Raw genomic sequence first — 56805 nt, forward strand, 5'->3', positions numbered from 1 at the left:
CGGCCGCGGTGGCCGGGCGTAGTCGGATCTCGGGCATCGCGATCAGCCGGTCGGGTCCGGCCTCGGCATGGTGGTTCACGGTCGCCTTCTGACGGTGGTGACATGGTGGCGCGGCCCGCCGCCGGGGATCCGCCCGTGGCCGGTGCCGGTGCCAGCAGGTGCCGACCGTAGCACCGGCCCCGGACCGCGACCCAATCGGCAGCAAGGGCCCCGGTACGGCGGCGAACCGGCAGGTCAGCGGCCGCCCGTCGGACCGTCCCCGCCGGGGTCAGATCGCCGTGGCCTTCGCCACCTTCCACTCGCCGTGCTCCGGTACCAGCTCCAGCACCACCCGGTTCTGGTCCACCTTCTCGCCGGCCGTGTTGACGTTGCGGCGGTACTGGTTGAGGTAGACGAGCAGCTCCACCCGGTCCGGGCTCGCCTCGATGACGCCGGCGGCGGAGACCTCGGCGAGCACCACCGCCTGCTCGGAGAGGGCGGTCGCCCGCAGCGTGGCGGTGGTCTGCGCGTACTCGTCGGCGAAGGCACCGGTCACGAACGTCCGCCCGTTCGCCACGCTCGTGTCGAAGCTGCGGTAGTCGTACGAGAAGACGGCCTTCGCCGCCGGTGTAGCGGCCGCCAGCGCCTGCCGTACGGCGGTGTCGCGGCGCTCGGCCCGGTCCTGGCCGTACCAGGCGGCGCCGGCGACCCCGGCCGCGAGCAGGGTCGCCACGGCGAGCACCAGGGTCCGCCGGTCGAGCCGTACGCCCGCGCGGCGGCCCGCCTTTCCGGTGCCCGTGCCGGTCTCGGCGCGCTCGGTCCCGGGCGCCGGCTCGGCCTCGGGCTCGCCCGGCAGGTCGGCCTCGGGCTTGGGCTCGAACTCGGACTCCGTCGCGTCGGCGGGCGAGGTGGTGGTCGGCTCCGTCGCGGACTCGGTCGCGGTCGCCGGCTCCGTCGCGTCGGGCGCGCCGTCCGCGCGGCGCGGGCGCCGGGTCAGCGCGGTGACGATGGAACGCACGGTGGTACTCCTTCCGGCCGGTCGCTCAGCCGACGAACTGGAGACGGGAGACCAGCCACTTGCCGGACTCGTTGGTCATGTCGACCTGGATGCGGTAGTGCGCGGCCCGCCCGTCCGGCGAGTTGGTGTTCTTCACGGTCGCGTCGATCGCCACCAGCACCACCGCGGTACGCCGGTCGCCGGAGACGAGGCCGGCGCGCAGCACCGAGCCGCGCGAGTCGACCTTGTTCTCCACCACCGCGGCCCGCACCTGCGCCTGCCCGTTGCCGAACTGCTCCTTGAACTCGCCGGTCGCCCCGCCGAGGATGCGTTGCAGGTCGCGGTCCACACTCGCCGCGCTGATCGAGACGAAGTTGACCGTGGTCTGCTTCGCCGCCGCGAGCGCCTGCTGGTGCGCCCGGTCGAGGGCGCGGGCCTGGTACCAGTCGTAGCCGAAGACCCCGGCCGTGGCGAGCGCGGCGCAGAGCACGAGGACCAGGGCGAGCGTCGGCAGCTGGGCCCGGCTCGGGCGCAGCCGGGCCCAGCCCGTACCGCCGCCGCGGGGCCCGCCCGGCCGCCGCCCGGTGGCCGTCGCCTTCCGCCGACCCCACCGCGGGGCTCCGACGCGCCTGCCGGTGCCGCCGGAGCCGCCGCCGGACACGTCGGTGCCGGTGCCGGCGCCCCCGGTCTCCCCGCCCGCGTCCGGCCCGGATCCCGCCGGCGCGGCCGGGGCCGGCTCCTCGACCGGCTCCTCGTCGAGGCGCTCCAGGATCGCGGCCACCGGGTCGTCCGCCGGTACCGGGTCCGCCGGCGGCGGTACGCGGCGGGTGAGGGTGCGGCGCGCGACGCTCCGGCTCGTGGGCGCGCCGCCGGTACCCGGCGCGGTGCCCTTGATCAGCCGGAGTCTGCGGTCCCCGCTTGTCGGCATTGTGTCGGCTCCTCGATGGACGGTTACGGCGCCAGGCCGGCGAGTAGGAGTTGCTTCCAGGACTGGTCGCCGGCGAGCTGGTACTGGCCGCCGGTGCTGCCGAACTGCAACGGTGTCCCGCCCGGCCCGACGACGAGCCCGGTGACCGGGTCGTACCCGGCGACGCCGGGCTCGGCCGGGGCGGGCGGCGTACCGGCCGGCGGGGTGGGCGGCTTCGGGTCGCCGCCGCCCGGCCGGGGCGCGTTCTTGGCACCCCGTACGCCGGCGCTGTGCGCCGCGCCCTGGCTGGTGCAGGCGCCCGTGGGGCCGTACACGCACGACGGCGGGTTGTTGACGTTGAGCACCAGCCCGAAGTGCGCCGTACCGTCGCCGGGGGTGACGGTGAACCCGCCGGCCACCACGAGCGGGTAGACCACCAGCAGCTGCTCGATGCCGGCCAGCCGCCGGGTGGCGATGCCGTTGACGGTGGTCAGGTTGCCCAGCAGGGTACCGATGGTCGGGTCGAGGTCGCGCAGCAGCGCGACCAGCTCGGTGCTGGCCGGCGGCCCGGCGGCCAGCAGCCGGCGCAGGTCCGGGTCGCTGGAGCGCAGCGTCGCCGACAGTTTCGCCAGCCCGTCCGCCCACTGGCGGATGGCGTCACCCGACGCCTCCTGGGTGCGCAGTACGGTGCGCCCGTCGCGGATCAGCGCCACGGTCTGCGGCAGGTTCTCGCTGGCGGCGGAGAGCAGCAGGTCGCTCGCGTCGAGGATGCGCCGCAGCGCCTCCTCGTTCCCCTCGAACGCGGTACCCAGCTCCTCCACCACCACGTTCAGGTCGGCCGGGTCGACCGAGCGCACCAGCGCGTCCAGGTTGGTCAGCAGCGTCTCCGGCGCCAGCGGCACGCCGGTACGCTCCCGGGGAATGACCGAGCCGTCCCGCAGGTACGGTCCGGTGTCGGCGTCCGGACGCAGGTCGAGGTACTGCTCGCCGACCGCGGACCGCTGGGAGACCACCGCCCGCGCCTGGGCCGGGACCCGTACGCCGCGTTCCAGCCGCAGCTCGACCCGGACCGTGCCGTCGCGCAGCCCCACCGAGGTGACCCGGCCGACGGGCACGCCCCGGTAGGTGACCGGCGCGTTGGCGAAGATGCCGCCCGCGTCGTCGAACTCGGCGTGCACCAGGTAGCCGCCCCGGCCCAGCCAGTCGTCCAGCCCGACGTAGCGCACGCCGACGTAGCCGATGCCGAGCAGGCTGACCACGAGGAAGGCGAGCACCCGCAGTTTCGTACCGCGCTCGATCATCGCAACAGCCCTCCGCCCAGGATGTCGAGGAGCCCGCCGTTCTGCCCGTTCGTCTCGCCCGTGGGCGGCGGGAGCAGGCACTCCAGCGGCAGCACGGTACCGAGGGGCAGCTTGGTGCCGGGCGGGAAGACGGTGCCCGGCGGGACCACCCCGCCCGGCGGGACCAGGCCGCCCGGCGGTACCGGGGTGCCCGGCTTCAGCAGCTTGCAGCCGGGCGGCAGTTCGCAGCCGGGCAGCAGCGGCGGCAGCCAGTTCAGCGGGAGCAGGCCGCCGAGCGGCAGGCAGATCGCCGGCAGTACGCCCGGCAGCAGCGGCCCGACGCCGACGCCGCCCGGCTGGGTGGTACCGGGCTTGCCCGGGTTGTTGCCGCCGCCCGGTCGGCCGCCGCCCGGTGTGCCGCCCCGACCAGGGGCGCCGCCCCCGGCCGCCGGCTTGCCCGCGTCGGGCTGGACCGGCTTGGACGAGAGCAGGTTCGACAGGATCGTCGCGGCGTCGAGGTCGGCCGTGAGCGACATGTTGATGTAGTCGCCGACGATGGCGCCGTTGGCGTTGGGTGGGAACGGGTAGGAGAGCATGAAGTCCAGCGACTTGGGCAGCGCGTCGCCGGCCTTGACCAGCTGCTCCAGGATCGGCTGCAGCGCCCGTACGCTGGCCACCGTGTCGGCGCGGCTGGCGCGCACCACCTCGGTACCGACCCGGCCCAGCTCGCCGAGCGCGGTGAGCGCCCCGGTCAGCTCGGTACGCTGCTGCTCCAGCACGGTGAGCCCGGGGGCGAGCGAGTCCAGCGCCGCGCCGATGACCTCGCGCTGCCGGTTGAGCCGCCCGGTCAACCGGTCCAGCGCGTCCACCGCCCGGACCAGGTCGGCCTTCTGCTGGTCCAGGCCGCCGAGGAAGGCGTCCAGCTGCCGCAGCGCGTCGCGGGCGCTCGACTCGCGCCCGTCGAGCGCCGCCGACAGCTCCTGGTTGATCGTCTTCAGCTGGGCGAGGCCGCCGCCGTTGAGCAGCAGCCCGAGCGCGGCGAGGACCTCCTCCACCTCGGCCGCCCGCCGGGTGCGCGACAGCGGGATCACGTCACCGTCCGCGAGCTGTCCGGTCGACGCCTCGGTGGTGGGCGGCGACACGGCCACGTACTTCTCGCCCAGCAGGCTGGTCTGCCGTACCGCGGCGGTGGCGTTGGCGGGCAGCCGTACCTTCCGGTCGATGCGCAGCCGGGCGCGGGCGGTCCAGCCGGAGAGATAGACCTTCTCGACGCTGCCGACGGTCACGTCGTTGACCTTCACGGCGGCCTGCGACACCAGGTCGAGCACGTCGGCGAACTCCACGGTGACGGCGTAGCCCGGCCCCGACGGCGCGCCGCCGGGCAGCGGCACGTCGGTCAGGTCCGGCACGGTACAGCCGGTGGTCAGCAGCACCAGAGCGACCGCGAGGGCCGGTCTGCGCAGCCGGGGCGCGGGGGAGGTCCGCGGGCTCACTTGGCACCTCCGAACAGGATGCCGCCGAGGGTGAGGTCGCCGGAGGACTCCTGGCCGGCCTGCGGCACACCCGCCGGCGGCGGGGCGCTCCCGGCGGGCGCCGCCGCGCCGTCGGCACCGCCCGGCGGCGGCGTCGCCGTACCGCCGGCGGTCGGGATGCCGAGCAGTTCGCGCAGCTGCCGCGGCAGGGGCAGCTTCTTGGCGTTCAGGGTCTGGGCGAGCTGGAAGCACGCCTGCGGGACCTTCGGTACGGGCAACAGGTCGGCCATGGTCGCGCAGATGTAGCTGGCCGGGTCGTACGGCCCGAGCAGGTTGTCCCGGGTGTCCAGGGTGCCCGAGCGGGCGTTGTAGGCGAGGTTCAGGTTGGTCAGCGCCAGCGGGGCGACGTCGACGATGTCGATCAGCGCCTTCTGCTGGCGTACCAGCACGTTGGTGATGTCGGTCAGCGCGGCCACGTTGGACTTCAACGCCGTCCGGTTCTCCTTGAGGAACGTGGTCACGTCGGCCAGCGCGGTGGCGAGGTTGCGCAGCGCCGCCGCCAGCTCGTCACGCTCGGCGGCGAGCTGGCCGGCCACCGTGGCGAGCTGCTGGTTGAACGCGCGCACCTGCTCGTCGCTGCGGGCCAGGGCGGTGGTGAACCGCTGCAGGTCGCCGACCGCGCCGAAGAGGTCCTGCCGGCCGTCGGAGAGGGTGGTGAGCGCCCGGGACAGCCCGTCCAGGGTGGCGTGCAGGTCCTCGCCGTTGCCGGCCAGGTTGGCCCGCCCGGTCGCCAGCAGGTTCGACAGCGCGCCGTCGGCGTTGGCGCCCTGCGGCCCGAGGGCGCGGTTGAAGTCGTCCAGCGCCCGGTAGATGTCGTCGATCTCCATGGGCGCCGCGGTCCGCGACACCGGCAGGTCCGCGTGGTCGGGCAGCGCGGCGCCGCCGTCGTACGCGGGGGTGAGCTGGACGTACCGGTCGCTGACGATGCTGGGCGGGACGATCACGGCCTGCGCCCCGGCCGGGATGTCGTACGAGGCGTCGTAGGTCATCTCCACCCGTACCGTGGCCCCCTCCGGCACGGTCGCGGTGACCTGCCCGACGCGGACCCCGAGCACCCGCACGTCGGAGCCGGCGTGGATGCCCACCACCCGGGTGAAGTGCGCGACCAGGTGCCGCCGCGCCGGGCGGTCCGGCCAGAACACGAGCCCGGCCGCGCCGACGACCACCACGGTCACCCCGGCCGCCACCCAGAACCGGGTGCGGGAACTGGCGAAGAGCGCGGGCCGGCGCATCAGCGGTCTCCCGTCGTCGGCACGTACGGCTGCAACAGCCCGCGCAGGTACGAGTCGAACCAGCGCCCGTTGCCGGTCACGTTCGCGAACGCGGTGACGAACGGCCCCATCCGCTCGATGGTCCGCTCCAGGTTGTCCCGGTTGCGCTGAAGGATCGCGACCACGTCCCGCAGCTGGCGCAGGGCCGGCCCGAGCTGGGCCCGGTTCTCCGCGACCAGCCCGGAGAGCTGGTTGGCCAGGTCGTTGGTGCCGACCAGCAGCTGGTGGATGGCGTCGCGGCGGCGGTTCACCTCGGCCAGCAGCGCCTCGCCGTCGGCGACGAGCTTGCGGAACTCCTCGTCGCGGGCGGCCAGCACGCCGGTGACCTGGTGCGCGCGGGCGAGCAGCTCGCGCAGCTCGGCGTCGCGGCTCGCGACGGTCTGCGACAGGCGGGAGAGCCCGGTCAGCGACGACCGCACGTTCGCGGGGGTGTCCGCGAAGGTCTGCGCCAGCGTGGTGAAGGCGGTCGCGAGCTGCTTGGTGTCGATCTGGTCGAGCGTGCCGGCCAGCCCGCTGACCGCCGCCATCACGTCGAAGGGCGAGGCCGTGCGTTCGAGCGGGATCTCGCCGCGCTCCGGCAGCCGCCCGTCGCCGGCCGGGGCGAGCGCCAGGTACTTCTGCCCGAGCACGGTCTTGATCCGGATCGTGGCGCCGGTGTCGCGGCCGAGCCGTACGTCGTCGTCCTCGACGCGGAACCGCACCCGCACGTACGGCTGGTTGCCGTGCCGGGCCAGCCCGACCTCGGTGACCTTGCCGACGCGTACCCCGGCGACCCGGACCTCGTTGCCGGCGACCAGCCCGCTGGCGTCCCGGAACGCGGCCTGGTACGCGGGCGCGGTCAGCGCCGCGAGGTCGTCCAGCCGGAACGCCACGAGTACGGCACCGGCCAGTACCGCCAGCCCGATCGCGCCGACGAGGACGGGGTTGCGTTCCCGGAACGGTTTCATCGCGCACCTCCCGGCCCGGCGCAGCGGGCCGCCTGAGAGCTGAACGTGGCCGGGTTGATGTCGCCCTGCCCGGCGACCGAGACCTGGCCGCTGAAGTCGCAGAGGAAGAAGTTGAGCCAGGAGCCGTGCGACGCGGTGCGGGTGAGCGCGGAGTACCGGTCGGGCAGCCGACCGAGGGTGCCGTCGAGCACCGCGCCGTTGCGGTTGAGCGTCTCGGAGAGGTCGCCGAGCGCGGCCACGTCGGCGGCGAGCGCCGGACGGCTGTCGGCCAGCAGCGCGGCGGTGGTGCCGGTCAGCTCGCCGAGGTTGGCCACCGCGTCGCCGATGGCGCCCCGGTCCGCGGCCAGCCCCGAGACGAACTGCTGCAGCTGGGCGATGCTCTGGTCGAGGTTCTGGTCGCGCTCGTCGAGCGTGGCGAGCACCGAGTTCAGGTTGGTGATCACCCGGCCGATCACCTCGTCCCGGTCGGCGAGGGTGTTGGTCAGCGACGCGGTGTGCGCGAGCAGGCTGCTGACGGTACCGCCCTCGCCCTGCAGCACCTGGATGATCTCGTACGCCAGCTTGTTGACGTCCTGCGGGTCCAGCGCCGTGAAGAGCGGGCGGAACCCGGCGAAGAGCGTGGTCAGGTCGAGCGCCGGGGTGGTCTGCGCGAGCGGGATCAGCCCGTCCGCCCGCAGCGGGCGCCCGTCGCCGGGCCCCTCGCTCAGCGCCAGGTACCGCTGGCCGACCAGGTTGCGGTACCGGATCTTCGCCCGGACGCTGGTCGCCAGCGGGACCTCCGCGTCCACCCGGAAGGTGACCTCGGCGACGGAGTTCTCCACCACCCGGATGCGGTCGACCCGGCCGACGTGGACCCCGGCGATGCGCACGTCGTCGCCGACGAGCAGCCCGGTGACGTCGGTGAACCGGGCCCGGTAGGACGTGCCGCCGCCGTGCAGCGAGCCGAGGGTCTGCGCCAGCACCGTGGCGAGCAGCAGCGTGACGGTCGCGAAGGCGATCAGCTTGACCAGCGGGGCGAGCGTGCCGCGGCTCATGGCGCGTTCACCACCGCTCCGCGCAGCAGCGGGCCCCAGAGCAGCACCGCGATGTCCGGTACCTGCACCGGCAGGGCGCCCGTGGCCGCCCCGATGATCGGCTTGAGCAGGTCCCGCTCCTCGGCGGTGCCGGCGTACCCCATCTCCGGGCTGCTCGCGTCGGTGCCGCCCGCGGCGGGCTGTCCCGTGGCCGGCTTCCCGGTGGCGCCGCCCCCGCCGGGCAGCCCGATGGGCAGCTTCGCCGCGGGTGGTCGCTTGCCGCCGTAGTCGTACCCGTCGCCGATCGGCACCTCCGGCGCGGGTACGTGCGGCCGCGGCAGCTCGCGGCAGTTCGGCCCGTTGCGCGACGCGTACGCCGGGGCGTCGCGGCCCGGCTCGTACCGGCCGTTGTCCCGGGTCACCTCCAGCGTGATGTGCATCCGCCCGCCCCGGAACACCTCCTCGACCCGGGGTTGCAGCGCGACCAGGCCCTTGGCCAGGCACGGGTACTCGGGGGCGTAGGCGGCCAGCAGCTCCAGGATCGGCCGGCTCACCGCGCCCAACCGGATCAGCTGGTCGCCGTGCTGGTCCAGGAAGATCCGGGTCACGTCGCCGGCGTCGGTGGCGGTGGCGAGGAACGCGGCGAGCTGCGCGGACTGGTCGGTCACGGTGTTGGCGGTCACCGTCACGTCGCGCAGGACGTCCAGCAGGTCGGGCAGCGCACCGTCGTAGACGTCGAGCACGGCGGCGAGCCGGCGCACGTCCTCGGTGATCGTCGGCAGCTCCCGGTTGAGCTGGGTCAGGTACGCGTCGAGCTGCTCCAGGTCGCGCCCCAGCCGGTCGCCCTGCCCGTCCAGCGCGGCGGCGAGCGCGCCCAGGGTCGCGGCGAGCTGGTCCGGCCGGATCGACTGGAGCAGCGGCAGCGCCCCGTCGAGCACCCGTTCCAGCTCGACGCCGCTGCGGCTGCGGTCCTGGGAGATCACGTCACCGTCGCGGATGGCGCGACCCGGGGCGCCGGGCGGCGGCACCAGGGCCACGTACCGCTCGCCGAAGAGGGTCTTGGGCAGCAGGCGGGCGCTGACGCCGGCCGGGATCTGCGGGGTCAGCGCCGGGTCCAGCGCCAGCCGCAGCCGGGCGCGGTCGCCGTCGCTGGTCACCGACCGTACGTCGCCGACGACGACGCCGCGTACCTTCACCTCCGCGCCGGGGCGCAGCTGCATCCCGGTGTTCCCGGTGTAGAGCGTCACCCAGGCGACCGGGGTGAACGCCTTGCGGTACTGGAGCACGGCGAGGCTGAGCGCCGCGACCAGTACCGCCACGAACGTGATGCCGAGAATCCGGTATCTCATGGTCACCCCGCGATCCGTACCGTGGTGGTCGCGCCCCAGATGGCCAGGGACAGGAAGAAGTCGACGACGTTGACGCCGACGATGGCCAGCCGTACCGCCCGGCCGACCGCCACCCCGACGCCGGCCGGCCCACCCGAGGCGGTGTAGCCGTAGTAGCAGTGCACCAGCACGACGATCACGCTGAACACCAGCACCTTGCCGAAGGACCAGAGCACGTCGACCGGGGGCAGGAAGAGGTGGAAGTAGTAGTCGTACGTGCCGGCCGACTGCCCGAAGTAGAACACGGCGATGGTACGGGTGGCCAGGTAGCTGGAGAGCAGCCCGATCACGTACAGCGGGATCACCGCGACGAACCCGGCGATCATCCGGGTGGTGACGAGGAAGGGCAGCGAGGGGACCCCCATCACCTCCAGCGCGTCGACCTCCTCGGAGATGCGCATCGCGCCGAGCTGGGCGGTGAAGCCGCAGCCGACCGTGGCCGAGAGCGCCAGCGCCGCGACCAGTGGCGAGATCTCGCGCGTGTTGAAGTACGCCGAGATGAAGCCGGTGAAGGCGCTGCTGCCGATCTGGTTGAGCGACTGGTACCCCTGCAACCCCACCTCGGTGCCGGTGAAGAAGGTCATGAAGCAGATGACCCCGACGGTGCCGCCGGCCACCGCGAGCGCGCCCGAGCCGAAGCTCACCTCGGCGAGCAGCCGGAGCACCTCCCGCTTGTACCGGCGCACGGTACGCGGGGTCCAGGCGAAGGCGCGCAGGTAGAAGGCGAGCTGTCCGCCCAGGTCGTCGAGTTGCCGCAGCACCGCCATCGTCACGTGCCCTTCTGCGGTACGACCTGGAAGTAGACCGCGGTGATCACGAAGTTCAGGGCGAAGAGGAGCATGAAGGTGATCACGACGCTCTGGTTGACCGCGTCGCCCACCCCCTTCGGCCCGCCCCGCGCGGTCATCCCCTTGTACGAGGCGACCAGGGCGGCGACCGCGCCGAAGAAGAGCGCCTTCACCTCGCCGACCGCGAGGTCCCCGAGCTGGCCGAGCGCCTGGAAGCTGGCCAGGTAGGCGCCGGGGGTACCGCCCTGGAGCACCACGTTGAAGAAGTAGCCGCCGGCCACGCCGACCACGCTGACCAGGGCGTTGAGCAGGAACGCGACCAGCATCGCGGCGACGATCCGGGGCGCCACCAACCGGTGCAGCGGGTCGATGCCGAGCACCTCCATCGCGTCCAGCTCCTCGCGGATCTTCCGGGAGCCGAGGTCCGCGCAGATCGCCGAGCCGCCCGCACCCGCGATGATCAGGGCGGTGACGATCGGGCCGGCCTCCCGGATCACCGCCAGTACCGCCGCCGCGCCGGTGAACGACTCGGCGCCGAGCTGCCGGGCCAGCGAACCGAGCTGTAGCGCGATCACCGCGCCGAACGGGATCGCCACGAGCGCCGCGGGAACGATCGAGACGGAGCTGATGAACCACGCCTGCTGCACGAACTCGCGTACCTGCCAGGGGCGGCGGGGCAGGCAGCGCAGCGCGTCCAGGCAGAAGCCGAAGAAGTGGCCGGACTGGGCCAGCCCGGCCGCCACCCGGCCGGTCACCGCAGCACCTCGCCGGGCTCGGGCGAGTCGGCCGCGTGCCGACCCCACGGGCTGGGCTCGGCCTCGACGCCGGCCGGGTGTACCGGGTCCACGAAGGAACCCGGGGGAGGGGTGACGCCGTTCTCCCGGCACCACCGGCCGGGTGGGTGCTCGGCCGGGCGCGGCCGCCCGTCGGAGGGGCGCAGCTGCGGCGGGATCGCCGGCAGCGGCGGCAACTCCACCCCGGAGTCCGCCTCGGCCCGCAGCTCCTCGGCGTCCTTCTCCTCCGCCATGCCGATCGGGCCGATCCGCTGGGCGTTGAGGAACTGCCGTACCACCGGCTCGGTGCTGGAGAGCAGCATCTCGCGCGGCCCGAACATCGCCAGGTGGCCGTGGTAGATCAGCCCGATGTTGTCCGGCACCGTGCGGGCGGTGTTGATGTCGTGCGTGACGATCAGGAACGTCGCGCCGGTCTGCTGGTTCAGGTCGATGATGAGCTGGTTGAGGTACGCGGTGCGAACCGGGTCCAGACCGGAGTCCGGCTCGTCGAACAGGATGATCTCCGGGTCGAGCACCAGCGCGCGGGCCAACCCCGCCCGCTTGCGCATTCCGCCGGAGATCTGTCCCGGCAGTTTCTCCTCGGCGCCGAGGAGACCGACCATTTCCAGCTTTTCGTGCACGATCGCGCGGATCTCCGATTCGGCGCGCCGGGTGTGCTCGCGCAGCGGAAACGCGACGTTGTCATAGATATTCATCGAGCCGAAGAGTGCGCCGTCCTGGAAGAGGACGCCGAACAGCTTGCGCACCTCGTACAGCTTGCGCTCGGAGAGCGCGGGCAGGTTCTGCCCGGCCACCCAGATCGCGCCGCGATCCGGTTTCAGGAGTCCGACCAGGGTCTTGAGAAAGACCGACTTGCCGGTACCGGAGGGACCGAGCAGCACCGAGATCTCACCGGCCGGCAGGGTGAGACTCACGTCGGCCCAGACCGGTTGACCGCCGAAGGACTTGGTGAGTCCCTCGACGCGTACCTCGACGCCCATCCGTACTCCCGCCTGCAGTCGTCGACATGGACATCGCTGCCGGGCGTCCCGGCGCAACATCAAATCTTGGGTATTCTTCCGGGCACGCAGCGTGTGGTGGTGCTTTCCGTCCGGGCTCGATACGGTGCTGTTAACTCGTCGGTAACGCAAGCTAACTGGTCGGCAAGGAAAGCGCATCACCGGGGATGACCGCAGTACTTGACACCGAACTGGTCCGCAGGGCCGCCGGTCGCGATCGCGAGGCGACGGCCGCCCTGCTCACCGAGGTACGACCGGGGGTGGTGCGGTACTGCCGGGCCCGGCTCGGGCGCATCGGTGGGGCGTACACCACCGCCGACGACGTGGCCCAGGAGGTGTGCCTGGCCGTGCTGCGGGCGCTGCCCCGGTACCGGGACGAGGGCCGGCCCTTCTCCGCCTTCGTCTACGGCATCGCCGCGCACAAGGTCGCCGACGCCCAGCGCATCGCCATCCGCGACTCGGTGCTGACCGGCCCGGACCCGCTGGTGGAGCGCCCCGACGCCGCGCCCGGACCCGAGCAGCAGGCGGTCGCCACCGACCTCGCCCGCCGGCTCTCCGCGCTGCTCGCCCGCCTGCCCGAGACACAGCGGGAGATCCTGCTGCTGCGGGTCGCGGCCGGGCTCTCGGCCGAGGAGGTCGGCGCGGTCGTCGGCATGTCGGCCCCGGCGGTACGGGTCGCCCAGTCGCGCGCCCTGGCCCGGCTCCGCGCGCTCGCCGGTACCGGCCTCGACGAGGAGGCCGCGTGAGCCTCTCCCCGCGCCCCGGCGAGGAATCGCCGCTGGACCTGGCCACCCTGACCGGCGACGACCGCCTGCTCGACGCGCTTGGTCGCGGCGACCCGCCCCCGGCCGACGAACCGGCGGCCGGGTTGCTCGCGGCATGGCGCGCCGACCTTGACGATGACCCGCCGGCCTGGTCCGTCGACGCCGGCCTCGACGCCGATCCGGCGTGGTCGGTCGGCGCCGGCCTCGACGACGGCGGCGGCCCGCCGGTGGGCGCCGCTGGTCCGGCCGCCGATGCCGGGCGTACCGCCGGTGGCCGGGCGGACTCCGCCGTGGTGCGAACCGCCCGTGCCGTGCCCGGACCGGGAGAACGGCGGCCGCCGTCCGCCCCACCCGAACGCCGCCGGACGGGTTCGACGCGGCGGCTGCTGACCGGCATCGCCGCCGCCACCGTCATGGTCGCCGGGTTGGGCGTCGGGGCGCACCACGCCGGCCCGGCCAGCCCGCTCTGGCCGGTCGTGCGGGTGGTGTACCCGCAGCGCGCCGACGTGCGCGCCATCGAGCAGGACCTCGCGGCGGCCGGTACCGCTGTCGCCGACGGCCGGTACGACGACGCGCGGGGGTTGCTGGCCCGGGCCGATTCCCGGGTCGGCCGGGTACGCGACCCTCAGGAGGCGGACCGGCTGCGCGGCGACATCGCGCGGCTCCGCGCCGACCTGCCCATCGTGGACGGCGACGTCGAGGGCGCGCCCGGGCCGGCCGCGTCCGGACCCGCCGCCCCCGCCGGTTCGCCCGCGCCCGCCCGGTCCGCGGGCCCGACCTCCGCTCCCGGCCGGTCCGCTGCCGCGAGTTCGCCTGGGCAGAACCGGGTGAACCCGGTCCCGCCTCCGTTGCCGCCGTCCCCGCTGCCGTCGCTGCTCGCGCCGCTGCTGCCGTCGCTCGGCCTGCTCGGCGCGCTCCGGGGCGGCTCGTCCGCGCCCCAGGGGTAGGTCGCGGCGGGGCCTCACCCGCGCTCCGGGTGAGGCCCCCTTCCCTGCTCCCGCCACGGCGGTCAGGGTGTCGATCGGCATGCCACGGGTGGACCTCCGCCCGTCGCGTACCGCCATCAGGTCCAGCTGATTCCACGCTTGCAGACACCGCGCATGTTCTTCTCCTTCCCCACGGGACGGCTCGGTCGCGCGCCCGGTCGTCTCCCAGCGTCGGCCGGGTCCGGGGCCGGGGGAAGCGGATCCGGCGGTCGGGGTCGTTCGGGGTTGTTCGGTCGAGGCGAACGCGGATCCCGGCGGCGGCGCGGGTGGCGCGAGGGCGGGGCGTGCCGTCACGGCCGGAGCCGCGCCGTCGTGTTCGACGTCGTTCGGACCTGTTCGAAGCCGCTCGGTCCGCTGCGTCCGGTCCCGGCCCGTCAGCAGACTGGACGGCGTGGGCGGCCCGCCACCGCCGCCCGGCGACACCCGACGGAGGCCCCGTGTGACGAGCTCCGCTTCCTGCCGACCGGTCCGGCCCCTCCCGACGCGTCGCCGACCGCGCCGGAGACGGAGGACGAGCGGGTCACCTGGGGGACACCCTTCTCCACCATCGGCCCGCGCCGTTACCTACGCGCCGCCCACGGCGAGGACCTGAGGTTGGTCCTGCGGATTCCCGCCTCTCTCCGCGCCGTCGGCGACGGCGTCCTGCGCGAGATGGTCCGGCAGCTGCGAAGCGCGCACCGCGCCGCGTGACACGCGCCAGGGGCCGGCCGTCCTGGGCGGGCCGGATACCGAATCCGTAACGGGGTCGACGGTACGTGGGACAACATGAATACTGCCTGGTGCAATCGCCCCCTCGCCCTCGGTGAAAGCAGCGCCCCCGTGAACTGCGCACACTGTTCCGCGCCCGTGGATTCCGGCCAGGGCAACTGTCCACAGTGCGGCCGGCCGATCGACGGAAGTCAGCCCGGTGGTTCGGCCCGGACCGGTCCCGGCCCCGCCGACGACTCGACGACCGTACGGGTCGCCGTACCGGATCCGGACGCGAAGCCGGTCGGCACCCTCGCCGGTGGTGGCTCCCGCTGGTTCACGCACCGGCCCGGGGCGTACTCGTCCGTGCTCTGGTGGCTGACCGCCGGCATCACCCGGGACTGGCGGGGCACCATCGCCGCGCTGGTCGCCGCCTGGTTCGGGCTGCCCACGGCGATCCTGCTGGGGCTGGTCGCCGCCGCCTCCGCGGGTGTCGTCGGCTACTTCGGCTCGACCCAGCTCGCCGCCGACCGCCTGGCGGACGTGCCGGTCCTCGGTGACGTGCTCAACACCCTCGCCGGCAACGTCGGCGGCGGCCTCGGCGCGCTGCTCGGCATCGCGCTGGGGATCGTCGTGGGCGGGGTGGGCGGGTTGCTGCTGCCCTGGGCGATGGCCTACGCCGACGACCCCGTCGTCACCATCCTGGTCGTGCTCCTGCAGGTGGTGCTGGCGATCGTGATCGGCCTGCTCTACGTGCTCTACGGCGTGGCCCTGGAGCCCTGGCGGATGCGGCTCTCGGGAGCCCGTCGGCTGAGCCGCCGCGAGGCCGACCTCCTGCTGCCGCTGCTGCACGAGTGCGCCGACCGGCTGGGCCTGCCGAACGTACCGCGCCTGCTGGTGGACGACACCCGGGAGGCGCAGGCGCTCGCGTACACCCGGCACATCGTGGTGACCCGCGGCCTGCTCGACGAGTTCGACTACGACCCGGCGGTCATCTCCGGCGTGCTCAGCCACGAGCTGGTGCACTGGCACAACGCCGACGGCGTCTCCCGGCTGCTCGTCCGGGGGATAGCGCTGCCGCTCTACCTGCCGTACGCCGCCGCGACCTGGGTGCTGCGGGCCTTCCACAACTCGATCGTCCGGTTCCTGGCGGTGCTCGTGTCGTGGCCGATCGCCGCGGCCGTGCGGTTCTTCGTGATGCCGTTGCAGGCGGCGGGGAGCCGGGAGGCCGAGTACCGGGCCGACCAGGGCGCCGTACTGGCCCGGCAGCGCGACGGCCTGCGCCAGGCGCTGGAGCGGTTCCGGCGCAGCTTCGACGGCAGCCGCAACGGCTGGGACGAGGCGGTCTGCGCGTCGCACCCGCCGAACGAGCTGCGCCTGGAGCAGCTCGAGGAGCCGGGGCGGCGGTACCCGCTGCCCCAGGCCCGGCGGCGGCAGCGGCCCGCTCCCACGACCGGTGGGACGGCCGGTGCCGACCGCACCGAAGCGGTGGTACCGGCGCAGCGCGGCACGGAACGGGAGGGACAACGATGACCGAGACGCAACCTTCGACGCAGTGCCCGACCTGCCGGGCCGAGATCGGCACCGAGGCGCGCTACTGCCCCCGCTGCGGGTACGCCCGCACGGTTCCCGGCGGCGTGTCGCAACCGCCAGGGGCCGGCGCGGCGGCCCCGTCGTCAGTGCTGCTGCCGACCCGGCCGTCCACGCGCGGCCTGGTCGTGACCGTGCTGGTCATCGCGGTGCTCCTCGTCGCTACGCTGCCGATCCTGGCGGTCCGGGCGCTCTTCTTCACGCCGGCGGACGTGGTGGAGGGTTACTTCGCGGCGCTGCGCGACCGCGACGCCGACGCCGCGTGGAGCCGGCTCGACGACTCGTCCGGTCGGGCCGGCAACCCGCTGCTCGCCGCTCGGGCGCTGCGCGACCCGGGCTACACCCCGCCGGAGCGGGCGACCGTGCGCAAGGTGGACATCGACGGCGACGAGGCGGACGTCACCGTCGGCTACCAGCTCGCCGGCGCGCCCGTCACCCAGCAGCTGAAGCTGGAGAGCGGCAGCGGGTTGGTCGACCGGTGGCGGATCACCAACGGGCTGCTGCCCCTGCCGCTCCCGGCGTCGGCCCTGCCCGAGCTGCTGGTCGCGGGCAACCGGGTGACCGTGGGCGAGGGTGCCCAGTACGACGCCTTCCCCGGCACGTACCGCCTCGCCCTGCCCGAGAACCCGCTGGTCGAGCTGCCCCAGGTCGATCTCGTCACCGGCCAGCAGAGCCCGGACGTGACCCCGGCGCTGCGGCCCGCCGCGCAACAGGAGATCGAGAAGCAGGTACGCGCCTGGCTGGACAAGTGCGCGCAGAGCAAGACCGCCGAGCCGCCGGACTGCCCCTTCTCGTACTCCGGCTACTACGACGTCACCAGCATCGCCTGGCAGATCACCAAGTACCCGGAGCTGCGGATCGAGCTGGGTCCGAGCCTGACCGGCACCGCACGGGTCGACGGCAGCGGCGGGCAGGCGAAGGCGTCGGGGCGTACCAGTTCGGTCTTCTCGCCGACCTTCGAGGACACCACGTCCTTCGGGGTCGACGGCGCCGCCAGGGTCAACGCCTCCGGCGAGGTCGAGTTCGCACCCGCGCCCGATGAGTGAGCCGGTGCCGGCGGCCGAGCGTGGACCGGCGACCGAGGGCGGGCCGACGAACGGGTCGGTCGGGGAGCGCCCGGCGCCGCCCAGCCCGTACGGGGCCTTCGCGGCCGTCGACGCGCTCGGCGGGACGGCGGCGCCCCTGCTCGCCGGTTTCGCGGTGACGCTGCTCGCCCTCGTGCTGCAGATCGAGTCGGCGCTGCGCTGGCCGGACCCGGTGCTCGTGCTGCTCGGCCTCGCCTTCGTGCTCTTCCTGCAGGTGGTGCAGCTCAACGCGCAGGCGAAGGCGTACGCCGTGACGCCGGCCCAGGCCCTGGAGTGGTACGCCGACGCGGACGACCCGCAGCGGCGGGCGGTGGTCGACTGGGAGTTGCGCCACCACCTGGCGTGCTGGCAGCACCTCGTCGCCCGCACCCGTACCCGCTACAACCTGGGCGTGCTGACGCTGCTGGTCGGCGCGGCCGTGATGCTCGTACCGCACGCGCCCGCCCGGCTCGGCGCGGTCCGGATCGCGGCCATCGCCGTCATCGGTGCCGGCATCGTGGTCGAGCTGCTGGAACTCTTCGGGCAGCGACTCTCCGGACGCAACGGGCGGCCCCGGGGGTGGAACTGGCTGCGCCGGGCGGTCGGCTGGCTCGTCCCGCTCCACCCGCCCGTCCCGCCGCCGCCCTTTCCCGCGCGGCCCCGATCCCGTCCCGGGCCGGCGCCCCGGCGCCCGCGCGACTCCTGAGGACGGTCGGCACGAGGCCGGGCAGCGGCACGAGCGCGCAACTGCGGGGAAAGAGGGGCCTCGCGAGCCGCCGAGGGGCCTCGTTCCTCGCAGTTGCGCGATCACCCCGGTCACCGTCGGGGCGGCCCGATCATGCGGCATCGCTCGTCAGCGGGCGTCTTCCTCGTCGTCGTCCCACTCCTCCTCGGGCCCGTACCAGCCGTCGCCCCCCGGGAGGGCGCCGTCCCAGACCCCGTAGTAGTCGCAGGAGTTCATGTGCTCAGCGCCGGGCGGTACCGAACAGACCGGGCACCTGTCGTTCCGGTCGTACGCGGCGTGCGCCCCCGGCGTGTTGCCCGGTCCGTTCCACTGCATGCGATCCTCCGAACCGCGCCCTGCCGTCGCCGCCCCGGGCCACGGTCGCTCGACGTCGCGGTCGATCGACCCGTCTCGAAGCCGCGTCCACGCTAGAGGGTCCGCCCGGTCCTGTCCACGACCGCCCGGAATCCGCGGCCGCTCGCGCGGATCCGAGAACGGGACTCCGGGGATCAATCACCCCGGAACGGGCCCTGGGGGTCAGTCACCCCCGGCGACGTAGGTGGCGATGATCGCGCCGGTGCCGGTCACCCGGCTGTCGGTCAACCGCAGCGGACGGTGTGCGGCGTCGTCGGGGAAGAGGCGCTTACCGCCACCCAGCACCAGCGGGTCGATCATCAACCGGAGCTCGTCCACCAGGTCCAGCGCCAACAGGCTCCGGACGAGCCCAGGGCTGCCGACGACGTGCAGGTCCTTGCCCTCCTCGGCCTTCAGAGCGCGCACGGCCGCGCCGATGTCGCCGCGCAGCAGCGTGGAGTTCTGCCAGCGGAGCGGCTCCGCGAGGCTCGTCGAGGCGACGTACTTCGGCAACGAGTTCAGCGGGTCGGCGAGCACCCGCTGCTCCTCCGGCGCGGTCGGCCAGTGGGCGGCGAAGATCTCGTACGTGCCGCGTCCCAGCAGGTAGCCGCCCGCGCCGCGCACGTTCTCGACCACCCAGCTCATGGACAGCTCGTCGAGGTAGCGGCTGTGCCAGCCACCGTGCCCGAAGCCGCCGGTCACATCCTCGTCGGCATAGCTGGGAGCCTGCACCACCCCGTCCAGCGTCATGAACTCGTCCGCGACTACCTTCCGCATCCCGGCCTCCTACCGGTCGTCACCCGCCCCCGCGTCCATGGCGCGGATGGGCCCTGTCACCGGCTGGGACGGAGCCGGGCCCCCGTCTTCGACATCACCCGCGCAGTGTTCGGAGCCGGCGATCACCGGGCCGGCTCCCAACTGGGTGAACTTCGTTCGATGCCACGGGTGACCGGTCACGTGTGCGGTGAACCAGCAGCCGGCGCGGGCCCTGGTCACCAGAACGCCGGCGGCCTACGCGACGGCGCGGGGAGAGCCCGGCTCGGCCGTGCCCGTGATCGCTCGCGGGTCCCGGTCCCGCAGGGCCCAGCGGCGGGCCAGGACGACCGCGCCGGTGACCGCGGCGACGACGAGCGCGACCTCGGCGAGCACCACCGGCCCGGAGTCGCTGTAGCCGGTGGACCGGGCGAAACCGATCGTGATCGGCGTGACGACCACGCCGGCCAGCGGCAGGAGCAGGCTCATGGCGTTTCCGGTGGACCGGGCCCCGGGCAGGTCGCGCAGGTGTACCCGGACCGCGGCGACCGCGCCGACGACGACGACGACCGCGGCGGCGCCGCCGTAGTAGAGCAGGACCGCCAGGAGTATCGGCACCTCGACGTCGCGGGGCAGGTCGACCAGCCGGACCATCGCGGGGTAGACCGCCAGCAGGACGAGGTAGCCCAGCGCGGCCCCCAGCAGGGCGCCGACGAGCGCGGTGCGGAGCACCCGCCCGTATGCGCGGGGGGTCCGGCGGACGCCGGCCTCGTCGGCGAGCCGCCTCGCCAGCCCGCGTACGTCGCCGCCGAGCAGCTGTGCCGGCGTGATGCCGTCGGCGGCGGCCGATTCCAGTTCGGACCGCAGGTCGGCCGCGAGCGTGGCGGCGTCGCTGCGGTGTACGCCGTACGCCCGCCACTCTGCTTCGGCGGTCGCGATGGCGTCGTCAATGGTGTCCACGGTCAACTCCTCGGGCTGTCGGGGACGGAGTCGGTGAGAGTGCTGTCGACGGTGCCGACGAAGTGCGTCCACTGCTGCCGCCAGGCGCGCAGGCGGGCGTGGCCGGCGTCGGTGAGCGTGTAGACCTTGCGCGCCGGCCCGCTGGGGCTGGCCTGCATCTCGTCGGCGACCAGGCCCAGGCGTCGCATCCGGGTCAGCAGCGGGTAGATCGTGCCGTAGCCGACCGGCTGGAAGCCGGCGGCGTCGAACCGGTGGACCAGTTCGTAGCCGTGTGCCGGCTCCTTGGCCAGCAGCGCGAGCAGGCACATGTCGAGCACCCCGCGGAGCAGCTGGGTCTGCCGGTCGCCGTCTCCGGCGGCGTCCGCCGTCCCGGTCACTGTCATGCGACGCATAATAGTGGCCACTATTATGCGTCGTCAAATAGTGGCGCCGCTACCCGTCCCGCCGGCGAACAAACCCGGCCGGCCGCTACCCGTTCCGCCGGTGGGCAAACCCGGCCGGCCGGTACCGCTGGCGCGGATCCCGTCCGCATGCCCGGCGGTCCTGCGGGCAATCCAGGGGTACGCCTATCCGTCAGCGAGGTGAGCAGATGAGCGCGAGCAGACGAACCGACGACGGCGGGCCGCCTCCCGGCTCGGGTCCCGGTGGTCGCCCCGAGGGTGACCCGTCCATCGAGCCGGCCGGGCCGGAGGGGGTCGGGCCGTACGGCTGGGGCGGCCGGGAGGACCGGGACGCGCCCTGGGGGGTCGACCAGGACAACCCGCTGGACGAGGGGAGCGAGCCGACGGCGGTACCGGAGGGGCGCCGGGGCGAGCGCCGCGCCGGCCAGCCCGGTCTCGGCCCGCACGAGCCGATCGGCTCGGTGGAGCCGACCCGCTACCAGGAGGCCGGTCCCGGCGCGCCCCCTGATCCCGCACCGCGCCGACGGACCTTCCCGAACGACCGTCCGGTCGAGGACCGGCCCGACAACTCGATCGAGCGGGAGACGAGTTTCCGCCCCGAGGGAGCGGCCCGACGGGGCGGCGGCAGCGGCCGGTAGTCCGGCCCGGGGAGCCGTCGCACCCCGCCGACCGGGTACCGAAAAGCGCCCCTGTCGGCATTCTTACGTTGGTCGATCAACCTCGGCCGACCCGGTTAGGCTGTCCGGACCCCGATCCTCGACGAGATCAGGAACAATGTGGGCCCTTCGCGACACCATCCCGGCCGGCACCGCTCCGCGGGTGGTCCCGCGCCCTGCTCCGCGTGAGGCGGGCCGGCACGAGCGGATCCTCGCCCTGCAACGCGCCGCCGGGAACCGGGCGACGGTCGCCGCGCTGGCCGGCCGCGACACGGCCCGCACCGGCGGCGGCGTCCTCGTGCTTCAGCGCGGCGGGACCGGGCTGGCCGGCGAGAAGGTGTCGAAGAAGTACGCCAAGACGGTGCGGGGCGGCTTCGACAGGTGGGCCGGACTCAGCCTCAACGAGCGGATGAGCATGCTGCTGGAACCGGCGATCGCCGCGCTCGCCGCCGCCGGTGTACCGCGCGCGCCCGGGGTCATCGATCCGACGCGCAAGATGACCGGCACCGCCGAGCACGCCGCCTTCAACCGGGGCCTCTGGCAGGTGTGGTTCAACCCCGACTTCCTGACGGGCCCGGTCACGCCGGAGGAGTTCGGCCGCTGCGCCAACACCGCGTACCACGAGTGCCGGCACGCCGAGCAGGTCTTCCGGGTGGCGCGCAAGCTGGCCGGCGAGGGGAAGGGGGCGGACGTCATCGCGGCGGCGATCCAGATCCCGCTCAACATCGCCAAGGAGGCCGTGACCAGGCCGCTGAAGGCGAAGGAAAAGGCCGAGTGGGCGGAGGCCGAGCGGTGGCAGCTCAACATCGAGGTGGGGCACGACGGGCAGTCGCCGGCGGACCTCGTCAACGCGCGGAAGGACCAGGCCCTCATCGACTACCACCAGGCGCGGTCGATGTGGCGGGCCTGGCAGAAGGTGTTCGACAACGCTCCCACGGCCGATCCGCAGCTGCGCAACTACTTCGACAGCGAACTGCTGAAGCCGGGCGGTGCCGCGCGGATGAAGCAGCTGACGGAGGGGTTGCAGGACAGGTACGTCCGAACCCGGGAGCTTGCCAAGCAGGCCTATCTGCAGTACGCCAAGATGCCGGTCGAGGAGGACGCCTGGGCCACGGGAGGCATGATCGAGCGGCATCTGAACCTGAAGCCGGCCACGGCCGAGGCCGAACTGGACAACCTCGACCTCGACGAGCGGACCATGACGCCCATCGCGCAGCCGGGGCTGGACAACGCGCAGCCGGATCTGGGCGGTCCGGAACTCGACCTGTCGAACCTGAGCGCGCAGGAGCAGATTCTCCTGGCGGCGATGAAGAAGGCCTTCGACGGGTGACGACGCCCCGGCCGGCGAACCGGCCGGAACGGACCGCCTGCCTAAGCGGTCGGAACGGAGCGCTCGCGAAGCGGCCGGGGTGGGCACCGCAGCTGCGGTGCCCACCCCGGCCGTCGTCCGACCGTTCGCTCCGACTCAGGCGACGAGCGAGCGCAGCGGGATGCCCGCCGCGCGCAGGGCGCGTACCAGGTCGCCGAGGAACGGGTGCTCGTCGGCCGACAACCCCTGCGGGTTCGGGATGGTCAGGTACGCCGAGCCGTCCGCCACCGCGCTGCGGGCGTCGCCGGTGTACGCGCGGACGACCGCCTCGGTCCGGGCCAGGTCGCTCGCCGCGACCTGGATCCGGATCGGCCGCCAGTCGCCGCCGAGGTTCTCGGCCACCGGTGCCGTCGCCGCGGCGGCCCGCGCCGGGTCGACGGTACGGGCGTTCGGGGCGAGGCTGGCGTTCACCCCGGCGGCGGTACCGGCCGGTGCCAGCAGCGCGTTGGCGACGAGCTGCAAGCCGCTCTCGTTGTACGCCCGGAAGAGCGGGTTGAAGGCGAAGAGCACGGCGTGGCCGGCCCCCGTGGGCTCGTCGACCAGCGCCACGGTGCCGCGCAGCGCGTCCACCTCGGCCGTGTACCCGTTGTGCCAGAAGGTGTCGTCGCTCGGGTAGCGCAACACGTTGATCCCGGTGCTGCTCGGCGTCAGGATCGAGTCGTCGTTGTTGAACTGGAAGTCCTCGGCGGGCCGGCCCGCCGCCACCGCGCTGCGGTGGTCCACGTCGACCCGGAAGTGCGAGCCGATCACCTCGTACCCGGTCGGCTTCGCCTTCTCGGTGGTGGAGGTGAGCCCGGCGGCCCGCGCCATCCGGGTGCCCTCGTTGCGCAGGCCGAGGTAGGTGTGCCCCTGGGCGATCCAATTGCGCAGGTTCGCCTGCCCGGCGGCGGTGAGCCCGCCGGTCGGGCTGCTGCCGTCCGGCACCAGGAGCACGTCCCGGCCGGTGAAGGCCGGGGTGTTGTCGTTGATGTCGGCGGTGGTGACCGGCGCGAGGTCCAGCCCCCAGCGCTGGCCGAGGACGTAGCGGGCCTCACCGTACGAGCCGGCGGTGGTGGAGATGCCGGTACCGGCGAAGAGCCCGACGTCCGGGCGCCGCAGTGGGCTGCCGGCGGGCGCCTTCGCACTGGCCGACAGCGTCACCCCGCGTTCCCGAGCGGCCTGCTCGACGGCGCGGGTCAGGCCGGTCGCGGCCAGGCTGACCGTGTCGCCGTCCCGCACCAGCGGCACGCCCTGCCCGAGCAGCTGGAAGGTCAGCTCGGCCGCCGCGGCCGAGTCCAGCGGGTACGTGTACGAGCCGCGCCGGGGCGCCGATCCCGCCCGGCCGCCGTCGATCGCCTTCACCCGCTCGGCCTTCGGGGCGAGCGCGTCGCCGGTGTAGACGGTGTCGACGCCCATCAGCAGCGGGTTGCTCCAGGAGGAGACGTCGTAGAAGTACGGGAACGGCACGTACGGGTCCTCGCCCATGATCGCCTGGATCCAGTGCTTCTGCGGCTGGTCCATCGGGATCCAGTACGCCCCCGCCGGTACGGTCAGGTCGCGCGCCGAGCGACCGCCGAAGATCCGCGCGTTCGGTACCTTCAGCGGCCTGGTGAGCCGGTAGACCTCGACGTCCATGCCGCGCAGCCGCTCGACCAGCCGCCGCACGTCGCCGAGCTGCCGGTTCGGCAGCAGGAAGTACGAGCGGATGCTGACCGGCGGCACCGGGAACTGGACGGTGTTGGTCGGCTGGACCACCTCGTTCGGTTCGAGCGCGCCGGCGCGCCCCTCCGCGAGCGCGTCCTTCCAGATCTTGTAGTAGCCGCCCAGCACCTCGCGCCGGTTGGCGGCGGCCCAGCCGAGCGTGGCCCACTGGGTGTTGAACTGCTGCTGCACCCGGTCCTGTACCGCCGACGAGCTGCCCTTCTCGAAGGTCATGCCGGCGGCGCCGAAGCCGGTGGAGGGCACGGTGTCGCCGTAGCCCATGTAGAACATGTCGTAGGTGTCGTAGTTGAAGTAGCACTCGGCCGTGACCGTCTCGGTGCAGGCGCCGTTGTAGCCGAACCCGGCCTTGTTCGCCGCGCCGATCCGGTTGATCCAGTCCACCACCTCGCCGGAGATCTCGTGGTGGATCGGGTCGGCGTTCGGCGGGAAGAAGTACTGCCGGCCGCCCATCTCGTGCGCGTCGACGTAGACCTGCGGAGGGTACTGCCGGAGCAGGTCGATCTTGTCGTCCGTCTCCTGCTGAGTACGGGCGAACCAGTCGCGGTTGAGGTCGAAGCCGAACTCGTTCTGCCGCCGGGTGGCATCGCGCCCGTCCGGGTTCTGCGTCGGCACGATCACGGTGACCAGGTTGTCGTTGCGCCGCCGTACCTCGCAGTTCAGGCCGCTGGCCAGCTCGTACAGGGTCTTCAGGGCGGCGTCGGCGCCGCTCTTCTCCCCGCCGTGGACGTTGCCGGTGACCCAGACGATGGCCGGGCCGTCGGCGGCGATCCTGGCGGCCTGCCGGTCCGAGATGCGGCGCGGGTCGCGCAGCGAGCGGACCTGGTCGGCGATCTTCCGCAGCTCGCCGCGGCCGAGGTGCCGGCCGTCGGAGACGATCGCGTACGGCAGCTCCTGGCCCCGCACGCTCACCCCCATGACCCCGCTGACCACCCGGTCGGAGGCGGCGTCGACGGCCGACAGGTAGCCGCGGATCTCGTCGTTGGTGACCACGCGCTGCTGGCCGGTGCCGAGCGGGAAGCCGAGGAACGACTCCGGGCTCGGCACCGAGGCGAGCCGGGCGGCCGGATCGGTGCCGCACGGTGCGGGCGCGCCGTGTCCCGGCGTACCGTGCGCCTGCGCGGCCGTGCCGCCCAGCAGCGGCAGCGCCGAGGCGAGTACGGCGAGCGCGGTGACCCGCGCGAGTCTTCTTCGGGGGACGGGCGGTGTGACGGTGGATCCCAGCGTTCCCATGTTCGTTCCTCGTGCCTTTCGGTGGGCCTCGTGCCTTTCGGCGGGCAGGGCGGGGAAGGCGGAGACCGGATGCTATGGCCTGCGGATCAATACAGTCAAGATCTTGATACTGTGCCGGAGTCGCTGGTGACGGCCGGTGCCGCGCGTGGACCCCGACTTGAAGGTGACCAATGGGTCACCTATTTTGGAGGGGTGGCTGATGACGACCGCGTCTTCAAGGCGCTCGCCGACCCGACCCGGCGGTTCCTGCTCGACCTGCTCTTCGCCCGCGACGGGCGTACCCTCACCGAGCTGGAGTCCGAGCTGGAGATGACCCGGTTCGGGGTCATGAAGCACCTTCGAGTGCTGGAGGAGGCCGGGCTCGTCGTCACCCGGCGCTCCGGCCGGGAGAAGTTGCACTACCTGAACCCGGTGCCGATCCGACTGATCCACGACCGGTGGATCGACAAGTACACCGAGCACCACGCCGCCACCCTCGCCGACCTCAAGACCGACCTGGAGCGCGAGCCCTGAACTCACGGGATCGACGATCCCATGGGATTGACGAACCCTGGCGATCCGCCAAGACTCGTGCCACCGGCGTGATCGTCTTCGCGCAGTGGCGTACCGGGACGAGCACGCGTCCACCACCCCCGAAGGGATCTCTCATGCGGAGTTCTCGCCTCGGGCGTACGGGCCGCGCGGCGGCGCTGCTCGCGCTGCCCGTCGCCCTCGCGCTCGGCGCACCCCCGGTCCTCGCCGGACCGTCCACCCAGGCCGGTCAGGTCACCCCCGACCGCCTGCCCAGCACCGCCCAGGACGGCGTCGCGCTGATGCGGATCGTGGTGCCCGACCAGGCCGCGGTCGACCGGCTCAACGACATGGGCGTCGACCTCGTCGAGTACAAGAAGCCCGTCGCCGGCGGTCTGGAGGTGCACGCGGTCCTCAGCCCGCAGGAGTCGCAGCAGTTGCGGGCGCTCGGCATCGACGTCCGCGATCCGATCGCCGACCAGCGTGACTACGCGGCCGGTCAGGCCGAGCGCCGCGCCGCCATCGCCGAGAACGCGGTCGACGCGGCGGAGACGGACACCCTCACCCCGCTGCGCGCGGAGTCGTTCACCAGCATCGACAAGCAGCGCTTTCTCTCCGTCGAGGTCAAGTCGAGCGCGGGCGACGCGGAGACGGTGCTGACCGCTACCTGGGACGCGGGCCGCGGCACCGCACCGGACTCCGGCGGTACCGCGACGCTCGCCCGGTTCACCGACGCCGGGCAGTACATGTACCACCGCTTCGACGAGCCGCTGGCCGTCGACGCGCGCCCCACGAAGGTCACCATCACCAGCAGCCGCGGCGGCTCGGTCACCGTACCGGTCACCGAGTGGCTGGGTGAGCCGCGCAAGTCACCCAACCCGCACTACGTCTCCGACTTCGTCGACCACTACATGGACCCGACCGAGGTGACCGACCGGATCACCTCGCTGGCCCGGCAGTTCCCGAGGATCGCCCAGGTCATCGACCTGCCGTACCAGACCAACGGCTACCGCCGCGCCGCGCAGGCCCAGTTCGGCACCGCCCCCGCGAGCACCCTCTACGTCACCTCCAAGGCGTACGGGTCCGAGGGCGGCAACGACGTCAGCGTCGCGCTGACGCAGCCGGCGGCGGCCGGGGCGCCGCTGACGGTCTCGGTCGCCGGCAAGGCCGTCACGGTCAACCTCGCCACCGACGCGGCCGGCGCGGTCAGCAGCACGGCCGCGCAGGTGGTGGCCGCGCTCAACGCCGAGCCGGCGGCCGCGGCGCTGCTGACCGCCGCCACGTACCGGGGCAACGCCGGCACGGGCGCGGTCGCGGCGGCACCGGCGACCCGGCTGAGCGACAACCTCAAGGCCCCCGAGAGCGTGTCGCGCAAGCCGTTCCAGATGAAGGCGCTGCGGATCGGCAAGAAGCGGGACGGCTCGAAGGTCGGCGTCTTCCTCTACTGCCAGGAGCACGCCCGGGAGTGGGTGACCCCGCTGGTCTGCGTGGAGACCGCCGAGCGGCTGCTGCGCAACTACGCCCGGGACCCGAAGACCCGCAAGCTCGTCGACGACCTGGACATCTTCATCCTGCCCACGGTCAACCCGGACGGCGCGCACTACAGCTTCTACGACTACAACATGCAGCGCAAGAACATGACCAACTACTGCGCCGCCTCCGCCGCCGACCCCGCCTCGCGCAACTCCTGGGGCGTGGACCTGAACCGCAACTTCTCCGTCGGCTCCCTCTTCGACGGCTACAGCGGCGCCTCGACGAGCTGCACCAGCGGCACCTTCGCCGGCCCGGCCGAGCTCTCCGAGCCGGAGGCACGCAACGAGGTCTGGCTGACCGAGCGGTACCCGAACATCAAGTTCGCCATGAACACCCACTCGTACGGTGGGTACTTCATGTGGCCGCCGGGGGCGTACAAGGCGGACGGCCGGCAGCTGCTGCCCCGGGCCGACTTCGGTACCGAGAACTACTTCTGGAGCGCCTCGGACCACATCCTCGAGGCGGTCAAGTCCTGGCGCGGTACGGCGATCTGGCCCGGCCGCACCGGGCCGGTGCCGGACGTGCTGTACTCGGCGGCCGGCAACAGCGCCGACGAGCACTGGTACAACCGGGGCATCATCGGCTGGGACTTCGAGGTCGGCGCCGACCTCTACGACCAGGCGACCAAGCAGTTCCAGCCGGTCGGCTTCCAGCCGCCGTTCGCCGAGGGGCACGAGGAGGCGATGGAGTTCGCCAGCGGCCAGATCGGCATCCTCGAAGTGGCCCGGGCCTTCGCGGGTGACCGGGACCGGCCCGACTCGAAGCTGAGGGTCACCGCCCGCACCGACACCTCCACCACCTTCACCTTCACCGAGGACGAGCCGGCCAACATCTACTACACCCTCGACGGCAGCCGGCCGACGCTGAACTCGCCGAAGCTCACCTCGGCGGGCATGCGGGAGGGGGCGCAGCAGCTCACCGTCGACCGGACCACGACCGTACGCTGGTTCGCCGTCGACATCGCCGGAAACATCGAGAACAACTACCGGCCCGACGGCCGGCACGACAACTACAACCGCGAGCAGGTGCGGGTCGGCGGACGCCACTGACCCGCGTACCACGGTCGGCCGCCGGACCCGCGCGGGCCCGGCGGCCGACCCGTCTCCGCCGACCCGGTGACCGGCCCGGGGGCGGCGAATTCGCGTTGCGGGCGGTCCGGGCCCCGACGTAGGGTCCTGGCCTTGTGCACAGGGTGATCGAGGCTGCCGTTCCGGCCCGGCTGGGCAAGAGTTTCCGCTGGCTACTGGCCTCGTCCTGGGCCACCAACCTGGGCGACGGCGTGGCGGCGGCGGCCGGCCCGCTGCTGGTGGCCGCCCTCACCGACGACGCGTTCCTGGTGTCGCTGGCCGCGCTGCTGCGGTGGGCGCCGCCGCTCTGCTTCGGCCTCTACGCGGGCGCGCTCTCCGACCGGCTCGACCGGCGGCGGATCGTGATCGTCGCCAACGCCGTACGGGCGGTGGTGCTGGCCCTGCTGGTAGCCGGACTGCTGGTGGGCCGGGTCGGCGCGGTCGAGGCGCTGGTCGCGCTGGGGCTGCTGGCCACCGCCGAGGTCTTCGCCGACAACACCGCCGCCACGCTGACCCCGATGCTGGTGCGCCGGGACGACCTGTCGCTCGCCAACGCCCGGTTGCAGACCGGGTTCATCACCCTCAACCAGCTCGTCGGCCCACCGCTCGGCGCGGTGCTCTTCGCCGCGGGCACGGTGTCGCCGTTCGTGGCCGAGGCGGTGCTGGTGCTGGCCGGCATGTTCCTGGTGTCCCGGGTGATCCTGCCGGCGCACGGCCGCGACCCGGACGCGCGGGGCGGCCTGTGGCGCGACATCGCGGAGGGGTTCCGCTGGACGGTACGGCACCCGGCCGTACGCACCCTCTCCCTGACCATCCTGATCTTCAACTTCACCTTCGGCGCGGCCTGGTCGGTCCTGGTGCTCTACGCCCGGGAACGGCTCGGCCTGGGGGCCGTCGGGTTCGGGCTGCTCACCACGATCGGAGCGGTCGGCGGCCTGCTCGGCACCGCGCTCTACGGCCGGCTCACCGCGCGGGTCAGCCTGGGCAACGTGATGCGGGCCGGCCTGGTCATCGAGACCTTCACCCACCTGGGGCTCGCGCTGACCACCTCGGCCTGGCTCGCCTCGGCGATCATGTTCGTCTTCGGCGCGCACGCGTTCATCTGGGGCACCACCTCGACCACCGTGCGGCAACGGGCGGTCCCCACCCACCTCCAGGGGCGGGTGAACAGCCTCAACACCATCAGCACCTTCGGCGGCCTGGTCGTGGGCTCGGCCATCGGCGGCACCCTGGCCACCCACTACGGGGTCGTCGCGCCGTTCTGGTTCGCCTTCGTCGGCTCGGCCGTCTTCGTCCTGCTGCTCTGGCGGGAACTGGCCCGGATCGCCCACGCCGACGAGCAGCGGCCCGCACCGGCACCGGTGCCCAGCGCATAGGCCGGGCGGTCGCGGGGCACGCCGGTGCCAGGGTAGCCGCCGGGCGACGGGCCGGTCGGCTCCTGCGTACCCTTGCCGGCATGCGGCACTGCGACGAGTGCGGGTTCGACTATCCGAGTGTTCCGGCGGGAGCGCTGCCCGAGCGGCTGCGCGGGTTCGGGGCGCGGTACGCCGCGGCGCTGGACGCGGCCCGGCACCCGCGCCGCCGCCCGGCCGAGGGGGTCTGGTCACCGCTGGAGTACGCCTGCCACTTCCGCGACGTGCTCCGGGTGCAGGGCGAGCGGCTCGCGCTGGCCCTGCGGGAGACCGAGCCGGAGTTCCTCCCGATGGGGCGCGACGAACGCGCGGTCGCGGAGGCATACAACGAGCAGGACCCGGCGGTGGTCCTCGTCGAACTGGCCGGGGCGGCCCGGGAACTGGCGGACGGGTTCGGCGCCCTGGACCCGGCCGAGCTGGCCCGTACCGGCGTGTACCCGTGGCCGCGGCGCGAGGTGCGGACGGTGCTGTGGCTGGGCCGGCACACCGTCCACGAGGGAGAGCACCACCTGATGGACATCGGCCGGGCGGGGTAGCCGGGCGCGCCCGAACGTCGTGGCCCGAGGCGTCCGGCGAGGCCGCGCCCACCCGGGGGAGCGGACCGGCGGCGCCGGCGGGCGACGGTCGATCGGGCCGGCGGTGCGGTCGGGCCGGCGGGGCCGGCGGTCAGTCGGTCAGTCGGGGCGATGGTCGAGGTAGCCGGCGTGCACCGGGCACCGGGCGCAGCGGGAGCGGTCGCAGAGCCGGCAGAGCCGGGCCAGGCTCCGCTCGTCGCGTGCCCGGGGGCGGAGCACCGCCCGCGTGATCTCCGCGAGCCGGTCGCGTTGCTCGGCGTCGAGGGGTTCGAGCAACTCGGCCAGGGCCCGCTGCCGGGCCGCGAGGATCCGGGCGGCCGCCGCCGTACCGTCCGGCGTGAGGTGCAGCGCCCGGCTGCGCGCGTCCGCGCCGGCGCGCCGCTCGACCCAACCGAGCGCCAGCAGCCGGCGTACCAGGTGGGCGGTGCCGGGCTGGGAGATCTCCAGCACCCGGCCGAGCCACTCGGCGGTGACGCCGGGCTGGTCCTTCAGCACGACGACGGCCTCGGCGAGCGTCCCGCCGTGGCCCGCCGGGCCGGTCACGGCGGCGCGCATCCGTTCGCCGACGGCGAGGGCCAGCGCCCCGAGCAGGTTCGCCGCGTCGTCCGCGGGTAGATTCATAACTTGTGAATCTACCTCGCCGTGCCCTCGCCGCCATCGGCCTGATGAACCTCGCGCAGCTTCCGGTCGCGATGCGGCAGCTGCTGGTCGTCCTGATCGGACACGAGAACACGGGGAGCTTCGCCACCGCCGGGATCGCCAGCGCGGCCTGCGGCATCGGGCTGGCGCTCACCGCCCCGGTCGCCGGTCGGCTGCTGGCCCGGCTGGGGGACCGGCCGGTGCTGCTCGCCACCGGGTTCGCGCACCTTGCCGCGCTGGTCGGACTCGCCCTCGCCACCGAACCGGCCGTCTTCGTGCTGCTCGCCGCGGCCGCGGGCCTCACCACCCCGCCCGCGCTGAGCAGCGGCCGGTCCCTGCTGCCGGTCCTGGTGCCCGGGCCGGCCCTGACCCGGGCGTACGCCGTCAACGCCATCGGGCAGGAGATCCTCTACGTCGGAGGCCCGCTCGCGGTGACGCTGAGCCTCACGCTGACCGGACCGAGCGGCGCCCTGCTCGCCTTCGGCGCCATCGGCACGACCGCGCTGGTCGTCAACGCCGCGCTCGTACCCGGGCGCGCGCCCGCCGCCACCGACGCCCCCGGGCCCGGACCCCGTACCGGCCGCCCCGCCTTCCGGACGCTGGTCGCCGTGCACTTCGCGTACATGATCGCCATCGGCGCGATGTGGGTGCTGGTGCCCGCGTTCGCGGCCGGCGCCGGGCACCCGGACCAGGCCGGTCTGCTCATCACCCTCTGGTCGGTGGGAAGCCTGGCCGGCGGGCTGCTGCTGGCCGCGCGGGGCCGCCGGGGCGCCCTGGCCACCGGCTACCTGGTGCTGCTCGGGGCGCTGGCCGGCACCTCCCTCGGGCTGCTGCTGCCCCGTACCGTGCCGCAGCTCGCCGTGGCGATCACGATCTTCGGGCTGGCGTTGGCGCCGTGGCTGGCGGTGACCGACGAGCTGATGGCCCGGGCCACACCCCCGCCGCACACCGCCGCCGCCTTCGGCTGGTTGCAGACCGCCGGGCAGCTCGGCGTGGCGATCGGCGCGGGCATCAGCGGCCGGATCCACGACCGGTACGGCGCGAACGCGGCGTTCCTGCTGGTCTCCGGCGCGCTGCTGACCGCCTTCGGGCTGGCGTTGTACCGTCGCCGGTGGCTGCGTACCGTGACCGACCCGGCCCAGCCGCCGACCGTGCCCGCGCCGGCCGAGCCCGTCGGCCGCTGACCGGCCCGACCCGCGCCCCGGCCGCCGGGGTCACCCCGCGAGGTGACCCCAACGGTCGGCCAACTCGGCCCACGTGCCCCGGGCCACCGCCGTACCGCCGACCAGCACCACCACCAGGTCGGCCTGGGCCAGCGCCGCCCGCTTGGAGGTCGAGCCGATCACCGTCACGCCGTGCTCGCGCAGCGCCCGCCACAGGTCCAGCTCCGTGGTGACGTCGAGCGCCGAGGAGACGTCGTCGGCGATCAGCAGCTCGGTACGCGGCGCCAGCGCCCGGGCCAGGGCGAGGCGTTGCAGCTGCCCACCGGAGAGCCGGGTGCCCTTGTGCCCGATCAGCAGGCCCAGCCCGCCGCCGCTGGCCGCCAGGTCGTGCTCCAGCTGCGCGGTCGCGACCGCGCTGGCCGCGTCCACGTCGTGCCCGAGCCGGATGTTGTCGGAGATCGTCCCGGAGAGCACCCGGGGGAGCTGGGCGACGTACCCGACCTGGTTCGGCCGCAGGAACAGCTCCGGTTCGGTGATCGGCTGGCCGTTCCAGCGCAGCGCCCCGCTGTGGTGGACGATCCCGGCGAGCGCCCGCAGCAGCGAGGACTTGCCGGCGCCGACCGGCCCGACCACGAGCACCAGCTGACCGCGCTCCACGGTCAGGTCGACGTTACGTACCCCGATCGTGCCGTCCTCGTGCACGGCGCCGAACCCGGCCAGCTCCAGCCGGTGCAGCGCGTGCCGTGGCGCCGCGTCGGGGGTCGGCGCGGTACCCGCCGACAAATCCACCCCCGGCACCGGCGCCGAGTACGCCCCGACGCCGGACATGGCGACCGTACGCCGGGTCCAGACTCGGGCCGAGGGGAGCTGCGACACCAGCGACGCCGTGGTCCAGGCGAAGAAGCGGGCCGCGCCGAGCGTCGCCACCGCCACCAGGGTCGCCGCCGCCGACAGGCCGCCGGCCAGGTACAGCGCCCAGACCGCGATCGGCAGCAGCCCGGCGGCGAGCGACGGGGTCGACCGGGACCAGACCATCATCTTGATCTCCCGCCGCTGGCGGTCGCTGCGTACCCGGTCGAGCCGGGCCAGGTGCGCCAGCACCGGGCGGGTCGCCCCGGCCAGCTTGACCGTACGGGCCGACGAGAGCGACGAGACCAGCGCCGTGGCGAACGCGGCGCGGGCCGCGACCGTCTTGCGCGCCGAGCGCGCGAGCCGGGGCCCGAACAGGGTCGCGGCCAGGCCCGAGACAAGCATCGTGCCGGCGAAGAAGAGCGCCGGTACGACCGACCCCGAGACCGCGGTCATCCCGACGAGGATGACCAGGCACATGAACTGGTCGATCAGGTTGTCGGCGAGCACCACCACCCGCTCGGTGTCGCCGCCCTGCGCGACCACCTCGGCCGGCGTGTGCGCGCTGACCCGGCGCGGCCCGGTCTGCCCGTGCACCAGGCGAAGGCTGATCCGCAGCATCTGCCGGACCCACCACTCCGGGAACCAGGTGCCCGTGTAGTACGGCAGCGGCAGCGCCACCAGCAGCCCGAACACGATCCCGGCGGTCGGCCAGAAGAGGCCGCCGCGGCCGTCCACCAGCTCGGCCCAGAGCCAGGCCAGCAGCGAGCCGTCCAGGCTGAGCAGGGACATGACGGAGAAGACCGCCACCGCGCCGAGGCCCCACCGGGGGTCGTTCACGGCGAGCCGGAACACCTCCCGCATGGTCCGCGCGGGGGGTGGCTCGGGCAGCGACGGCGGGTCCGCCCTGACCGCCACGGTCAGGTCACCGTCCGCCCGCGCCGCCGGCAGCGCCCCGCCGTCGTGTGCCCGGCCGTCGTGGGTACGGTCCGCCGGGTGGGCGCCGCCCTCCCCGTGGCCCGCCGGCCCGGGTACGAGCACCCCGCCGCCGGCCAGCGCCGCGCCGTCGCCACCGGCCGTGGAGCCGGTGCCGCCCGGTTCGAGCGTCTCCGGCTCCGGCCAGGCCGTCGCCAGGTCCGGTTCGGCCAGGGCGAGGGCGTCCGGGTCGGCCACGGCGAGCCCGCCGCCGGTACCGCGCTCGATGCTGCCCGGCGCCGCGCCCCGTGCCTCGGCCCGGCCCGGTACGCCGGCCCCGATCGGCGTACCGCCGACCGCGGCGCCACTCGTCGCGGTGCCGCCGACCGTCGTGCCGGTCGTCACCGCGGCGCCGGTCGGCGCGGTGTCGGTGACGAGCGTGCCGGTCGCCGTCGCCGTCGTCGTGGCGTCGCCGTCCGGCGTACCCGCCTCGACGGCCGTGCGGCCCTGGCTGGTGGCGAGCAGCCGCGCGAACCGGCGCGACTCGCGCAGCGGACCTGCCTCCAGCACCGCGCCGTCGGCCAGCACCACGACTTCGTCGCAGCGCCGCACCGACGAGAGCCGGTGCGCGATGACGATGCCGATCCGGTCGCGCAGCAGCCGTTCGGTGGCCCGCTGTACCCGGGACTCGGTGACCGGGTCCAGTCGCGCGGTCGCCTCGTCGAGGATCACCACGTGCGGGTCGCGTACCAGGATCCGGGCGAACGCGACGAGCTGTTCCTGCCCGGCGCTCAGCACGTGCCCGCCGTCGCCGAGCCGGGTCTCCAGCCCCTCCGGCAGACTCGCCACCCAGGACTCCAGCCCCAGTTCCCGTACCGCGCGGGCGGCCGGTTCGAGCAGCTCCGGATCGAACAGGGCGATGTTCTCGGCGAGCGTGCCGGCGAGGATCTCGGTGCGCTGCGGCACGACGGCGACCCAGCGGCGCAGCCCTTCGAGGTCGACGTCGACCAGGTCCGTGCCGCCGAGGAAGACCGCGCCGCGCGGCACGTCGACGGCGCGGGTGAGGATCTTGGCGAGGGTGGACTTGCCGGAGCCGGTCCGCCCGATCAGCGCGTACGAGCGACCCCGGGCGAAGGTCAGGCTCACGTCCCGCAGGGCCGCCCGGCGCCCGCCCTCGGGATCGTGGGTGGAGTAGGCGAAGGTGAGGTTCCGGACGAGCAGGTCCCCGTCGGTGGGGTCCGCCCCGCCGGAGGGCTCCTGCCGGGCGCCGCGCAGCAGCTGCACCCGGGCCCAGGCGCCGAGGGCGTACTGCAGCTCCGGCAGCATCCGGCTGAGCCCCTCGACCGTGGCGCCGAAGGCGAGGACGAGCAGCCAGACCGCGGTGAGCCGGGCCCCGTCGATCCGGCCGGTGGCCAGCGCCCAGACCCCGCCGACCACCACCGCCGCGATCCCGGCCCGCATCACCCCGGTGGCGGTGGTGGTGATCGAGGCCGACATCGCCCAGACCCGGCGGCCCCGCGCCAGCACCTCGCTGGCCCGGCGGGCATAGAGCTTCAACACGTACGGCCGGGCCAGGCTGGTACGCACGTCGTCCTGCCCGTGGATGGCCTCCTCCATCACCGCGGCGAGGTCGGACCAGGACTCCTCCTCGGCCATCCGGGCCGGGCCGATCTTCCTGGTCCGGCCGGCCAGCCCGACGGCGAGCAGCCCGGCCAGCAACAGCATCCCCACCCCGGCCGGCCACCAGAGCGCGAGCGCGATGGCGATCGAGAGCACGCCCATGGTCAGCGACTGGGCGATCCGTACGCCGTGGCCGCGCAACTCGGAGGCGACCTGGTACACGTCGTTGTCGATCCGGTCGAGCAGTTCGCCGACCGGCGTGGTCTCCAGCGTCGGCAGGTCCTGCCCGAGGGCGACCCGGCAGAGCCGCCGCCGCACGTCGGCGGACCAGTCGGCGGTCAGCCCGGCGGTGATCAGGCCGACCGCGAGGTCCGTGAGGACGGCCGCGATCAGCGCGGCGGCCAGCGCCGCGAACATCACGAGCGAGCGGTGCACGAGCACCGCACCGGCCAGCGCGGCGGCGGCGGACTGGCCGGCCGCGCCCAGGGCGATCAGCCCGGCGACGGTCGCGGTGCGACGCGGCGAGGTGGTCCACAGGTCGTGGAGCAGACGCATGGGAGATCCCCCGGGCGTAGTGGGCGGGTCTCCACCCTCCCGTGGACGCCGGGATCGTTTCAACGCAATTACGGTACGTGCACCCCCGCGGGTGCCTCCGCGATCTAGGGCAAATCCTCGTGGATGGATCTCCATCCACGAGGATTTGCCCTAGATCGACGAGTGCTGGTCAGGCGAGGTACGCGCGCAGGTGCCGGGCGGTCAGCGACTCGCCGCGCTCGACCAGCTCGGCCGGCGTACCGGTGAAGACCACCCGGCCGCCGTCGTGCCCCGCGCCGGGGCCCAGGTCGACGATCCAGTCGGCGTGCGCCATCACGGCCTGGTGGTGCTCGATGACGATCACCGTGTTGCCGGCGTCGACCAGCCGGTCCAGCAGCCCGAGGAGCTGGTCCACGTCGGCGAGGTGCAGCCCGGTGGTGGGCTCGTCCAGCACGTAGGTCGCGGCCTTCTCGGCCATGTGGATGGCGAGCTTGAGCCGCTGCCGCTCGCCGCCGGAGAGCGTGGTGAGCGGCTGGCCGAGCCCGAGGTAGCCGAGCCCGACGTCGGCGAGCCGGTCGAGGATGACCCGGGCCTGACCCGACGGGAAGAAGTCCCGGGCCTCGGCGACCGACATCGCCAACACCTCGCTGATGTTCCGGCCGCGCAGCCGGTACGTGAGCACCTCGGGCGTGAACCGCCGGCCCTCGCACTGCTCGCAGACCGAGGCCACCCCGGCCATCATGGCCAGGTCGGTGTAGACCAGGCCGATCCCCTTGCAGTTCGGGCAGGCGCCCTCGGAGTTGGCGCTGAACAGTGCGGCCTTGACCCCGTTGGCCTTCGCGAAGGCGGTCCGGATCGGGTCCAGCAGGCCGGTGTAGGTGGCCGGGTTGCTGCGGCGGGAGCCGCGGATGGGCGACTGGTCGGCCACCACCACGCCGTCGCGGCGCGGCAGGCAGCCGTGGATCAGGGAGCTCTTGCCCGAGCCGGCGACCCCGGTGACCACGGTCAGTACGCCCAGCGGGATGTCCACGTCGACGTCCCGGAGGTTGTGCAGGTTGGCGCCCCGGATCGGGAGCTGCCCGGTGGGCTGCCGGAACCGCTCCCGCAGCCGGATCCGGTGGTCCAGGTACCGCCCGGTCAGCGTCCCCGAGGCGCGCAGCCCGGCGACGTCGCCGGCGAAGCAGAGCTGGCCGCCGGCCGGTCCGGCGCCCGGACCGAGGTCGACCACGTGGTCGGCGATCTCGATGGTCTCGGGCTTGTGCTCGACCACCAGCACCGTGTTGCCCTTGTCCCGCAGCCGCAGCAGCAGGTCGTTCATCCGCTGGATGTCGTGCGGGTGCAGGCCGACCGTGGGCTCGTCGAAGACGTACGTGACGTCGGTGAGGCTGGAACCGAGGTGCCGGACCATCTTCACCCGCTGGGCCTCGCCGCCGGAGAGCGTGGCCGACTCGCGGTCCAGGCTCAGATAGCCGAGACCGATCTCGACCAGTGAGTCCAGCGTCTCCGACAGGGTGCTCACGAGCGGCTTCACCGACGGGTCGGTGATCCGGCGGACGAACTCGGCGAGGTCGCTGATCTGCATGGCCGAGCACTCGGCGATGTTCCTCCCGTCGATGCGGGCGGAGAGCGCGGCCGGGTTGAGCCGGGTGCCGGCGCACTCCGGGCACCGGGTGAAGGTGACCGCCCGGTCCACGAACGCCCGGACGTGCGGCTGCATCGACTCCCGGTCCTTGGCCAGGAAGGTCCGCCGCACCTTCACCACGAGCCCCTCGTACGTGGTGTTGATGCCGGACTGCTTGACCTTGGTGGCGGGCTTGTGCAGGAAGTCCTGCCACTGCTCCGGGGTGTAGTCGCGCAGCTTCACGTCCGGGTCGAAGAAGCCGGACTGGGCGATGACCTGCCAGTACCAGGAGCCGACCGCGAAGTTCGGTACCGTGATCGCGCCCTCGTTGAGCGAGCGGTCGACGTCCACGAGCTGGCCGACGTCGATGTCCGAGATCCGGCCGAGCCCCTCGCAGCGCGGGCACATCCCCTCGGCGCTGTTGAAGCTGAACGCGGTCGAGGTGCCGACGTGCGGGGTACCGACGCGGCTGAAGACGATCCGCAACATCGTGTACGCGTCGGTGGCGGTACCGACCGTGGAGCGGGAGTTGGCGCCCATCCGCTCCTGGTCCACCACGATGGCGGCGCTGAGGTTGCGCAGCGCGTCGACGTCGGGCCGGCCGAGGCTCGGCATGAACGACTGGATGAAGGCCGTGTAGGTCTCGTTGATCAGGCGCTGCGACTCGGCCGCGATCGTGCCGAAGACCAGGGAGGACTTCCCCGATCCGGAGACCCCGGTGAAGACCGTGAGCCGGCGCTTCGGTATGTCGAGCGAGACGTTGGCGAGGTTGTTCTCCCGGGCGCCGCGCACCTCGATCACGTCGTGACTGTCCGCCGCGGACCACCGTCCGGTAGCCATGTTTCCCCCGATCTCCGTACAGCGTAAAGAGTTGGCGGGGTAAAGCTACCGCACGCCGCGCCGACTGCCGGGCCACGCCCGACCCGCCGGCCGCGGAGATTGGCCCCGGCGTACGCCCGGTCGTCAGCCCTGGCCCGAGCCCGGCTCGGAGAGCCTGCGGTGCAGCTGGGCCTTGACCTGGTCCGGCGTGATTTTCGAGGCTCCGGTCAGCAGGCGGTTCACCAGCGAACCGGCGACCACGTGGTCGCGCCCCTTCGCCAGCGCCTCGAAGCCCTGCCGGGCGACCTCGGCCGGGTCGTCCTTGCGGCCCGAGCCGGCCCGGGTGTCCAGCATGTCGGCCCGCTCGAAGAACCGCGTGTCGGTGACGCCCGGCATCAGCGCGGTCACGGTGACGCCGGTGTCCTTCAGCTCGTTGGCCAGCGCCTGCGAGAAGGACTGGAGGAAGGACTTGGAGGCGGCGTAGACGGCCTCGAACGGTCCGGGCTGCGCGGCGGCGATCGACGACGTGAACAGGATCCCGCCCGTACCGCGCTCGACCATCTCCTGCACGCAGCGCTTGGCCAGGTGCACCGCCGAGCGTACGTTCAGGTCGACGATGTTCAGCTCGGCCGCGAGGTCGGTACGGGCGAACGGGCCGCCCACGCCGACCCCGGCGTTGATCGCTACGGCGTCCAGCGGGCGGTTCAGCGAGCGGATCCGCTGGTACAGCCGCTCCACGCCGTCGTAGCTGGCCAGGTCCACCTGGACGGGCTCGACCCGGGCGCCCGACGCCGCGAGCGCGCGGGCGAGGTCGGTGATCCCGGCGTCCTCGGCCGCGACCACCACGTCGTAGCCGTGCTCGGCGAACTGCCGGGCGAGTTCGTAGCCGATGCCGCTGGAGGCACCGGTGATCGCGGCCAGCGGCCGGTCGGTCGGGTTCACCATGGGGCTCTCCTCTCCCGCTCCGCCCCTATGGGTGCCCCCTGTCGTGCCGCCCTAACACCGACCGGGCGGAATCTCCGCACCGACCGCCACCCGACCGGGTGGGACCGCGCCGGCCCGACCGGGCGCGGTCAGGCCACCACCCGGTCGGCGCCGCCCGCCGCGACCGGGCGCGGTCAGGCCGCCTCGGCGGGCGCGGCCCGGGACTCCTCGGCGAAGTGGCAGGCCACCACCTGGTCGGCGGCGCCGTCCGGCCCGGTGTCGATGGTCCGCAGCACCGGCTGCTCCCGCGCGCAGCGCTCCCGGGCGAGCCGGCACCGGGTGTGGAACCGGCAGCCGGCCGGCGGGGCGGTCGGGCTGGGCGGGTCGCCGGCGAGCCGGATCCGGTCGGTCAGCCGGCGCCGGGTACGGTCCACCACCGGCGAGGCGGAGAGCAGCGCCTGGGTGTACGGGTGCGCGGGCGCGTCGTACACGGTGGTGGTCTCCCCGATCTCGGCGAGCCGGCCGAGGTACATCACCGCGGTCCGGTCCGAGACGTGCCGCACCACCGACAGGTCGTGCGCGATGAAGACCAGCGCGATCCCCATCCGCCGTTGCAGGTCGCGCAGCAGGTTGACCACCTGGGCCTGCACCGACATGTCCAGCGCGGAGACCGGCTCGTCGCAGACCAGCACCTCCGGGTCGAGGGCGAGCGCGCGGGCGATGCCGATGCGCTGGCGCTGCCCGCCGGAGAACTGGTGCGGGTAGCGGTGCATCAGCTCCGGGGCCAGGTTGACCAGGGAGAGCAGCTCGGCGACCCGGTCGCGGCGGGCCGCCCCGCCGGTGACCCGGCGGTGCACCATCAGCGGCTCGGAGACCAGGTCGAGCACGTTCATCCGCGGGTCCAGCGAGGTGTACGGGTCCTGGAAGACCATCTGTACCCGCTGGTGCATCCGCCGCCGCTCGCGTCCCCGGGCCCGGGTGACGTCCACCCCGGCGACCTCGATCCGGCCCGAGTCGGGGCGCTCCAGCCCGACGAGCATCCGGGCCAGCGTCGACTTGCCGCAGCCGGACTCGCCGACGATGCCGAGCGACTCGCCGGCGCGCAGCCGCAGGCTGACCCCGTCCACGGCGCTGACCCGGGCCCGGTGTCCGCCGGCCCGTCCCGTGCGGTACGTCTTGTGCAGGTCACGCGCGTCGAGCACCAGCTCACCCGATGACGGCGGCATGCAGCACCTCCTTCGCGAGATGGCAGGCCGAGGCGCGGCCGGCCGAGACGGTGGTGAGCGGGGGGCGCTCGGTCCGGCACCGGTCGACCGCCCGGGCGCACCGGGGGTGGAACGGGCAGCCCGAGGGCTGGTTGCCGGGGGTGGGCGGGCTGCCCGGGATGGCGTACAGCTCGCGGCCGCGCTGCTCGACCTGCGGCACCGAGCGCAGCAGCGCCTCGGTGTAGGGGTGGGCCGGGCGGGTGAGCAGGTCGTCGGCGCTGCCGGACTCCACCACCCGGCCGGCGTACATCACCACCACCCGGTCGGCGACCTCGGAGACCACGCCCAGGTCGTGCGTGATCAGCAGTACCGCCATGTCCAGCTCGCGCCGCAGCGAGTCGAGCAGCTCCAGGATCTGGGCCTGGACCGTCACGTCGAGCGCGGTGGTGGGCTCGTCGGCGATGACCAGCTCGGGCCGGAGCGCGATGGCCATCGCGATGAGGATGCGCTGGCGCATGCCGCCGGAGAACTGGTGCGGATAGTCGCCGATTCGCCCGGCCGGGTCCGGGATGCCGACCTGGCCGAGCAGCTCGACGGCGGCGGCCCGGGCCCGCCGGCGGGACGTCTCGCGGTGCTCACGGAACAGCTCGCCGAGCTGGTCGCCGATGGAGAGCACCGGGTTCAGCGCGGAGAGCGCGTCCTGGAAGACCATGCTCATCCGGCTGCCGCGCAGCTCCCGGCGTTGCCGTTCGGGCAGGTCGAGCAGGTCGGTGTCGCCGAGCCGCAGCCGCTGCGCGTGGACCGTGGCGTTGCCGGCCGACAGGCCCATCATCGCCCGGGCGGCGGCGGACTTGCCGGAGCCGGACTCGCCGAGCAGGGCGACCAGCTCGCCCCGGCCGACGTCGAGGTCGAGGTCGACCACGGCCGGTACGGGCCCGCGGCGGGTACCGAACGTCACCGAGAGACCGCGTACCTGTAACGCGGTGTCGGGGGAGTGACGCATCTGTTGCCTCCCGGTAAATCATCCGGTCTTCTATGCCTGAACCTTGCTCGATTGCCCGCTGCTCTGCCTGTTTCTCTTTTGCATCTTGACTACAGTGCCGGATTATTGCAAGCCTTGCATGAGTCGCCCGGCGAGTACTCGTCACCACGGGGTGCCGGCCCGTTCCCGAGGCGGGACGACAGCGCGAACCCGCGCGTCCCGTGGGACGACGGCCGGCGACCGGCACGACAGCGAGGGCGGGCGCCCGGCACGGGTGGTCCCGCCGCTACGGCGCCGCCGCATGGACGCGGCCGCGTGCACCGACGGCGACGCCACAGGAGAGGGGAGCTTTGATGCTGGAGAGCGCAAAGCGGTACACGGGCTACACGGCGTACGACTATCTCGAGCCGGGCCGGGACTACAAGGTGTTCACCTACGCCGAGCAGATCGGCCGGGTGCCGGCGTACCAGGGGTTGGAGCTGTCCGACAGCCAGCGCGAGCGGACGGTGCGGCTGCTCACCGACGAGATCGTCATCTCGCTGCACGACCACGTGCAGGTCTTCCCGGCCGACCTGGGCCAGCTGCGCGAGCACATCCGCACCGGGCGCGAACCCACCGGCTACCGGGGGCTGGCCCGCTCCGGCATGACCGCGGTCTTCGACAACGGCATGGACGGCACCTGCTGCATCTCCAGCGACGCGGGCTGGAAGTACCAGGACGTCCTCTTCGACCTCGGCGTGCGCATGGCCGACCTGGCCCACCAGGACTTCGTCGTCAAGGCGGAGTCGCTCAAGGACATCTACCACGCCCACGAGACCGGCCGGCTGGCCCACGTCTTCGCGCTCGAGGCGGCGACCCCGATCGAGAACGAGGTGGACCGGCTCGACGTGCTGTACGGCTTCGGCGTACGGCAGATCGGCATCGCGTACTCCGAGGCGAACTACCTCGGCAGCGGCCTCAAGGAGCGCGGCGACGGCGGGCTGACCTACTTCGGCGAGCGGGCCGTGGAGCGGATGAACAAGCTCGGCCTCGCCATCGACATCTCGCACTCCGGCGACCGCACCGCGCTCGACGTGATCAAGCACTCGACCAAGCCGGTCTTCATCACCCACTGCGGATCCCGCGAGGTCTGGCCGACCAACCGGATGAAGCCGGACGCGCTCATCAAGGCGTGCGCCGAGCGTGGCGGCGTCATCGGCATCGAGGCCGCCCCGCACACCACCCTCTCCGAGGCGCACCCGCGGCACAGCCTCGAATCGGTGATGGACCACTTCACCCACCTGGTGGACGTGCTCGGCATCGACCACGTCACCTTCGGTCCGGACACCCTCTTCGGCGACCACGTCGGCCTGCACGACGCGTTCGCCGGCAACCTCTCCATCTCCCAGGCGCACGGCCACGTCGAGCACCCGCGGGTGGAGTACGTCGACGGCCTGGAGAACCCGGCCGAGTGCTTCTACAACATCATCGGATGGCTGGTCAGCCACGACTACTCGGACGACGAGATCCGCAAGGTGGTCGGCGGCAACACCGTCCGGGTCCTCGAGGAGGTCTGGGTCTAGATGCGTGTCCGCCTTCCCCTCGTCGCGTTCTCCTCCCTCGCCGCGGTGGCCGCGCTGGCCGCCTGCGCCCCGTCCGCACCGCGGCAGGCGGCGGACTCCGGCGACGCGACCCTGACGATCGCGACCACCACCGACGTGGTCAACTTCAACCCGCTGATCGGCAACAGCCGTACCGACAACTGGGTCACCGACCTGATGTACCCGCGGCTGCTGACCATCGACGCCAACGGCAACAAGCAGCCCTACCTGGCGAAGTCCTACGGCTACACCAACCCGACCACCGGGTACTGGGACATCCGCGACGACCTCAGGTGGAGCGACGGCAAGCCGGTCACCGCCGACGACGTCGCCTACACCATCAACGCGATCCTCAGGGACAAGCCCGCCGGCAACACCACCTACGGGCAGATGTCCAACGTCGACTCCGCCTCGGCGCCGTCACCGACCCGGGTCGAGCTGAAGCTGAAGCGGCCCGACTCGACCGTGGTCGGCGAGGTCGGCTTCTGGATGAACGTGGTACCGAAGCACGTCTTCGAGTCGGCCGGCAGCGTGGCGAAGTTCGCCAACAACGCCAACTGGGTCAGCGCCGGACCATACCGGCTGACCACCGTCGCGAAGGGGCAGAGCTACACGCTGGAGCGGGTCACCCCGTACCCGTTCGCCCCCGGCGGCACCCCGACCGTCGCCAAGATCGTGTACCGGGTCTACCCGGACATCAACACCGAGATCCTGGCGCTGAAGAACGGCGACGTCGACCTGATCGGCAACGCGCTGCCCCCGGCGCAGGTGAAGAACCTCCAGGCGGTCAGCGGGGTCAAGGTCGAGCAGGTACCGGGCCTCGGGTACGCGCACATGGCGTACAACATGACCCGCAAGCCGCTGGACCAGGTGAAGGTACGCCAGGCGCTCGCGCACGCGGTGGACTACAACGCGATCCGCACGGTCGTGCTGCAGGGGCAGGCGGTCACCACCGGCTCCAGCCCGATCCCGCCGGCGCTCAAGGACTGGGTCAACCCGTCGTTGCAGGAGTACAACTACGACCCGAACCTCGCCCGGCAGCTGCTCCAGGAGGCCGGGTACGGACCCGGCAGGCCGCTCGCCCTCACGATGATCTACTCGTTGCAGGACGCGGTGACCGCCCAGTGGGCCAGCATCGTCAAGGACGACTCCGCCAAGGCCGGCATCACCATCAACCTCCAGGGGATGGACCGCAACACGTACCTGGCCAAGACGGCCGCCGGCGACTACGACATCTACGCGGGCAACTTCGCGATCATGGACGACCCGACGACGAACATGTCCCTGACGTACCTGCCGAAGGGCGCGATCAACTACTCGCTCGTCGACGACCCACGGCTCTCCGGGCTGATCACCCAGGCCCAGCAGACCACCGACAAGGCGCAGCAGAAGCAGCTGATCTGGCAGGCCACGGCGCTGGTGCACGACAACGTCTACGACAACGTCATGTACATGCAGAACCTCTACTTCGCCCACGGTTCCGCCTGGAGCGGCTTCGTCGTCAAGCCCAGCGAGCTGCTCTCCCTGCTCGACCCGGAGTCGCTCGCCAACGTGAAGAAGAACGGGTGACCCGAGATGCCACCGGTTGCTCGATTCGCGGCTCGCCGGCTGGGCCGGGGGGTGCTGACCCTGTGGTTCGCCAGCACGGTCACCTTCCTGCTGCTCCGCCTGCTGCCCGGTGACCCCGCCCTGGCGGTGGCCAGCCCGAACATGACCCCGCAGGCGCGCGCGATCCTGCTGCACCAGTACGGCCTGGACGAGCCGCTGCTCAGCCAGTACGGCCGGTACCTGTGGCAGCTGCTGCACGGCAACCTCGGCATCTCCTTCACCCAGCAGGTCCCGGTCAGCTCGGTGCTCCTGGCCCGGCTGCCCTGGACCCTGCTGCTGACGCTCTCGTCGCTGCTGGTGACGGTCGCCGTCGGCGTCCCGCTCGGGGTGCTGGCGGCGACCCGCCCGCGGGGGGTGCTGGACCGGCTGGTGCAGGTCGGCGGGGTCACCGGACAGTCCCTCTTCGTCCCGAGCGTCGGCATCTTCCTGCTCTTCGTGCTCGGGCTGCAACTGCACTGGCTGCCGATCGGCGGCGCGTACAGCCCGGGGGTCTACGGCCCGGCCTGGTACGGCGACGTCGCCGCCCACCTGGTCCTGCCCTGCGTCAGCCTCGCCCTCGTGCAGCTCGGCTCGTACGTGCTGACGCTGCGCTCCACGCTGATCGAATCGCTCGGCGAGGACTACTGCGTGCTGGCCCGGGCCAAGGGGCTGCCGAACCGCAAGGTGGTCTGGAAGCACGGGCTGCGCAACGCGCTGCTGCCCACCACCACCCTGGTCGGGCTGCAACTCGGCTACCTGGTCGGCGGCGCCGTGCTGACCGAGACCGTCTTCGCCTACCCCGGCATCGGGCGCGGCATCTACGAGGCGGTCACCCAACTCGACTACCCCGTGCTCCAGGGCGCGTTCGTGCTGCTCGCCGCCACCGTCGTGGTGGCGAACGTGCTGACCGACCTGGCGTACGGGCTGCTCGACCCGAGAGTGAGGACGGCATGACCGCCGTGGGCACCCCCGCCGTCGGTACGCCGCTGGAGACCACCGCGAACGACCAGGTCTCCGCCGCGCGGGCGACCTGGTCGGCGTTCCGGCGCAACCCGCTCGGCCTGGTCTCCGTCGGCATCCTGCTGGTGCTGGTCCTGGTCGGCGCGTTCGCCCCGCTGCTCGTCGACGCCCCGCGCGGCTACGGCGACCAGGTCCTCCAGGCGCCCTCCGGCGCGCACTGGTTCGGTACCGACAACCTCGGGCGGGACATCTTCGCCGAGGTGGTCTGGGGCGCGCGGATCAGCATCGTGGTGGCCGCGCTCTCCTCCGCGCTGGCGATCCTGATCGGCGTACTCGTGGCCGTGCTCGGCGCCTACTTCCCGAAGGCGGACGCGGTCATCGGTACCGTCGTCGACCTCTGCCTCGCGCTGCCGGTGCTGCCGCTGATGATCCTGGTGGCGGCGCTGTCCGGGCCGAGCCTGACCACCGTGGTCCTGGTCATCGCCTTCTTCTCCTGGCCCGAGGTGACCCGGGTGGTCCGCTCGCAGGCGCTCTCCGTGGTCCGGCTGCCCTACATGGACGCGGCCCGGCTCACCGGCGGCTCGCACGTCTGGATCATCCGTAAGCACCTGCTGCCGGCGGTCGCCCCGGTGGTCGTGGTCTCCGTGGTGCTGACCGCGTCCCGGGCCGTACTCACCGCCGCCAGCCTGGCCTTCCTCGGGCTGAGCGACCCGAACAGCTGGTCCTGGGGGCGGATCCTCTACGAGGCCGAGCAGTCCGGCTCGATGTCCAGCGCCTGGTGGACCACGCTCTTCCCGTCGCTGGCGATGCTCGCCCTGGTCGTCTCGGCCACCCTCATCTCGATCGCCTACAACGACGCGCGCAACCCGCGCACCCGGGAGGAGCAGTAGCGTGCCCGCCACCCCGCACCCGCCGGCCGAGGCGTCCCCCCGGCCACCGGAGGAGTCTCCCGCGCGCCCGCCGGCCGTACCGTCGCGGCGAATGCCGGTCGGATCGTCGCAGCGGCTGTCGGCCGCGTTCTACCGCACCCTGCAGGACGACCTCCGCGCCGAGCTGGACCGGGCCGGCCTGGACGCGGTACTCGCCGACCACGCCGACGACGTCGCCTACCTGACCGGCTTCTTCCACCATCCCGGCGAGCGCCCCGTCGCGGTGCTGCTCGGCGTCGACGGGACCAGCCGGCTGCTCCTGCCCGAGCTGGAGCGCGAGCACGCGCAGGCCCAGCACGCCCTGGCCGACCTGGTCGGCTACCCCGAGTTCCCGGGGCTGCGGCCACCGCTGACGTACCTCGCCCCCGTCACCGGCCGGATCGGGTACGCGGGCAGCATGACCGTCTCCCGGCTGGACGAGGTGCGCGCCGCCTTCCCGGCCGCCACGCTCGTGCGTACCGACGTGATCGCCCGGGCCCGGCTGCGCAAGCGGCCGGAGGAGATCGCGCTGCACGCGGAGGCGGCCCGGATCACGGACCTGATGCTCGCCGCGGGCCGCGCCCTGGTCGAGGAGGCCGTCGCCGCCGGCGGCGAGCTGCCCAGCGAGGCCGAGCTGGCCCGGCACGTCGGCGCGGTCGGCGCCGCCACCATGTACGCCGAGCACTCCGACGTGGTGGTGGTCTCGCCGCTGGCCGGCGGGCTCGTCTACGCCGGCGCCAACAGCGCCCGGCCGCACGCCCTGCCCTCGGGGTACCGGCTGCGCCCCGGCGAGGTCTTCATGCTCTCGCTCGGCTGCGCCGTGGGCGGCCGGTTCGTCGAGGGGGAGCGGACCTTCGTCCTCGGCGAACCCACCGCCGAGCAGCGCCGCTACTACGAGGCGGTCCGCCAGGCGCAGCAGACCGGCGGCGAGGCGCTGCGCCCCGGGCTGCCATGCGCCCGGGCCAACCAGGCGTGCCTCGACGTGATCCGGGCGGCCGGGCTCGCCGGGTACCTGCGCCACCGGCAGGGACACGGCATCGGGCTGGGCATGCACGAGCCGCCGTGGCTCTCCGACGGCGACGACACCCCGCTGGAGGCCGGAATGATCGTCTCCAACGAACCCGGCATCTACGTGCCGGGCCACGGCGGCTACCGCATCTCCGACTCGATGCTGGTCACCGAGGACGGTGCCCGCCCGTTCACCGCGTACCCCCGGTCCCTCGACGACGTGGTCGTCGCGCTCTAGGAAGCTCCAGGAAGGAAGTACCGTGCGGCTGCTCATCAACGGCAACGAGCTGGAGGTCGAGGTCTTCGGCGCGGACGACGCCCCGGTCCTGATCGCCCACCACGGCGCGCCGGGCCTGGGTTCGCGGTCCGAACCCCGGGCCACCTTCGCCCCGTTCGCGGACACCTACCGCGTGATCGTCTTCGACGCGCGCGGGTCGGGGGCGAGCGAGGGCCGGCCGCCGTTCAGCCACGAGCAGTGGGTGGCCGATGTGGACGCGCTGCGCGAGTGGGCCGGGGTCGAGTCGTTCGTCATGGCCGGCGGCTCGTACGGCGGCTTCATCGCGATGGAGTACGCGATCCGGCACCCGGAGCGGCTGCGCGCGCTGGTGCTGCGGGACACCTCGGCCGACCACGAGAACGACAAGGCCGCCCGGCGCAACGCCGAGACCTCCACCCGGGTCCGCGTCGACCTGGAGAAGCTGGACCGGATCAACACCGGCCGGGTCCGCGACGACGACGACCTGCGGGACTGCTGGCGGGAAATCCTGCCCCTCTACGACCACGTGTACGACCCGGCCAAGGTCGCCGAGCGGGTCGAAGCGACCCCGTACCGGTACGCGACGCACAACTACGCCTTCTCGGTGAACATGCCGAACTACGACATCAAGCCGCTGCTGCACCGGATCACCTGCCCCACGCTGGTCACCGTCGGCCGGGACGACTGGATCACTCCCGTGGCGAGCAGCGAGGTGATCGCGGGATTGATCCCGGACGCTAGGCTCGTCGTGTTCGAGAAGTCCGGACACTCGCCACAGATCGAGGAGGCGCCACTCTGGCGCCAGGTGGTACGGGACTTCCTCCGCGAAGTTGGAGCCGATGGGCAGCGTTGACCACCTCGACGACCTCGACCGGAGGATCGTCGCCGCGTTGCAGAGCGACGGCCGGGCGAGTTGGACGGAGATCGCCGAGCGCTCGGGCAGCTCCGTGGCGACCGTGGCCCGACGCGGGCAGCAGTTGCTGCGCGACGGGATCGTCCGGGTGGCGGCCGTACCGGACAACAACCACGCCGGCGCGGCGGACCTCTACGTCCTGCGCATCACCTGTCAGCCCGGTACCCAGATGCGCGTCTGCGCCGCCCTCGCCGAACAGCCCGACCTGCGCTTCCTCGGCCTGGTCACCGGCCCGTACGACATCATGGCCGAGCTGAACCTGCGCCGGGAGGAGTCGCTGCAGGCCCGCATCGTCGAGCAGATCCTCGCCATCGACGGCGTGCAGCGCTGCGACACGGACCTGACCCTGCACGTCTACAAGGTCGCGCACGACTGGAGCCAGCAGCTGCTCACGGGCGAGGTCCGGGAGCCGGTGACCGGGGCGCACCAGTGCGACCCGAGCCACTTCGACGCGGTCGACCGCGAGATCATCGAGCTGATGCGGGAGGACGGGCGGTCGAGCTTCCGTACCGTCGCCGCCGAGGTGGGGCTCAACGAGAGCACGGTACGGCGCCGCTTCGAGACGCTGCTGAACCGCGGCTGCATCCGGGTCACCACGCTGGTCCCCGCCCCGGCGCTCGGCTTCGAGTCGGAGATCATCCTCAACATCACGGTGGCGCCGCCGTTCCTGGAGTCGGTCGCCCGCACCCTGTCGAACTACCGGGGCGTGCGTTACGTCGCGGCGATGTTGAGCCAGAACGCGCTGATGTGCGAGCTGATCCTGCCGACGACCCAGGACCTCTTCGAGTTCACCACCGGCGTCCTCGGCCGGCTGGAGGGCGTACAGGGCTGGACCGCGAGCGTCGTGCTGCTCGTCCTGCGCCGGGGCTTCGTCGAGACCCCCTGGTGGCGCGCCAGCCTCGGCCCGGACGCCCCGGCCTGACCGGTCGCCCGCGCCGGCCCGGGCCGGTCACGCCGCCGTGGTACCAGCGGGCCACCGCTGCGGGCCTGGGGCGGAGTGTGCCCGGGCCACCCGCGCGGGCCAGGGCCGGAGTGTGCCCGGCACCACCCGGTCGGCTTCCCGTTTGCCTCCTCCGCCGACGGGAAGCCAGGTCCTGATCGGCGGAACCGGCCCGGTGACGGCGGGTCGGGCGCCGGGGCAGACGGTCACCGTGATCGGCGGTGACGCGCCGCCGGGGAGTGGCGGCGGCCGGCGGGCCAGGGGTTTGCGCCCGCTCCGCCGGCGAGCGGTTCCGGTCATTTCTGTACCGGGTGTCCGGATATTCCCGCACGGGCCGCACGAGACCTGGAATCATCATCCGGTGGAGGTGAAATGCCCGTTCTGCTCAAGAAGATCCTAGCGTGGGGATTCTTCGCCTTCCTGATCTTCTTCATCGCGTTCCGGCCGGACGGTGCGGCCCAGACCTTCAAATCCATCGGCGCCGTCCTCATGGCGATCTTCCAGGGTTTCGGCGACTTCCTCACCAGCCTGATGACCTGAGCCCTTCCCTTGCCTTCCCTTCCCCCTCCTCCTCTCTCTCCTCCGCGATCTAGGGCAAATCCTCGTGAGAGGATCTCTAATCACGACGATTTGCCCTAGATCGCGGAGGGGTGGGGCGTCACCGACGGCGAGCCCGGCGGTGACTGTCCCGTGACGCCGCCGCCGGCATGGTGGGTTCCGCCACAGCGCCCGGCACTCGCCGGGAGGGCGAGCGGAGGGAGCCCAACGTGTGCCCAGATGCGTGGATCCGGTCGGCGTCGACGGAGGCAGCCCGTGCCCGCCACCGCGCTTGACGTGATCGTCGTCGGCGCCGGTACGGGCGGCATGTGCCTGGCGCACGGCCTGCGCCGGGCGGGCATCAACGTGGCCGTGTACGAGCGGTACCGCACCCGCCGCGACGGCCTGCACGGGTACCGGCTCGGCATCGGGCCGACCGGCAACCGGGCGCTGCGCGAGTGCCTGCCGCCGGACCTCTTCGCGACGTTCATGGCCACCTGCGCGGCGGCACCCCGGTACTTCAACGTGCTCACCGAGAAGCTGGGCCAGACGGCGTCCTTCGCGCTGCGTACCGACACCGACCCGATCAACAGCGAACGGGCCGTCTCCCGGATGACCCTGCGCCAGGTCCTGCTGACCGGGCTGGAGGAGATCGTCCACTTCGACAAGACCTTCACCCACTACGAGCAGCACGACAACGGTACGGTCACCGCGTACTTCGCCGACGGCACCTCGGCCACCGCGGACCTGCTCGTCGGGGCCGACGGTACCCATTCGGCGATCCGCCGGCAGTACCTGCCGCACGCCGAGGTACGCGACGCCGGCAGCATCAACATCGCCACCAAGACGCTGCTCACCTCCCGGACGCGGGCGCTGCTGACCGAGCAGATGCTCGACGGGCTCTCACTGATCTTCGGCGCCGGCGGGATCATGGGAGTGCTGCACGTGATGCGCTTCAACTGGGACCAGCACGGCGTGGTCAAGCCGGGGGTCGGCGGTACCGACGCCGAGCTGATCGAGAGCTGGCCGGGCCTGCTCTACGACAACACCCGCGACTACATCAACCTGATCATCTGGAGCGCCAACCGCCGCTTCCCGGAGAACGTGATGGAGCTGCGGGGCGAGGAACTCATCCGGCTCGCCCTGGAGCTGACCCCGAACTGGCATCCCCACCTGCGCGAACTCTTCGTCCGCGCCGACCCCGGCAGCTGCATCCCGATCAAGGTCGCCACCTCCGTACCGGTCGAGCCCTGGAAGTCCAGCAACATCACCCTGCTCGGCGACGCGATCCACACGATGACCCCGGGACGCGGCGTCGGCGCCAACACCGCGCTGCGGGACGCCGCGCTGCTCTGCCGGGAACTGACCTCGGTGAGGGCCGGGGAGAAGTCCCTGCTCCAGGCGGTCGCCGACTACGAGGCGGAGATGCTGCCGTACGGCTTCGCCCGGGTCGCCGACTCGCTGGCCAACAACGGCACCAGCGCGGACGACCCGCTCTACCGGCCGGTCCTCGGCCGGCTGGCGCTGCTCGCCGCCCGCGGCTACTTCAGCGTCAACAGCCGGGTACCGCCGCTGCGGCGCAAGTTCGTCGAGGGCTTCTACAACAAGCGCGGCGCGGAGGTCTGAGCCCGGGCGGCGGGTGCGCCCGGCTGAGCGGCCGGTGCGCAGTGCACGGCCGGCGGGTGCGCCCGGCTGAGCGGCCGGTGTCAGCGGCGCCGTGGCGTGACCAGCCCCGACTCGTACGCCCAGACGACCAGTTGGGCGCGGTCGCGGCAGTGCAGCTTGGTCATCGCCCGGTTGACGTGTGTCTTCGCGGTCAACGGACTGATCACCATGCGCTCGGCGATCTCGTCGTTGCTCAGCCCGCGCGCGACGAACTCGACGACCTCCTGCTCGCGTGCGGTCAGCACGTCGCGGCCGGCCGCCGGGTCGGCCGGCGCCGGGCCCGCGACAAACTCGCTGATCAGCGTACGCGTGACCGCCGGGGCGAGCAGCGCGTCACCGCGGGCCACCACGCTGACGGCCTGTAGCAGGTCGGCGGGATCGGCGTCCTTGAGCAGGAACCCGCTGGCGCCGGCCCGGAGCGCGGCGAAGACGTACGGGTCGAGTCCGTAGTTGGTGAGAATGAGGACGCGGACCGTGCCGAGGTCGGGATCGGCGGCGATGCGCCGGGTCGCCTCGATACCGTCGAGCCCGGGCATCTGCACGTCCATCAGCACGACGTCCGGCCGCAGGCGCCGCGACAGCTGGATCGCGGAGGCACCGTCGGCCGCCTCGCCGACGACCTCCAGGCCGTCCTCGGCGTCGAGCAGGGCCCGGAATCCGGCGCGCATCAGCGCCTGGTCGTCGGCGAGCAGCACGCGGATCATCACGCCTCCTCCCTTCGGTCGGAGCCGTGCCGATCCGCGGCGGACCGAGCTGGCTGGACCTCGCGCGAGCGCTCGGTCATCACGCCTCCTCCCTTCGGTCGGAGCCGTGCCGATCCGCGGCGGACCGAGCTGGCTGGACCTCGCGCGAGCGCTCGGTCATGCCGGACCGTCCAGCGGAAACGTGGCCCGTACCGTAAACCCGCCGCCGTCGCGGGGGGCCGCCTCCAGCGTGCCGCCCAGGCCGGTGACCCGTTCCCGCATGCCGCGCAGGCCCACGCCGGGAGTCACCGGCCGGGCCGTCGAGGCCCGGCCGTCGTCGCTCACCGAGACGGTCAGCCGCGTCGGGGCGTACTCCACCTGGACCTGGACGGTGGCGGGGCCGGCGTGGCGGGTGACGTTGGTCAGGGCCTCCTGGACGACCCGGTACCCGGCCTGGTCGACCTCGACGGGCAGCTCCCGGGGCTCACCGGTGACGGTCAGCTGCACCGGTACGCCGGCCGCCAGGGTCCGCTCGGCGAGCTCACCCACCCGGGCCAGCCCGACGCGGTCGCCGTCGGCGGGTGAGCGCAGCACGTCCAGGGTCGCGCGCAGTTCCCGCATCGCGGTGCCGCTGGCCTCCTGGATCGCCAGCAGCGCGGCCGAGGGCTCCTCGCCGCGCTTGCGGGCCAGGTGCAGGGCGATCCCGGCCTGCACCTTGATCAGGGAGATGCTGTGGGTCAGCGAGTCGTGCAGGTCCCGGGCGATACGCAGGCGCTCCTCGCCGGCGCGGCGCAACGCCATCTCCTCGCGGGTGCGTTCGGCCTCGACCGCCCGCTGCTCGACCTGTTCCAGGTACGCCCGATGCTGCCGCGCGACCAGCCCGGCGATGTTGGCCGCGACGAACCAGCCCAGCAGCAGGGAGGTACGCTCGGCGATCAGCTGGCCGGGCCGGTCGGTGGGCGCGAGCGAGAAGTCGCGGGCCAGGAAACCGCCGAGGAACACGAGGCTGGCGAGGGCGGCGGCCGCTCGGTGTCCGCGCCACGCGGCGACGTAGACCGTGCCGAGGACGGCGAACGCGGGGGAGACCCCGCCGTGCACCCGGACGTAGAAGGCGAGCATGGTCACGGTCACCACGCTCAACGCCGCCACCGGGTACCGCCGGCACACCGCCACGGCCGCCGCCGTCAGCAGGACCAGGGCGACGTCGCCCGCCCGCACCGTGCCGGCGTCCGGCGCGACCGCGGCGTGGCCGAGCACGAGGAGGCCGAGGGCGACGCCGCCGAGGGCGTAGGGCAGGTCGGGGCGCATGGTCGAACTGTAGAACGGGCGCGAGCGGGGAGCATCCGCCGTTCGCGGTAGCCGGGGCGTACCACGGACGCGGTATCGGCGGCCGGGCAAGTGCCTGCGCCGGCACGACGTTTTCCCGTCCCGCCGAGGCGAGCATCGAGCCCATGACGACCGAAGTGGAACCGACGCCGGACGGCCGCGCCGGCCCTCCCCTGTGGACGGCGCGTGACCTCGTGGCGGCGCCGAGACGTCCCGGCCCCGCCGCCGGCGGCCGGCTCCGCTTCGACCCCGTTCCGGCCCGGGCGGGTGCCCGCACCCGCCGGGCCGCGACCCCGCCAGCCCTAGGAGATCACAATGCGTAGAGCCTTCGTCGTCGCCAGCGCGCTGTTGCTCGCCACCTTCGTCCTGCAGTTCGCCTTCGCCGCCGTGGGCGCGTTCACCAAACCCGCGGGCGACGGCGCGTACGCCCTGCACAGCGTCACCGGTATGGCGGTCATCCCCGCGCTCACCCTGCTCACCACCCTGTTCGCCGTGCTGGCGAAGGCGCCGGGCCGGCTCGTCGGCCTGTCGCTGCTGCCGCTCGGCCTCGTCGTCGTGCAGGCGCTCGTCGCCTCGCTCGCGAACGCGTTCACCGACGCGTCGGGCGCCAGCACCCCGCTGGGACTGACCGTGGCCGGGCTGCACGCGCTCAACGGCATCATCGCGGTACACGTCGTGGTCAGCGTGCACCAGGCGGCGCGGAAGCTGGCCAGCCCGGTGACGGCGGCATGAGCACCGGCTCGCTGCTCGCGGCCGACCTCGTGGTCGCGGTTCTCGCGGCGGCCGGGTGGCTGGGCGCCGGCGCGGCGTCGGCCGCCCGGCGCCGTCCGGTGGCGCTGGGGCTGGCCGCCTTCGCGCTGCTCGCCACGGTCGCCCGCGCCATCACGATCACCGCGCTCGCCCGCGCCGGCTGGTGGTTCGCGGCGGAGAAGGTTCTCGTCGCCGCCCCGCTGTCGCTCGCGGCGCTGGTCGTCTCCGGGGCGGGGCTGCTCCGGGCCCGGCGCGACCTCCGGTCCGTCGCGGTCCCGCTGCTCTTCGCCGGGTACGCCGAGAGCGCCGCCCTGCTCGTGACGGTCCTGCACGGGTATCCGGCATCGGCGGGGGTGGGACTGCTCGCGGTCTCCGGGGTGGTCGCGGCGACCGCGGTCTCGTGGCGCCTGCTCGGCCCGCGTCCGTCCCGGGCGGTCTCCCGGGCGGTGGTCGCGCTGGCGGCCGTGGCGCTGGTGGCCGGCGTCGGGCTGGCCGTGGCCCCGGCGGCCGCCCCGGCCGGACAGCACACGCACGAGTACCGGGCCGCGCCGACCGTGGGGGAGCCGACCAGACGGTTCACCCTGACGGCCGGTACCGCCACGGTGGGGGTGAGCGGTCGCGAGGTGGCGGCGTGGGCGTTCAACGGGCAGGTGCCCGGGCCGGAGCTGACCGCCGCCGTCGGTGACGTCATCGAGGTGACGCTGCGCAACCGCGACATCGGGCGGGGCGTGACCCTGCACTGGCACGGGTACGACGTGCCGAACGACCAGGACGGGGTGCCCGGCGTGACGCAGCCGGCGGTGCTGCCCGGGCAGGAGTTCGTCTACCGGTTCCGCGCCGACCAGGCCGGGACGTACTGGTACCACACGCACGCGGTCTCCGACGTCGGCGTGCGGATGGGGCTCTACGGCGTCCTGGTGGTGCGCCCGGCCCCGGCGACCGGCGTCGACGTCACGGTGCCGGTGCACACGCTGGCCGGCGTGCCGCTGCCCGTGCCGCGGGTGGAGCCGGTGCCGCCCGGCGTGCCCGTGCGGCTGCGCCTGGTCAACACCGACAGCACGACCCACCGGTACGCGCTGGCCGGGACCCCGTTCCGGGTCGCCGCGATCGACGGTAGCGACCTGCGGGGTCCGACGCCGCTGGTGGAGACCGCCGTGCTGATCCCCGCCGGCGGGCGCTACGACCTGGTGTTCGAGGCGCCCGCCGGGCCGGTGGGACTGTTCGTCGACGGTCGGGTCGTCTACTCGACCGGACCGGTCGCCGCGGCGACCGGCGGGTGGCCGGTGCTGGATCCGCTCAGCTACGGCGCCGGCGCTCCGGTGCCGTGGTCCCGGTTCGACCGGCGGTTCACCCTCGTCCTCGACCGCGGCCTCGACCTGCACGGGCTGCTTCCGCGCTACGCCCACACGGTCAACGGTGCGGCCGACCCGGACATCCCGCCCCAGGTCGTACGCCTCGGCGACACCGTCAGGTTCACGATCGTGAACCGGTCGCTGGTGGTGCACCCGTGGCATCTGCACGGGCACCACGTCCTGGTGCTGTCCCGCAACGGCAGGCCGGCGAGCGGAAGTCCGCTGTGGTTGGACTCGTTCGACGTACGTCCCGGCGACGTCTGGGAGGTGGCGTTCTCGGCCGACAACCCGGGGGTGTGGGCGAACCACTGCCACAACCTGCCGCACGCCGACGCCGGGATGATGCTGCATCTCACGTACTCGTCGATCTAGGGCATATCGTCGTGATTGGAGATCAACTAACCCGGATTTGCCCTAGATCGACGGGATCTGCCGCCGGACACCGTCGTACGTCACGCCGTGCGCCGTGAGGACCTCGGCGATCGGGCCGGGGAGCCCCTGGCGGAGCAGCGCCAGCAGCAGGTGGCCACTGGTGATCTCCCGCTGCCGCAGGGCGACCGCCTCGCGCAGGCTGAGTTCGAGGACCTTCTTCGCCTCGGGCGTGAACGGTGCGCCCAGTCGGCCGCGCCGGCGCGGCGGCGGGGCCGCCGCCAGGTCGGAGAGGGCGTCCGGCCCGAACGCCTCCTCGATGCGGCGGAACACCTCGTCGATGTCGACGCCGACCACCCGCAGCGCGGCGACCTCGTCGTCGGTCAGCCCGGCCCGGCCGACCCGCGGCGCGAGCGCGGCCCGTAGCGCCGCCGCGGTGACGCCGTGACCCGTGAGCACCCGCGCCCCGC

General features: G+C 73.3%; 49 protein-coding genes (2 of these 49 running past the window's edge). 23 read left to right on the forward strand and 26 right to left on the reverse strand.

What is annotated here, in order from left to right; translation table 11 throughout:
• From AB0J86_RS12255 to AB0J86_RS12310, 12 genes are all read right to left on the reverse strand, one after another.
• A protein-coding gene (locus AB0J86_RS12255; RefSeq protein WP_363856273.1) for a GNAT family N-acetyltransferase crosses the window boundary here: on the reverse strand, positions 1-79 show its 5' portion. It extends 422 nt beyond the left edge of the window; 79 of the gene's 501 nt are visible here — the first part of the coding sequence; the start codon lies at positions 77-79; the stop codon falls past the left edge of the window.
• Between the two features lie 189 nt (positions 80-268).
• Positions 269-997 (reverse strand): hypothetical protein, encoded by a 729-nt coding sequence (locus AB0J86_RS12260; protein ID WP_363856275.1) that lies wholly within the window; start codon positions 995-997, stop codon positions 269-271.
• 25 nt (positions 998-1022) lie between these two features.
• The gene (locus AB0J86_RS12265; protein ID WP_363856276.1) at positions 1023-1904 is read right to left on the reverse strand and encodes a hypothetical protein; all 882 of its coding nucleotides are present in this window, start codon (positions 1902-1904) and stop codon (positions 1023-1025) included.
• Between the two features lie 23 nt (positions 1905-1927).
• Positions 1928-3184, reverse strand: a complete 1257-nt coding sequence (locus AB0J86_RS12270; RefSeq protein WP_363856278.1) for an MCE family protein — start codon at positions 3182-3184, stop codon at positions 1928-1930.
• A complete protein-coding gene (locus tag AB0J86_RS12275; protein WP_363856279.1) occupies positions 3181-4656 on the reverse strand; it encodes an MCE family protein in 1476 nt (491 codons plus the stop codon). Before AB0J86_RS12275 ends, AB0J86_RS12270 begins: the two co-directional genes overlap by 4 nt.
• Positions 4653-5927: an MCE family protein gene (locus AB0J86_RS12280; protein ID WP_363856281.1), complete on the reverse strand. Its 1275-nt coding sequence runs from the start codon at positions 5925-5927 to the stop codon at positions 4653-4655. Before AB0J86_RS12280 ends, AB0J86_RS12275 begins: the two co-directional genes overlap by 4 nt.
• A complete protein-coding gene (locus AB0J86_RS12285; protein WP_363856283.1) occupies positions 5927-6913 on the reverse strand; it encodes an MCE family protein in 987 nt (328 codons plus the stop codon). Before AB0J86_RS12285 ends, AB0J86_RS12280 begins: the two co-directional genes overlap by 1 nt.
• Complete coding sequence (locus AB0J86_RS12290; protein WP_363856285.1) at positions 6910-7947, reverse strand: MCE family protein; 1038 nt, start codon at positions 7945-7947, stop codon at positions 6910-6912. The genes AB0J86_RS12285 and AB0J86_RS12290 overlap by 4 nt, the downstream gene beginning before the upstream one ends.
• Positions 7944-9275, reverse strand: a complete 1332-nt coding sequence (locus AB0J86_RS12295; RefSeq protein WP_363856495.1) for an MCE family protein — start codon at positions 9273-9275, stop codon at positions 7944-7946. Before AB0J86_RS12295 ends, AB0J86_RS12290 begins: the two co-directional genes overlap by 4 nt.
• Positions 9276-9277: 2 nt before the next feature.
• On the reverse strand, positions 9278-10081 hold the full coding sequence (locus AB0J86_RS12300) for an ABC transporter permease (RefSeq protein WP_363856497.1): 804 nt from the start codon (positions 10079-10081) through the stop codon (positions 9278-9280).
• A 2-nt stretch (positions 10082-10083) separates the two neighbouring features.
• Positions 10084-10833 (reverse strand): ABC transporter permease, encoded by a 750-nt coding sequence (locus tag AB0J86_RS12305; RefSeq protein WP_363856499.1) that lies wholly within the window; start codon positions 10831-10833, stop codon positions 10084-10086.
• A 20-nt stretch (positions 10834-10853) separates the two neighbouring features.
• Entirely contained in the window at positions 10854-11876 is a 1023-nt protein-coding gene (locus AB0J86_RS12310; protein ID WP_363856287.1) for an ABC transporter ATP-binding protein, read from the reverse strand.
• A 185-nt stretch (positions 11877-12061) separates the two neighbouring features.
• Between AB0J86_RS12310 and shbA the strand changes: the two genes are divergently transcribed.
• The 5 genes from shbA to AB0J86_RS12335 all read left to right on the forward strand — a co-directional run bounded on the left by shbA (position 12062) and on the right by AB0J86_RS12335 (position 17691).
• Positions 12062-12640, forward strand: a complete 579-nt coding sequence (gene shbA, locus AB0J86_RS12315) for an RNA polymerase sigma factor ShbA (protein ID WP_363856289.1) — start codon at positions 12062-12064, stop codon at positions 12638-12640.
• The gene (locus tag AB0J86_RS12320) at positions 12637-13605 is read left to right on the forward strand and encodes a hypothetical protein (RefSeq protein ID WP_363856291.1); all 969 of its coding nucleotides are present in this window, start codon (positions 12637-12639) and stop codon (positions 13603-13605) included. Before shbA ends, AB0J86_RS12320 begins: the two co-directional genes overlap by 4 nt.
• A gap of 885 nt (positions 13606-14490) precedes the next feature.
• Positions 14491-15864 carry a M48 family metalloprotease gene (locus AB0J86_RS12325; protein ID WP_363856293.1) on the forward strand — a complete coding sequence of 458 codons (1374 nt, stop codon included), beginning with the start codon at positions 14491-14493 and terminating at the stop codon, positions 15862-15864.
• On the forward strand, positions 15861-16967 hold the full coding sequence (locus tag AB0J86_RS12330) for a zinc ribbon domain-containing protein (protein ID WP_363856295.1): 1107 nt from the start codon (positions 15861-15863) through the stop codon (positions 16965-16967). Before AB0J86_RS12325 ends, AB0J86_RS12330 begins: the two co-directional genes overlap by 4 nt.
• Positions 16960-17691 (forward strand): hypothetical protein, encoded by a 732-nt coding sequence (locus AB0J86_RS12335; RefSeq protein WP_363856297.1) that lies wholly within the window; start codon positions 16960-16962, stop codon positions 17689-17691. The genes AB0J86_RS12330 and AB0J86_RS12335 overlap by 8 nt, the downstream gene beginning before the upstream one ends.
• Positions 17692-17838: 147 nt before the next feature.
• Here AB0J86_RS12335 and AB0J86_RS12340 read toward each other — a convergent pair whose 3' ends face one another.
• The 4 genes from AB0J86_RS12340 to AB0J86_RS12355 all read right to left on the reverse strand — a co-directional run bounded on the left by AB0J86_RS12340 (position 17839) and on the right by AB0J86_RS12355 (position 20159).
• Positions 17839-18045, reverse strand: a complete 207-nt coding sequence (locus tag AB0J86_RS12340) for a hypothetical protein (RefSeq protein ID WP_363856299.1) — start codon at positions 18043-18045, stop codon at positions 17839-17841.
• Positions 18046-18246: 201 nt separating this feature from the next.
• Complete coding sequence (locus AB0J86_RS12345; RefSeq protein ID WP_363856301.1) at positions 18247-18840, reverse strand: dihydrofolate reductase family protein; 594 nt, start codon at positions 18838-18840, stop codon at positions 18247-18249.
• A gap of 234 nt (positions 18841-19074) precedes the next feature.
• Complete coding sequence (locus tag AB0J86_RS12350) at positions 19075-19776, reverse strand: hypothetical protein (protein ID WP_363856302.1); 702 nt, start codon at positions 19774-19776, stop codon at positions 19075-19077.
• A gap of 2 nt (positions 19777-19778) precedes the next feature.
• A complete protein-coding gene (locus tag AB0J86_RS12355) occupies positions 19779-20159 on the reverse strand; it encodes a PadR family transcriptional regulator (protein ID WP_363856304.1) in 381 nt (126 codons plus the stop codon).
• 206 nt (positions 20160-20365) lie between these two features.
• On the opposite strand from AB0J86_RS12355, the gene AB0J86_RS12360 reads away from it, so the two are divergent.
• Positions 20366-20815, forward strand: a complete 450-nt coding sequence (locus AB0J86_RS12360) for a hypothetical protein (RefSeq protein ID WP_363856305.1) — start codon at positions 20366-20368, stop codon at positions 20813-20815.
• Between the two features lie 136 nt (positions 20816-20951).
• The gene (locus tag AB0J86_RS12365) at positions 20952-22163 is read left to right on the forward strand and encodes a hypothetical protein (protein ID WP_363856307.1); all 1212 of its coding nucleotides are present in this window, start codon (positions 20952-20954) and stop codon (positions 22161-22163) included.
• Positions 22164-22298: 135 nt separating this feature from the next.
• Here the strand turns inward: AB0J86_RS12365 and AB0J86_RS12370 are convergent, their stop codons facing one another.
• The gene (locus tag AB0J86_RS12370; protein ID WP_363856308.1) at positions 22299-25133 is read right to left on the reverse strand and encodes a M14 family zinc carboxypeptidase; all 2835 of its coding nucleotides are present in this window, start codon (positions 25131-25133) and stop codon (positions 22299-22301) included.
• Positions 25134-25325: 192 nt separating this feature from the next.
• On the opposite strand from AB0J86_RS12370, the gene AB0J86_RS12375 reads away from it, so the two are divergent.
• The 4 genes from AB0J86_RS12375 (at position 25326) to AB0J86_RS12390 (ending at position 30191) form a co-directional block, all read left to right on the forward strand.
• Positions 25326-25646 carry a metalloregulator ArsR/SmtB family transcription factor gene (locus tag AB0J86_RS12375; protein WP_363856310.1) on the forward strand — a complete coding sequence of 107 codons (321 nt, stop codon included), beginning with the start codon at positions 25326-25328 and terminating at the stop codon, positions 25644-25646.
• 134 nt (positions 25647-25780) lie between these two features.
• On the forward strand, positions 25781-28225 hold the full coding sequence (locus tag AB0J86_RS12380; protein WP_363856312.1) for a M14 family zinc carboxypeptidase: 2445 nt from the start codon (positions 25781-25783) through the stop codon (positions 28223-28225).
• 134 nt (positions 28226-28359) lie between these two features.
• Complete coding sequence (locus AB0J86_RS12385) at positions 28360-29619, forward strand: MFS transporter (protein WP_363856314.1); 1260 nt, start codon at positions 28360-28362, stop codon at positions 29617-29619.
• A gap of 80 nt (positions 29620-29699) precedes the next feature.
• Positions 29700-30191: a DinB family protein gene (locus AB0J86_RS12390; protein WP_363856316.1), complete on the forward strand. Its 492-nt coding sequence runs from the start codon at positions 29700-29702 to the stop codon at positions 30189-30191.
• Between the two features lie 138 nt (positions 30192-30329).
• Here the strand turns inward: AB0J86_RS12390 and AB0J86_RS12395 are convergent, their stop codons facing one another.
• Positions 30330-30851 carry a MarR family winged helix-turn-helix transcriptional regulator gene (locus AB0J86_RS12395; protein ID WP_363856317.1) on the reverse strand — a complete coding sequence of 174 codons (522 nt, stop codon included), beginning with the start codon at positions 30849-30851 and terminating at the stop codon, positions 30330-30332.
• 5 nt (positions 30852-30856) lie between these two features.
• Here AB0J86_RS12395 and AB0J86_RS12400 point away from each other — a divergent pair, with 5 nt between their 5' ends.
• A complete protein-coding gene (locus AB0J86_RS12400; RefSeq protein WP_363856319.1) occupies positions 30857-32053 on the forward strand; it encodes an MFS transporter in 1197 nt (398 codons plus the stop codon).
• A 30-nt stretch (positions 32054-32083) separates the two neighbouring features.
• On the opposite strand, the gene AB0J86_RS12405 is transcribed toward AB0J86_RS12400, so the two are convergent.
• From AB0J86_RS12405 to AB0J86_RS12425, 5 genes are all read right to left on the reverse strand, one after another.
• On the reverse strand, positions 32084-35971 hold the full coding sequence (locus AB0J86_RS12405; protein WP_363856321.1) for an ABC transporter ATP-binding protein/permease: 3888 nt from the start codon (positions 35969-35971) through the stop codon (positions 32084-32086).
• A 169-nt stretch (positions 35972-36140) separates the two neighbouring features.
• Positions 36141-38411: an excinuclease ABC subunit UvrA gene (locus tag AB0J86_RS12410; protein ID WP_363856323.1), complete on the reverse strand. Its 2271-nt coding sequence runs from the start codon at positions 38409-38411 to the stop codon at positions 36141-36143.
• A 123-nt stretch (positions 38412-38534) separates the two neighbouring features.
• A complete protein-coding gene (locus AB0J86_RS12415; RefSeq protein WP_363856325.1) occupies positions 38535-39335 on the reverse strand; it encodes an SDR family NAD(P)-dependent oxidoreductase in 801 nt (266 codons plus the stop codon).
• Positions 39336-39508: 173 nt separating this feature from the next.
• Positions 39509-40540, reverse strand: a complete 1032-nt coding sequence (locus AB0J86_RS12420) for an oligopeptide/dipeptide ABC transporter ATP-binding protein (protein WP_363856326.1) — start codon at positions 40538-40540, stop codon at positions 39509-39511.
• Positions 40521-41522 (reverse strand): ABC transporter ATP-binding protein, encoded by a 1002-nt coding sequence (locus tag AB0J86_RS12425; RefSeq protein ID WP_363856328.1) that lies wholly within the window; start codon positions 41520-41522, stop codon positions 40521-40523. The genes AB0J86_RS12420 and AB0J86_RS12425 overlap by 20 nt, the downstream gene beginning before the upstream one ends.
• A gap of 332 nt (positions 41523-41854) precedes the next feature.
• On the opposite strand from AB0J86_RS12425, the gene AB0J86_RS12430 reads away from it, so the two are divergent.
• The 9 genes from AB0J86_RS12430 (at position 41855) to AB0J86_RS12470 (ending at position 51816) form a co-directional block, all read left to right on the forward strand.
• The gene (locus AB0J86_RS12430) at positions 41855-43063 is read left to right on the forward strand and encodes a membrane dipeptidase (RefSeq protein ID WP_363856330.1); all 1209 of its coding nucleotides are present in this window, start codon (positions 41855-41857) and stop codon (positions 43061-43063) included.
• Positions 43064-44650: an ABC transporter substrate-binding protein gene (locus tag AB0J86_RS12435; protein ID WP_363856332.1), complete on the forward strand. Its 1587-nt coding sequence runs from the start codon at positions 43064-43066 to the stop codon at positions 44648-44650.
• 6 nt (positions 44651-44656) lie between these two features.
• Complete coding sequence (locus tag AB0J86_RS12440) at positions 44657-45622, forward strand: ABC transporter permease (RefSeq protein WP_363856334.1); 966 nt, start codon at positions 44657-44659, stop codon at positions 45620-45622.
• Positions 45619-46518: an ABC transporter permease gene (locus tag AB0J86_RS12445; RefSeq protein WP_363856336.1), complete on the forward strand. Its 900-nt coding sequence runs from the start codon at positions 45619-45621 to the stop codon at positions 46516-46518. Before AB0J86_RS12440 ends, AB0J86_RS12445 begins: the two co-directional genes overlap by 4 nt.
• Positions 46519-46609: 91 nt before the next feature.
• On the forward strand, positions 46610-47782 hold the full coding sequence (locus AB0J86_RS12450; protein ID WP_363856338.1) for a Xaa-Pro peptidase family protein: 1173 nt from the start codon (positions 46610-46612) through the stop codon (positions 47780-47782).
• A 22-nt stretch (positions 47783-47804) separates the two neighbouring features.
• A complete protein-coding gene (locus AB0J86_RS12455) occupies positions 47805-48653 on the forward strand; it encodes an alpha/beta hydrolase (protein ID WP_363856340.1) in 849 nt (282 codons plus the stop codon).
• Positions 48640-49635, forward strand: a complete 996-nt coding sequence (locus AB0J86_RS12460) for an Lrp/AsnC family transcriptional regulator (protein WP_363856342.1) — start codon at positions 48640-48642, stop codon at positions 49633-49635. Before AB0J86_RS12455 ends, AB0J86_RS12460 begins: the two co-directional genes overlap by 14 nt.
• Before the next feature lie 390 nt (positions 49636-50025).
• Positions 50026-50193: a hypothetical protein gene (locus tag AB0J86_RS12465; protein WP_363856344.1), complete on the forward strand. Its 168-nt coding sequence runs from the start codon at positions 50026-50028 to the stop codon at positions 50191-50193.
• Between the two features lie 273 nt (positions 50194-50466).
• Entirely contained in the window at positions 50467-51816 is a 1350-nt protein-coding gene (locus tag AB0J86_RS12470) for an NAD(P)/FAD-dependent oxidoreductase (protein ID WP_363856346.1), read from the forward strand.
• Between the two features lie 80 nt (positions 51817-51896).
• On the opposite strand, the gene AB0J86_RS12475 is transcribed toward AB0J86_RS12470, so the two are convergent.
• Positions 51897-52559, reverse strand: coding sequence for a response regulator transcription factor (locus AB0J86_RS12475; RefSeq protein ID WP_363856348.1), 663 nt, complete (start codon positions 52557-52559; stop codon positions 51897-51899).
• Positions 52560-52715: 156 nt separating this feature from the next.
• The gene (locus AB0J86_RS12480; RefSeq protein WP_363856350.1) at positions 52716-53846 is read right to left on the reverse strand and encodes a sensor histidine kinase; all 1131 of its coding nucleotides are present in this window, start codon (positions 53844-53846) and stop codon (positions 52716-52718) included.
• A gap of 333 nt (positions 53847-54179) precedes the next feature.
• On the opposite strand from AB0J86_RS12480, the gene AB0J86_RS12485 reads away from it, so the two are divergent.
• Together AB0J86_RS12485 and AB0J86_RS12490 are read left to right on the forward strand one after the other, a co-directional pair.
• The gene (locus tag AB0J86_RS12485; RefSeq protein WP_363856352.1) at positions 54180-54596 is read left to right on the forward strand and encodes a DUF6220 domain-containing protein; all 417 of its coding nucleotides are present in this window, start codon (positions 54180-54182) and stop codon (positions 54594-54596) included.
• On the forward strand, positions 54593-56338 hold the full coding sequence (locus AB0J86_RS12490; protein WP_363856354.1) for a multicopper oxidase family protein: 1746 nt from the start codon (positions 54593-54595) through the stop codon (positions 56336-56338). The genes AB0J86_RS12485 and AB0J86_RS12490 overlap by 4 nt, the downstream gene beginning before the upstream one ends.
• Positions 56339-56380: 42 nt before the next feature.
• Here AB0J86_RS12490 and AB0J86_RS12495 read toward each other — a convergent pair whose 3' ends face one another.
• Positions 56381-56805 carry the 3' portion of a Clp protease N-terminal domain-containing protein gene (locus tag AB0J86_RS12495; RefSeq protein WP_363856356.1) on the reverse strand. Its footprint extends 142 nt past the window's final position, so the window shows 425 of its 567 coding nt (coding positions 143-567); its start codon lies off the right edge, out of view; it ends in the stop codon at positions 56381-56383.

The sequence above is a fragment of the Micromonospora sp. NPDC049559 genome, assembly GCF_040676675.1.
GTDB lineage: Bacteria > Actinomycetota > Actinomycetes > Mycobacteriales > Micromonosporaceae > JBFAPK01.

What these genes read in the sequence shown, in the direction of transcription:
- AB0J86_RS12355 (WP_363856304.1), bottom strand. Translation starts at nt 20,159, where the DNA reads ATGACAGTGACCGGGACGGCGGACGCCGCCGGAGACGGCGACCGGCAG.
- AB0J86_RS12465 (WP_363856344.1), top strand. Translation starts at nt 50,026, where the DNA reads ATGCCCGTTCTGCTCAAGAAGATCCTAGCGTGGGGATTCTTCGCCTTC.
- AB0J86_RS12480 (WP_363856350.1), bottom strand. Translation starts at nt 53,846, where the DNA reads ATGCGCCCCGACCTGCCCTACGCCCTCGGCGGCGTCGCCCTCGGCCTC.
- AB0J86_RS12445 (WP_363856336.1), top strand. Translation starts at nt 45,619, where the DNA reads ATGACCGCCGTGGGCACCCCCGCCGTCGGTACGCCGCTGGAGACCACC.
- AB0J86_RS12285 (WP_363856283.1), bottom strand. Translation starts at nt 6,913, where the DNA reads ATGAAACCGTTCCGGGAACGCAACCCCGTCCTCGTCGGCGCGATCGGG.
- AB0J86_RS12410 (WP_363856323.1), bottom strand. Translation starts at nt 38,411, where the DNA reads ATGGCTACCGGACGGTGGTCCGCGGCGGACAGTCACGACGTGATCGAG.
- AB0J86_RS12420 (WP_363856326.1), bottom strand. Translation starts at nt 40,540, where the DNA reads ATGCCGCCGTCATCGGGTGAGCTGGTGCTCGACGCGCGTGACCTGCAC.
- AB0J86_RS12310 (WP_363856287.1), bottom strand. Translation starts at nt 11,876, where the DNA reads ATGGGCGTCGAGGTACGCGTCGAGGGACTCACCAAGTCCTTCGGCGGT.
- AB0J86_RS12440 (WP_363856334.1), top strand. Translation starts at nt 44,657, where the DNA reads ATGCCACCGGTTGCTCGATTCGCGGCTCGCCGGCTGGGCCGGGGGGTG.
- AB0J86_RS12390 (WP_363856316.1), top strand. Translation starts at nt 29,700, where the DNA reads ATGCGGCACTGCGACGAGTGCGGGTTCGACTATCCGAGTGTTCCGGCG.
- AB0J86_RS12265 (WP_363856276.1), bottom strand. Translation starts at nt 1,904, where the DNA reads ATGCCGACAAGCGGGGACCGCAGACTCCGGCTGATCAAGGGCACCGCG.
- AB0J86_RS12395 (WP_363856317.1), bottom strand. Translation starts at nt 30,851, where the DNA reads ATGAATCTACCCGCGGACGACGCGGCGAACCTGCTCGGGGCGCTGGCC.
- AB0J86_RS12300 (WP_363856497.1), bottom strand. Translation starts at nt 10,081, where the DNA reads ATGGCGGTGCTGCGGCAACTCGACGACCTGGGCGGACAGCTCGCCTTC.
- AB0J86_RS12490 (WP_363856354.1), top strand. Translation starts at nt 54,593, where the DNA reads ATGAGCACCGGCTCGCTGCTCGCGGCCGACCTCGTGGTCGCGGTTCTC.
- AB0J86_RS12280 (WP_363856281.1), bottom strand. Translation starts at nt 5,927, where the DNA reads ATGCGCCGGCCCGCGCTCTTCGCCAGTTCCCGCACCCGGTTCTGGGTG.
- AB0J86_RS12345 (WP_363856301.1), bottom strand. Translation starts at nt 18,840, where the DNA reads ATGCGGAAGGTAGTCGCGGACGAGTTCATGACGCTGGACGGGGTGGTG.
- AB0J86_RS12430 (WP_363856330.1), top strand. Translation starts at nt 41,855, where the DNA reads ATGCTGGAGAGCGCAAAGCGGTACACGGGCTACACGGCGTACGACTAT.
- AB0J86_RS12380 (WP_363856312.1), top strand. Translation starts at nt 25,781, where the DNA reads ATGCGGAGTTCTCGCCTCGGGCGTACGGGCCGCGCGGCGGCGCTGCTC.
- AB0J86_RS12270 (WP_363856278.1), bottom strand. Translation starts at nt 3,184, where the DNA reads ATGATCGAGCGCGGTACGAAACTGCGGGTGCTCGCCTTCCTCGTGGTC.
- AB0J86_RS12360 (WP_363856305.1), top strand. Translation starts at nt 20,366, where the DNA reads ATGAGCGCGAGCAGACGAACCGACGACGGCGGGCCGCCTCCCGGCTCG.
- AB0J86_RS12425 (WP_363856328.1), bottom strand. Translation starts at nt 41,522, where the DNA reads ATGCGTCACTCCCCCGACACCGCGTTACAGGTACGCGGTCTCTCGGTG.
- AB0J86_RS12435 (WP_363856332.1), top strand. Translation starts at nt 43,064, where the DNA reads ATGCGTGTCCGCCTTCCCCTCGTCGCGTTCTCCTCCCTCGCCGCGGTG.
- AB0J86_RS12365 (WP_363856307.1), top strand. Translation starts at nt 20,952, where the DNA reads ATGTGGGCCCTTCGCGACACCATCCCGGCCGGCACCGCTCCGCGGGTG.
- AB0J86_RS12415 (WP_363856325.1), bottom strand. Translation starts at nt 39,335, where the DNA reads ATGGTGAACCCGACCGACCGGCCGCTGGCCGCGATCACCGGTGCCTCC.
- AB0J86_RS12370 (WP_363856308.1), bottom strand. Translation starts at nt 25,133, where the DNA reads ATGGGAACGCTGGGATCCACCGTCACACCGCCCGTCCCCCGAAGAAGA.
- AB0J86_RS12485 (WP_363856352.1), top strand. Translation starts at nt 54,180, where the DNA reads ATGCGTAGAGCCTTCGTCGTCGCCAGCGCGCTGTTGCTCGCCACCTTC.
- AB0J86_RS12450 (WP_363856338.1), top strand. Translation starts at nt 46,610, where the DNA reads ATGCCGGTCGGATCGTCGCAGCGGCTGTCGGCCGCGTTCTACCGCACC.
- AB0J86_RS12405 (WP_363856321.1), bottom strand. Translation starts at nt 35,971, where the DNA reads ATGCGTCTGCTCCACGACCTGTGGACCACCTCGCCGCGTCGCACCGCG.
- shbA (WP_363856289.1), top strand. Translation starts at nt 12,062, where the DNA reads ATGACCGCAGTACTTGACACCGAACTGGTCCGCAGGGCCGCCGGTCGC.
- AB0J86_RS12475 (WP_363856348.1), bottom strand. Translation starts at nt 52,559, where the DNA reads ATGATCCGCGTGCTGCTCGCCGACGACCAGGCGCTGATGCGCGCCGGA.
- AB0J86_RS12330 (WP_363856295.1), top strand. Translation starts at nt 15,861, where the DNA reads ATGACCGAGACGCAACCTTCGACGCAGTGCCCGACCTGCCGGGCCGAG.
- AB0J86_RS12295 (WP_363856495.1), bottom strand. Translation starts at nt 9,275, where the DNA reads ATGAGATACCGGATTCTCGGCATCACGTTCGTGGCGGTACTGGTCGCG.
- AB0J86_RS12340 (WP_363856299.1), bottom strand. Translation starts at nt 18,045, where the DNA reads ATGCAGTGGAACGGACCGGGCAACACGCCGGGGGCGCACGCCGCGTAC.
- AB0J86_RS12460 (WP_363856342.1), top strand. Translation starts at nt 48,640, where the DNA reads ATGGGCAGCGTTGACCACCTCGACGACCTCGACCGGAGGATCGTCGCC.
- AB0J86_RS12335 (WP_363856297.1), top strand. Translation starts at nt 16,960, where the DNA reads ATGAGTGAGCCGGTGCCGGCGGCCGAGCGTGGACCGGCGACCGAGGGC.
- AB0J86_RS12290 (WP_363856285.1), bottom strand. Translation starts at nt 7,947, where the DNA reads ATGAGCCGCGGCACGCTCGCCCCGCTGGTCAAGCTGATCGCCTTCGCG.